Origin of the sequence: Variovorax sp. E3 (assembly GCF_016082275.1) — a bacterium.
Lineage (GTDB): Bacteria > Pseudomonadota > Gammaproteobacteria > Burkholderiales > Burkholderiaceae_C > Variovorax.
Genome location: NZ_MOWM01000031.1, coordinates 1 through 56,883, shown reverse-complemented (window position 1 = coordinate 56,883; position 56,883 = coordinate 1). Strand labels below are relative to the sequence as shown.

The 56,883-nt window shown below is 67.3% G+C and carries 42 protein-coding genes, 12 pseudogenes and 1 riboswitch (1 of these 55 only partly in view); of the genes and pseudogenes, 21 read left to right on the top strand and 33 right to left on the bottom strand.

Annotation, left to right across the window (positions count from 1 at the left end):
* From BMG07_RS42050 to gabT, 3 genes and pseudogenes are all read left to right on the top strand, one after another.
* Positions 1-345, top strand: partial view of an ABC transporter permease gene (locus BMG07_RS42050; protein ID WP_269758938.1) — the end only. The gene continues 411 nt to the left of window position 1, outside the view; the window shows 345 of its 756 coding nt (coding positions 412-756); the start codon falls outside the window, past its left edge; it ends in the stop codon at positions 343-345.
* Complete coding sequence (locus BMG07_RS42045; protein ID WP_307866951.1) at positions 249-635, top strand: hypothetical protein; 387 nt, start codon at positions 249-251, stop codon at positions 633-635. The genes BMG07_RS42050 and BMG07_RS42045 overlap by 97 nt, the downstream gene beginning before the upstream one ends.
* Positions 636-773: 138 nt before the next feature.
* A pseudogene (gabT, locus tag BMG07_RS13935) lies at positions 774-1,996 on the top strand (4-aminobutyrate--2-oxoglutarate transaminase).
* A gap of 34 nt (positions 1,997-2,030) precedes the next feature.
* Here gabT and BMG07_RS13930 read toward each other — a convergent pair.
* The 4 genes and pseudogenes from BMG07_RS13930 to BMG07_RS13915 form a co-directional block, all read right to left on the bottom strand.
* Positions 2,031-2,566, bottom strand: a pseudogene (locus BMG07_RS13930) (methylated-DNA--[protein]-cysteine S-methyltransferase).
* The gene (locus BMG07_RS13925) at positions 2,563-3,783 is read right to left on the bottom strand and encodes a YbfB/YjiJ family MFS transporter (protein ID WP_198085073.1); all 1,221 of its coding nucleotides are present in this window, start codon (positions 3,781-3,783) and stop codon (positions 2,563-2,565) included. Before BMG07_RS13925 ends, BMG07_RS13930 begins: the two are co-directional and overlap by 4 nt.
* A gap of 58 nt (positions 3,784-3,841) precedes the next feature.
* A pseudogene (locus BMG07_RS13920) lies at positions 3,842-6,917 on the bottom strand (FAD-binding and (Fe-S)-binding domain-containing protein).
* 29 nt (positions 6,918-6,946) lie between these two features.
* Positions 6,947-7,638 (bottom strand): annotated as a pseudogene (locus tag BMG07_RS13915) (GntR family transcriptional regulator).
* Positions 7,639-7,759: 121 nt separating this feature from the next.
* Between BMG07_RS13915 and BMG07_RS13910 the strand changes: the two are divergent.
* Genes BMG07_RS13910 through BMG07_RS13900 form a run of 3 tightly spaced genes read left to right on the top strand, consistent with a single transcriptional unit; the run spans position 7,760 to position 10,819 of the window.
* Positions 7,760-9,001 (top strand): alanine--glyoxylate aminotransferase family protein, encoded by a 1,242-nt coding sequence (locus BMG07_RS13910; RefSeq protein ID WP_198085068.1) that lies wholly within the window; start codon positions 7,760-7,762, stop codon positions 8,999-9,001.
* A gap of 56 nt (positions 9,002-9,057) precedes the next feature.
* Positions 9,058-10,035 (top strand): tripartite tricarboxylate transporter substrate binding protein, encoded by a 978-nt coding sequence (locus tag BMG07_RS13905; RefSeq protein WP_198085067.1) that lies wholly within the window; start codon positions 9,058-9,060, stop codon positions 10,033-10,035.
* A gap of 13 nt (positions 10,036-10,048) precedes the next feature.
* Positions 10,049-10,819, top strand: coding sequence for a fumarylacetoacetate hydrolase family protein (locus tag BMG07_RS13900; protein WP_198085066.1), 771 nt, complete (start codon positions 10,049-10,051; stop codon positions 10,817-10,819).
* Here the strand turns inward: BMG07_RS13900 and BMG07_RS13895 are convergent.
* Positions 10,768-11,730, bottom strand: a complete 963-nt coding sequence (locus tag BMG07_RS13895) for a LysR substrate-binding domain-containing protein (RefSeq protein ID WP_198085065.1) — start codon at positions 11,728-11,730, stop codon at positions 10,768-10,770. The two genes, BMG07_RS13900 and BMG07_RS13895, sit on opposite strands and share 52 nt — an antisense overlap.
* Positions 11,731-11,827: 97 nt before the next feature.
* On the opposite strand from BMG07_RS13895, the pseudogene BMG07_RS13890 reads away from it, so the two are divergent.
* Both BMG07_RS13890 and BMG07_RS13885 read left to right on the top strand, forming a co-directional pair.
* Positions 11,828-13,017, top strand: a pseudogene (locus BMG07_RS13890) (MFS transporter).
* 41 nt (positions 13,018-13,058) lie between these two features.
* Entirely contained in the window at positions 13,059-13,577 is a 519-nt protein-coding gene (locus tag BMG07_RS13885; RefSeq protein ID WP_269758937.1) for a GNAT family N-acetyltransferase, read from the top strand.
* Between the two features lie 41 nt (positions 13,578-13,618).
* Here the strand turns inward: BMG07_RS13885 and BMG07_RS13880 are convergent, their stop codons facing one another.
* Together BMG07_RS13880 and BMG07_RS13875 are read right to left on the bottom strand one after the other, a co-directional pair.
* A complete protein-coding gene (locus BMG07_RS13880; protein ID WP_307866950.1) occupies positions 13,619-16,225 on the bottom strand; it encodes a diguanylate cyclase domain-containing protein in 2,607 nt (868 codons plus the stop codon).
* 271 nt (positions 16,226-16,496) lie between these two features.
* Complete coding sequence (locus BMG07_RS13875) at positions 16,497-16,820, bottom strand: metalloregulator ArsR/SmtB family transcription factor (protein WP_198085064.1); 324 nt, start codon at positions 16,818-16,820, stop codon at positions 16,497-16,499.
* A gap of 93 nt (positions 16,821-16,913) precedes the next feature.
* Between BMG07_RS13875 and BMG07_RS13870 the strand changes: the two genes are divergently transcribed.
* Both BMG07_RS13870 and ubiG read left to right on the top strand, forming a co-directional pair.
* A complete protein-coding gene (locus tag BMG07_RS13870; RefSeq protein WP_198085063.1) occupies positions 16,914-17,306 on the top strand; it encodes a thiol-disulfide oxidoreductase DCC family protein in 393 nt (130 codons plus the stop codon).
* A gap of 15 nt (positions 17,307-17,321) precedes the next feature.
* Positions 17,322-18,026 (top strand): bifunctional 2-polyprenyl-6-hydroxyphenol methylase/3-demethylubiquinol 3-O-methyltransferase UbiG, encoded by a 705-nt coding sequence (gene ubiG / locus BMG07_RS13865; protein WP_198085062.1) that lies wholly within the window; start codon positions 17,322-17,324, stop codon positions 18,024-18,026.
* Positions 18,027-18,052: 26 nt separating this feature from the next.
* Here the strand turns inward: ubiG and BMG07_RS13860 are convergent, their stop codons facing one another.
* On the bottom strand, positions 18,053-18,745 hold the full coding sequence (locus BMG07_RS13860) for an FMN-dependent NADH-azoreductase (RefSeq protein ID WP_198085061.1): 693 nt from the start codon (positions 18,743-18,745) through the stop codon (positions 18,053-18,055).
* 103 nt (positions 18,746-18,848) lie between these two features.
* On the opposite strand from BMG07_RS13860, the gene BMG07_RS13855 reads away from it, so the two are divergent.
* Positions 18,849-19,775 carry a LysR substrate-binding domain-containing protein gene (locus BMG07_RS13855; protein ID WP_198085060.1) on the top strand — a complete coding sequence of 309 codons (927 nt, stop codon included), beginning with the start codon at positions 18,849-18,851 and terminating at the stop codon, positions 19,773-19,775.
* 49 nt (positions 19,776-19,824) lie between these two features.
* On the opposite strand, the gene BMG07_RS13850 is transcribed toward BMG07_RS13855, so the two are convergent.
* Both BMG07_RS13850 and mntP read right to left on the bottom strand, forming a co-directional pair.
* Entirely contained in the window at positions 19,825-20,028 is a 204-nt protein-coding gene (locus BMG07_RS13850; protein WP_198085059.1) for a hypothetical protein, read from the bottom strand.
* A gap of 217 nt (positions 20,029-20,245) precedes the next feature.
* Positions 20,246-20,814: pseudogene (gene mntP, locus BMG07_RS13845) on the bottom strand (manganese efflux pump MntP).
* A 5-nt stretch (positions 20,815-20,819) separates the two neighbouring features.
* Positions 20,820-20,994: riboswitch (yybP-ykoY riboswitch) on the bottom strand.
* Positions 20,995-21,245: 251 nt separating this feature from the next.
* Here mntP and BMG07_RS13840 point away from each other — a divergent pair.
* Complete coding sequence (locus tag BMG07_RS13840; protein ID WP_198085058.1) at positions 21,246-22,163, top strand: CFI-box-CTERM domain-containing protein; 918 nt, start codon at positions 21,246-21,248, stop codon at positions 22,161-22,163.
* A gap of 318 nt (positions 22,164-22,481) precedes the next feature.
* Here the strand turns inward: BMG07_RS13840 and gcvA are convergent, their stop codons facing one another.
* The gene (gcvA, locus tag BMG07_RS13835) at positions 22,482-23,384 is read right to left on the bottom strand and encodes a transcriptional regulator GcvA (protein ID WP_198085057.1); all 903 of its coding nucleotides are present in this window, start codon (positions 23,382-23,384) and stop codon (positions 22,482-22,484) included.
* Between the two features lie 134 nt (positions 23,385-23,518).
* On the opposite strand from gcvA, the gene BMG07_RS13830 reads away from it, so the two are divergent.
* The gene (locus BMG07_RS13830; RefSeq protein WP_198085056.1) at positions 23,519-24,190 is read left to right on the top strand and encodes an FMN-dependent NADH-azoreductase; all 672 of its coding nucleotides are present in this window, start codon (positions 23,519-23,521) and stop codon (positions 24,188-24,190) included.
* A 4-nt stretch (positions 24,191-24,194) separates the two neighbouring features.
* Here the strand turns inward: BMG07_RS13830 and BMG07_RS13825 are convergent, their stop codons facing one another.
* Positions 24,195-25,100, bottom strand: a complete 906-nt coding sequence (locus tag BMG07_RS13825) for an SDR family oxidoreductase (protein WP_198085055.1) — start codon at positions 25,098-25,100, stop codon at positions 24,195-24,197.
* Positions 25,101-25,336: 236 nt separating this feature from the next.
* On the opposite strand from BMG07_RS13825, the gene BMG07_RS13820 reads away from it, so the two are divergent.
* Positions 25,337-26,362 (top strand): M35 family metallo-endopeptidase, encoded by a 1,026-nt coding sequence (locus tag BMG07_RS13820; protein ID WP_198085054.1) that lies wholly within the window; start codon positions 25,337-25,339, stop codon positions 26,360-26,362.
* Positions 26,359-26,703: a hypothetical protein gene (locus BMG07_RS13815; protein WP_198085053.1), complete on the top strand. Its 345-nt coding sequence runs from the start codon at positions 26,359-26,361 to the stop codon at positions 26,701-26,703. Before BMG07_RS13820 ends, BMG07_RS13815 begins: the two co-directional genes overlap by 4 nt.
* A gap of 125 nt (positions 26,704-26,828) precedes the next feature.
* On the opposite strand, the gene BMG07_RS13810 is transcribed toward BMG07_RS13815, so the two are convergent.
* The 20 genes and pseudogenes from BMG07_RS13810 to BMG07_RS13715 form a co-directional block, all read right to left on the bottom strand.
* Positions 26,829-27,767: a glutathione S-transferase family protein gene (locus BMG07_RS13810; protein WP_198085052.1), complete on the bottom strand. Its 939-nt coding sequence runs from the start codon at positions 27,765-27,767 to the stop codon at positions 26,829-26,831.
* A gap of 46 nt (positions 27,768-27,813) precedes the next feature.
* Positions 27,814-29,454 (bottom strand): isovaleryl-CoA dehydrogenase, encoded by a 1,641-nt coding sequence (locus BMG07_RS13805; RefSeq protein WP_198085051.1) that lies wholly within the window; start codon positions 29,452-29,454, stop codon positions 27,814-27,816.
* Between the two features lie 34 nt (positions 29,455-29,488).
* Complete coding sequence (locus BMG07_RS13800; RefSeq protein WP_198085050.1) at positions 29,489-30,505, bottom strand: NADP-dependent oxidoreductase; 1,017 nt, start codon at positions 30,503-30,505, stop codon at positions 29,489-29,491.
* 24 nt (positions 30,506-30,529) lie between these two features.
* Positions 30,530-31,002: pseudogene (locus BMG07_RS13795) on the bottom strand (PaaI family thioesterase).
* Between the two features lies 1 nt (position 31,003).
* Positions 31,004-31,800, bottom strand: a pseudogene (locus BMG07_RS13790) (SDR family oxidoreductase).
* A 25-nt stretch (positions 31,801-31,825) separates the two neighbouring features.
* Entirely contained in the window at positions 31,826-32,128 is a 303-nt protein-coding gene (locus BMG07_RS13785) for a Dabb family protein (RefSeq protein WP_081269453.1), read from the bottom strand.
* A 20-nt stretch (positions 32,129-32,148) separates the two neighbouring features.
* Complete coding sequence (locus BMG07_RS13780) at positions 32,149-32,400, bottom strand: hypothetical protein (RefSeq protein WP_198085049.1); 252 nt, start codon at positions 32,398-32,400, stop codon at positions 32,149-32,151.
* A pseudogene (locus BMG07_RS13775) lies at positions 32,400-34,252 on the bottom strand (acyl-CoA dehydrogenase). Before BMG07_RS13775 ends, BMG07_RS13780 begins: the two are co-directional and overlap by 1 nt.
* Before the next feature lie 204 nt (positions 34,253-34,456).
* On the bottom strand, positions 34,457-35,632 hold the full coding sequence (locus tag BMG07_RS13770; protein WP_198085048.1) for an acetyl-CoA C-acyltransferase: 1,176 nt from the start codon (positions 35,630-35,632) through the stop codon (positions 34,457-34,459).
* A gap of 40 nt (positions 35,633-35,672) precedes the next feature.
* The gene (locus tag BMG07_RS13765; RefSeq protein ID WP_198085047.1) at positions 35,673-37,148 is read right to left on the bottom strand and encodes a M20 family peptidase; all 1,476 of its coding nucleotides are present in this window, start codon (positions 37,146-37,148) and stop codon (positions 35,673-35,675) included.
* Between the two features lie 32 nt (positions 37,149-37,180).
* Complete coding sequence (locus BMG07_RS13760) at positions 37,181-39,286, bottom strand: 3-hydroxyacyl-CoA dehydrogenase NAD-binding domain-containing protein (RefSeq protein WP_198085046.1); 2,106 nt, start codon at positions 39,284-39,286, stop codon at positions 37,181-37,183.
* A 149-nt stretch (positions 39,287-39,435) separates the two neighbouring features.
* A complete protein-coding gene (locus BMG07_RS13755) occupies positions 39,436-40,131 on the bottom strand; it encodes an ABC transporter ATP-binding protein (protein ID WP_198085045.1) in 696 nt (231 codons plus the stop codon).
* 1 nt (position 40,132) lies between these two features.
* Complete coding sequence (locus BMG07_RS13750; protein ID WP_198085044.1) at positions 40,133-40,903, bottom strand: ABC transporter ATP-binding protein; 771 nt, start codon at positions 40,901-40,903, stop codon at positions 40,133-40,135.
* Complete coding sequence (locus BMG07_RS13745) at positions 40,900-42,231, bottom strand: branched-chain amino acid ABC transporter permease (RefSeq protein ID WP_198085071.1); 1,332 nt, start codon at positions 42,229-42,231, stop codon at positions 40,900-40,902. Before BMG07_RS13745 ends, BMG07_RS13750 begins: the two co-directional genes overlap by 4 nt.
* Positions 42,232-42,240: 9 nt before the next feature.
* Positions 42,241-43,188 (bottom strand): annotated as a pseudogene (locus BMG07_RS13740) (branched-chain amino acid ABC transporter permease); the annotation flags it as partial.
* An 80-nt stretch (positions 43,189-43,268) separates the two neighbouring features.
* Entirely contained in the window at positions 43,269-44,501 is a 1,233-nt protein-coding gene (locus BMG07_RS13735; RefSeq protein WP_198085043.1) for a branched-chain amino acid ABC transporter substrate-binding protein, read from the bottom strand.
* Between the two features lie 201 nt (positions 44,502-44,702).
* Complete coding sequence (locus tag BMG07_RS13730) at positions 44,703-45,932, bottom strand: branched-chain amino acid ABC transporter substrate-binding protein (protein WP_198085042.1); 1,230 nt, start codon at positions 45,930-45,932, stop codon at positions 44,703-44,705.
* Between the two features lie 141 nt (positions 45,933-46,073).
* Positions 46,074-47,717, bottom strand: coding sequence for a 3-(methylthio)propionyl-CoA ligase (locus tag BMG07_RS13725; RefSeq protein WP_198085041.1), 1,644 nt, complete (start codon positions 47,715-47,717; stop codon positions 46,074-46,076).
* A gap of 114 nt (positions 47,718-47,831) precedes the next feature.
* Positions 47,832-49,718, bottom strand: coding sequence for a CocE/NonD family hydrolase (locus tag BMG07_RS13720; protein WP_198085040.1), 1,887 nt, complete (start codon positions 49,716-49,718; stop codon positions 47,832-47,834).
* A 74-nt stretch (positions 49,719-49,792) separates the two neighbouring features.
* Positions 49,793-51,400: a carboxylesterase/lipase family protein gene (locus tag BMG07_RS13715; protein ID WP_269758936.1), complete on the bottom strand. Its 1,608-nt coding sequence runs from the start codon at positions 51,398-51,400 to the stop codon at positions 49,793-49,795.
* Positions 51,401-51,786: 386 nt separating this feature from the next.
* Between BMG07_RS13715 and BMG07_RS13710 the strand changes: the two are divergent.
* The 6 genes and pseudogenes from BMG07_RS13710 (at position 51,787) to BMG07_RS13685 (ending at position 56,570) form a co-directional block, all read left to right on the top strand.
* Positions 51,787-52,823: pseudogene (locus BMG07_RS13710) on the top strand (AraC family transcriptional regulator).
* 69 nt (positions 52,824-52,892) lie between these two features.
* Positions 52,893-54,374 carry a YdiU family protein gene (locus tag BMG07_RS13705; RefSeq protein WP_198085039.1) on the top strand — a complete coding sequence of 494 codons (1,482 nt, stop codon included), beginning with the start codon at positions 52,893-52,895 and terminating at the stop codon, positions 54,372-54,374.
* A complete protein-coding gene (gene msrB / locus BMG07_RS13700) occupies positions 54,371-54,787 on the top strand; it encodes a peptide-methionine (R)-S-oxide reductase MsrB (RefSeq protein WP_198085038.1) in 417 nt (138 codons plus the stop codon). Before BMG07_RS13705 ends, msrB begins: the two co-directional genes overlap by 4 nt.
* 13 nt (positions 54,788-54,800) lie before the next feature.
* Positions 54,801-55,343: a septation protein A gene (locus BMG07_RS13695; protein WP_198085037.1), complete on the top strand. Its 543-nt coding sequence runs from the start codon at positions 54,801-54,803 to the stop codon at positions 55,341-55,343.
* A gap of 5 nt (positions 55,344-55,348) precedes the next feature.
* Positions 55,349-55,633 (top strand): BolA family protein, encoded by a 285-nt coding sequence (locus BMG07_RS13690; RefSeq protein ID WP_198085070.1) that lies wholly within the window; start codon positions 55,349-55,351, stop codon positions 55,631-55,633.
* Between the two features lie 151 nt (positions 55,634-55,784).
* Positions 55,785-56,570 carry a peptidylprolyl isomerase gene (locus BMG07_RS13685; RefSeq protein WP_198085036.1) on the top strand — a complete coding sequence of 262 codons (786 nt, stop codon included), beginning with the start codon at positions 55,785-55,787 and terminating at the stop codon, positions 56,568-56,570.
* A 111-nt stretch (positions 56,571-56,681) separates the two neighbouring features.
* On the opposite strand, the pseudogene BMG07_RS13680 reads toward BMG07_RS13685, so the two are convergent.
* Positions 56,682-56,883, bottom strand: a pseudogene (locus BMG07_RS13680) (serine acetyltransferase); the annotation flags it as partial.

Sequence of the window (56,883 nt, the reverse complement as noted above, 5' to 3'; positions counted from 1 at the left end):
GGCATCGGCGTGGCCTTCATCGGCGTGTCGCCCTTCATCGTGACGCTGGGCGTGCAATCGATCGGCTTCGGCTTTGCGCTGTACCTCACGGGCGGCGTGCCGGTGTCGGGCATGCCGGGCGCGTTCAGCGACCTGTTCGGCTTCGGCACGCTGCTGGGCATTCCGATACCGATCCTGGTGACCGCCGTGTGCGTGGCCGGCATGGGCGTGCTCATGGGCCGCATGCGACCGGCACGCACCTGCTGGCCGTGGGCGGCAATGCCAAGGCGGCGGCCCTGTCGGGCATCGACACGCGCCGCGTGCTGCTCATGGCCTACCTGCTGTGCGCCGGCCTGGCCGCCGTGAGCGGCCTGCTGTTGACGGCGCGCGTGGAAACCGGCGAGGCCAACCTCGGCGGCACCGTGGCGCTCGAATCCATTGCCGCCTGCGTGATCGCCGGCGTGAGCCTGCGCGGCGGCATCGGCCGGGTGCCCAACGTGGTGATGGGCGCGATCTTCATCGGGCTGGTCCAGAACGGCATGAACCTGGCCAGCGTCGGCTCCTACCTGCAGATGGTGGTGCTGGGCGCGCTGCTGATCGTGGCGGTGGTTGCCGACCAGATCCGGCATCGCATGGTGGCGCCCGGCGGCCACTGATCGCACACGGCACCCAGGAATGAACCAAGGAAGGAAAACACCCGCATGACCACCGCTCTCGCCCCCTCTTCTCGCCCGGTCGCTGCTGCGGCCGGCGCTGCCACCAACGCCGCCATCGACGCGCGCCGCGTCGCGGCCATGCCGCGCGGCGTCGGCATCGGCTTTGCGGTCTATGCACAGCGCGCGCTCAACGCCGAGCTGTGGGACGTCGAAGGCCGGCGCTACATCGACTTCGGCGCCGGCATTGCCGTGCTCAACACCGGCCACCGCCATCCGCGCGTGGTCGAGGCGATCCGCGCGCAGCTCGACCGCTTCACCCACACCGCCTATCAGGTGGTACCGTATGAAAGCGCGGTGTCGCTGGCCGAGCGCCTGAACAAGCGCACGCCCGGCAGCCATGCGAAGAAGACCGCCTTCTTCACCACGGGCGCGGAAGCGGTCGAGAACGCCATCAAGATCGCGCGTGCAGCCACGCGCCGGCCCGGCGTGATTGCGCTGGGCGGCGGCTTCCACGGGCGCACCTTCATGGGCATGGCGCTCACGGGCAAGGTGGCGCCGTACAAGACCGGCTTCGGCCCGTTTCCCGGCAGCGTCTTCCATGTGCCCGCGCCGGTCGCGCTGCATGGCGTGTCGGTGGAAGACGCGCTGCGCGCCCTCGTGCAGCTCTTCAAGGCCGACATCGACCCCGAGAGCGTGGCCGCGATCATCCTGGAGCCGGTGCAGGGCGAAGGCGGCTTCTACGCCATGCCGCCCGAGTTCATGCGCGCGCTGCGCCGCATCTGCGACAGCTACGGCATCCTGCTGATCGCCGACGAGATCCAGACCGGCTTCGGCCGCACCGGCCGATGGTTTGCCATGGACCACCACGACGTGCTGCCCGACCTCATGACCATGGCCAAGAGCCTGGCCGGCGGCACGCCCTTGTCGGCCGTGTGCGGCCGCGCCGACATCATGGACGCGCCGGCGCCCGGCGGGCTCGGCGGCACCTACGCGGCAAACCCGCTGGCCATCGCGGCGGCGCACGCGGTGCTCGACGTGATCGAGGAAGAAAAGCTGTGCGAGCGCGCGCAGGCACTCGGCGACCGGCTCAAGGGCCGGCTGAACGCGCTGCGCGCGACCGTGCCGCAGATCTCCGACGTGCGCGGCCTCGGCGCCATGGTGGCCGTCGAGTTCGCCGGTGCCGACGCACGCCCGACCCCGAGTTCACCCAACAGGTCCAGGCCCGCGCGCGCGATGCGGGCTTGCTGCTGCTGACCTGCGGCGTGCATGCCAACGTGGTCCGCTTCCTGTTTCCACTGACGATAGAGGACGCGGTGCTCGACGAGGGACTGGAAATTCTCTCGGCGGCGCTGCAAGCCTGAGGTCGGCCCTCGCCGGGCCTCGCCGGCTCTCGCGCTAGAACAGCGAGGCCATGCCGTTCGGCCGCGCGTCCTCGATGCCGAGCATGCGCAGCTTCGTGAGCGCGCCGCCGCCCGCCGAGAACCCGCCCGGCTTGTTGCCCGCCGCCAGCACGCGGTGGCACGGCACCACCGGCGCGAAGGGGTTGAGGCCCATCGCCTGGCCGACGGCGCGCGACAGGCCCTTGTCGCCGAGTTCTCGTGCGATTTCGCCGTAGGTGCGCGTCTGCCCCGGCGGAATGCGTCGCGCGATCGCGTAGATGCGCTGATGGAAGTCGGACACGCCGCGCATGTCGAGTTCGATGTGGCACAGGTCGTCTCGCACGCCCTGCAGCAGGCCCTGGGTGGCGGTAATGGCGCGTTGCGCCGTGTCGTTCGGCGGGCTTTCGCGCAACTCCGGAAAGCGCTGCTGCATGCGCGCCCGCGTGGCCGCTTCTCCGTTGTCGGCGGGCAGTTGCACGCGACCAGTCCATGCGGCCCCCACGCCAGGCCGCACATGCCGATGGCGGTGTCGAACAACGCGAAGCCCGTCATGCAGTCTCTTGCAGCGAATGCTGGCGCGAGGCCAGCACCGCGCCCAGCCACAGCGCCATCGCCGAGGCGACCAGCCCGCGCGCCAGCCCGCCCGCGCCGTCGGAGATCCAGCCCGTGACCGTGGGCCCGACGATCTGCCCCAGCGCGAAGACGATGGTGAACATGCTGATGCCCTGGGCCCAGCGCGCGGGCGGCAGGTTGTGGCGCACCAGCGCGGTGGTCGACGCCACCACCGACAGGAACACGCCGCCGAACAGCACGCCCGACACCAGCGCCACCGGCGCCGAAGGGCTCAGCACGGGCAGCAGCGTGGCCACGCCCAGCAGGCCGTTCAGCAGCGCCTGCGGCTGCCCGCCCCGGTAGCGGTCGAGCAGCCCGGCCCACAGCCGCGACGACGCCACGCAGGCGATGCCCAGCAAGGCATAGAACAGCGTGACGAAAGAAGCGCTGGCGCCCTGCTCGCGCAGCAGCGCGATCACGAAGGTCATGTAGCCGATGTAGCCCATGCCGAAGAGTGCATAGCCCGCGAGCGCCCAGCCGAAACGCCGCAGCGCGACGGGCGGTGCCGAGGTGCTGGCCGTGGCCGCGGCCGGCGGCGCACGGTCGGGCATGGCGCGCCCGGCCCACGCCAGCAGCAGGGTCGCCGCCGCGCTCGCGATGGCCAGTGCCCACCAGGCCCAGGTCCACCCATGCGGCTCGGCCGCCGCCGCGCGCAGCACCTGCGGCACCAGCAGCGCCGACAACAGAATGCCGAAGCCCGTGCCGCCGTAGTAGATGCCCAGCAGCAGCCCGCCGCGCGAAGACCCGGCTTCGCCCAGCCGCGCCGCGAGCAGGCCGCCCGCCACGAACACCCATGCGCTGGCAATGCCCGCCAGCAGGCGCTGCAGCAGCAAGGCCGCCGCATCGGTCACGAAGCCGCTGCCCGCCATGAAGATGCTCGCCAGCACCGCGCCGACCACCAGCAGCCGCGTCACGCCGAAGCGGCGCATCAGCATGGGCGTGATCAGCGCGCCGATCAGGTAGCCCACCGCGTTGGCGGTGTTCATGCCGCCGGCCAGCGCGTAGCTCCAGCCCAGGTCTTCGCGCATCGGCGGCAGCAGCAGCCCGTAGGCGAAGCGCGTGATGCCGAGCGACACGGCCGCGCCCATCGAGAGCGCGAAGGCCAGCCGCAGCGTGGGCTGCGCGGGGGCGGAGGTGGAAGTGAGCGAGGTCGACATCGGAGCAAGGTGGCCGCTCATTTTGCGGCACCCTGCCCAATCTTGCTCGGCGGCCCCCTCAAGCCGGGCCGGCCACCGCGTCGCCCTGCAGCAGATGCCTCTCGAGCAGCACGGCCACGTGCACGGCCTCGCGCTGCGCGCCGTCCTCGATCTGGTGGCGGCAGCTGGTGCCGTCTGCCACGACGATGGCGCCGGGCTTGGCGCGAATCGCGGGCAGCAGGCTGGCCTCGGCCATCTGCATCGACACCTCGAAGTGGCTGGCCTCGTAGCCGAAGCTGCCGGCCATGCCGCAGCACGAGCTTTCGATGAGTTCGGGCTGCGCGCCGGGAATCAGCTTCAGCACGTCCATCACCGGGCTCACCGCGCCGAAGGCTTTCTGATGGCAGTGGCCGTGCAGCAGGATGGGCGCCTCGGCCGGTTTCAGCGCCAGCTCGAAGCGGCCGAGCTTGACCTCGCGCGCAATGAACTCCTCGAACAGCAGCGCGTGCTTGGCCACCAGCTCGGCCTTCTCGCCGAAGCCCATCACCAGCGTCTCGTCGCGCAGCGTGAGCAGGCATGACGGCTCCAGCCCGACGATGGGCACGCCGGCCCGTGCCAGCGGTGCAAGCGCATCGATCAATGCCTCGGCCTTTTTCTTGGCCTCTTCGACCATGCCGCTGGCCAGGAAGGTGCGGCCGCAGCAGTGGTGCCCGCCGCGCTTCTCGACCGTGTGCAGCACATAGCCCGCCGCCTGCAGCACGCGCGCGGCGGCGAAGGCGTTCTCGCTCTCGAAGGTGCCGTTGAAGGTGTCGACGAACAGCACGGCCGCCTTGCCGCCGCGCCGCGCGATGGCCAGCACCGCGTCGCGGTCGGTGAACAGGCCGGGCTCGTCGGCCTTGCCGCGCCAGAAGGTGTCGCTGCGCCACGCGGGCAGCGAGCGCCTGGCTGAAAAGCCCAGCAGCTGCTCGCCGAGCCACGCGGCGCCGGGCACGCTGTTGCGCAGGTTCAGCAGCCACGGCAGGCGGCTGGCCTTGTGGGCGTAGTCGGGCAGGTTCGCGACCAGCTTGTCTTTCAGCGTGTGGCCGTGGCGCTTCTTGTAGTGGTCGAGAAACTCGACCTTCATCTTCGCCATGTCCACGCCCGTGGGGCAGTCGCGCTTGCAGCCCTTGCAGCCAACGCACAGGTCCATGGTGTCGTGCATGGCCTCGCTGGTGAAGGCGTCGGGGCCGAGCTGGCCCGACAGCGCCAGGCGCAAGGTGTTGGCGCGGCCGCGCGTCAGGTGCTGCTCGTCGCGCGTCACGCGGTAGCTGGGGCACATGGTGCCGGCGTCGAACTTCCGGCAGTGGCCGTTGTTGTTGCACATCTCCACGGCCTTGGCCAGGCCGCCGGTGCTGTCGCCGCCGGTGCCGGGCGCGGTGGTCGCTTCGGTCACGGGGTCGGCGTTGACGTTCCAGCCCGACCAGTCGAGCACGGGCTTCAGTTCGATGCGGCGGTAGGGCTTGGGCGCGGTGGGCGGCGCAAAGCGGAACAGCGCGCCGTCGTCCATGCGCGGCGGGTCGATGATCTTGCCGGGGTTGAACAGGTCGATCGGGTCGAGCTTGCGCTTGATGGCGCGAAAGGCCTCGTTGATGGCCGGGCCGAACTGCCATTCGATCCACTCGCCGCGGCACAGGCCGTCGCCGTGCTCGCCGCTGAACGCGCCCTTGTACTTGCGCACCAGCGCGCTCGCTTCTTCGGCAATGGCGCGCATCTTGGCGGCGCCGTCCACGCGCATGTCGAGAATGGGCCGCACGTGCAGCGTGCCGACCGAGGCGTGGGCGTACCAGGTGCCGCGGCTGCCGTACTTCGCGAACACTTCGGTCAGCGCGTCGGTGTATTCGGCCAGGTGCTCGAGCGGCACCGCGCAGTCTTCGATGAAGCTCACGGGCTTGCCGTCGCCCTTGAGGCTCATCATGATGTTGAGGCCGGCCTTGCGCACTTCCCACAGGTTCTTCTGGCGCGCGCGTCGGGCATTTCGACCACGCTGCCGGGCAGGCCCAGGTCGCCCATCAGCTCGACGAGCTGCCTGAGTTGAGGCAGCAGCGCGGCCTTGTCGCGCCCGAGAACTCCACCAGCAAGATGGCCGCCGGCTTGCCGATGAGCGCGGTCTCCACCGTGGGCTTGAAGGCCGGGTTCGCCAGGCTCAGCTCGATCATCGTGCGGTCGACCAGCTCCACCGCCGTCGGCCCGAGCTTCACGATGTGCTGCGCCGCATCCATGGCGGCATGAAAGGTCGGGAAGTTGACGATGCCCAGCACCTTGGCGCGCGGCAGCGGCGCGAGCTTGAGCTTCAGGCTGCGCGTGTAGGCCAGCGTGCCTTCGGACCCGATCAGCAGGTGCGCGAGGTTCACGCTGCCGTCCGCCGTGTAGGGCCGCTCGCTCTGGTTGTCGAAGATGTCCAGGTTGTAGCCCGCCACGCGGCGCATCACCTTGGGCCAGTGCTCGGCGATCTGCTCGCGGTGCTGCCTGGCGAGCCCGCGCACGAACTGTGCAATGCCCGCTCCGCGCACGCCCAGCGAGCCCACGGGGCCGAAGTCGACCAGCTCGCCGTTCGACAGCCACGCGCTGGCGCCCAGCACGTTGTGCACCATGTTGCCGTAGGCGATGGAGCGCGACCCGCAGGAGTTGTTGCCCGCCATGCCGCCCAGCGTGGCCTGCGCGCTGGTCGACACGTCGACCGGATACCAGAGCCCGTGCGGCTTGAGCTGTGCGTTGAGGTGGTCGAGCACCAGCCCGGGCTCGACCGTGGCCGTGCCCTCTTCCACGTTCACCTCGAGCACGCGGCGAAAGTGCTTGCTGTTGTCGATGACGAGCGCCGCGCCCGTGGTCTGCCCGCACTGGCTGGTGCCGCCGCCGCGCGCCAGCACCGGCACCTTCAGGTCGCGCGCGATGTCGATGGCGGTGGCAATGTCGCGCTCGTTCGTCGGCACGAAGGCGCCCACGGGCGTGATCTGGTAGATCGACGCGTCGGTGGCGTAGCGGCCGCGCGAACCGTCGTCGAACAGCACCTCGCCCTGCGTGTCGGTGCGCAGGCGGCGCGCGAGCAGCTCGCAGGTGTCGTTGGGCGGAAGAACGGTTCCGGCTGGCTGCATGTGGCTGGCGGGATCGATGCGCATGGTGGGGTGGTCGTTTTTTTGGGGAAGGCTCAGCTCGACTTGGCCGAGGGATAGATCTCGCCGGCGCGCAGCAGCGCCAGCACGGTGTCGCGCTTGCGCAGCACGTGCGACACCAGCACCTTGCGCATGGCGGCGGCGTCGCGCGCGGCCAGCGCGTCGATCATCTGTTCGTGCTCCTCGACGGCGTGCTTCCACTTCGCCTCGTCCTGGTTGGTGCGAAAGCGCAGCGACTGCACGCGGGCGTGATGGAGCGGTAGGTGTTCGACAGCACCGGGTTGGCGGCCGCGTCGTTGATGGCGGTGTGGATGCGCGCGTTCAGCCGGTAGTAGCCCGACAGGTCGCGCCGCGAGAAGCAGGCCATCATTTCGTAGTGCAGCGCGCGCACCTCGGCCAGCTCTTCGTCGGTGATGCGCTTGGCCGCCAGCTCGCCCGACATGCCCTCGAGCATGGCCAGCACCTCGAAGGTGTTGAGCACGTCGGCCTCGGTGAGCTTCACCGCCACCGCGCCTCGGTTGGGCAGCAGGTCGACCAGCCCCTCGGCCGCGAGCAGCTTGATGGCTTCGCGCAGCGGCGTGCGCGACACGTTGAGTTGCAGGCACAGCTCGCGTTCGTTGAGCTTGGCGCCGGGGGCGATGTGCCCTTCCACCAGCATGGTCCGAAGCCGCGAGGCGACCTGGTCGTGCAGCGCGAGGCGCGAGATTTCGATGATTTCCGCAGTCATGTTTTTCCCTTTGATTGCATTTTGAATGCAAAAAATGAGCACTACAACCTCGGATGATCAGGGTAAACCATCAAACAAAAATGCATTTTGAATGCAAAACTAAAAAGCGAAAGGACAGTCCATGCTGCAACTCGACATCCATCCCACCGGTCGCCACTTCCTCCAGATTCCGGGCCCCAGCCCGGTGCCCGACCGCATCCTGCGGGCCATGAGCCTGCCCACCATCGACCACCGAGGGCCCGAATTCGGCACCCTGGGGCTGAAGGTGCTGGGCGGCATCAAGCAGGTGTTCAAGACGAAGCACCCCGTGGCCATCTACCCGGCCTCGGGCACCGGCGCCTGGGAGGCCGCGCTCGCCAACACGCTGAGCCCGGGCGACCACGTGCTCATGTACGAAACCGGCCACTTCGCCTCGCTGTGGCAGAAGATGGCCACGCGCCTGGGCCTGTCGACCGAGTTCCTCGCGGGGTCGGGCACCGACGCGCAACTGCCCAACGCGCCGAGCTGGCGCCGCGGCGTGCAGGCCGAGCTCATCGAGGCGCGCCTGCGCAAGGACACCGAGAAGAGGATCAAGGCCGTGTGCGTGGTGCACAACGAAACCTCCACCGGCGTCACCTCCGACATCGCCTCGGTGCGCAAGGCCATCGACGCGGCGGGCCACCCGGCCCTGCTGCTGGTCGACAGCATCTCGGGCCTGGCGAGCGCGGACTACCGCCACGACGAATGGGGCGTGGACGTGTGCGTCAGCGGCTCGCAGAAGGGCCTGATGCTGCCGCCGGGCATCAGCTTCAACGCGCTCTCGCCGCGCGCGCTCGAAGTGTCGAAGACCGCGAAGCTGCCCAAGGCCTTCTGGGCCTGGGACGAGATCGTCGAGATGAACAAGGACGGCTACTGGCCCTACACGCCCAACACCAACCTGCTGTATGGCCTGTCGGAATCGCTCGACATGATCCTCGGCGAAGGGCTGGACAACGTGTTCGCGCGCCACCAGCGCTGGGCCGCCGGCGTGCGCGCGGCGGTCAATGCCTGGGGCCTGCCCATCCAGTGCGCCGACCCGGCCGTGTACTCGCCCGTGCTCACCGGCGTGATCACGCCCGAGGGCGTCGATGCCGATGCACTGCGCCGACTGATCCACCAGCGCTTCGACCTGTCGCTGGGCACCGGGCTGGGCAAGCTCAAGGGCCGCATGTTCCGCATGGGCCACCTGGGCGACAGCAACGACCTGACGCTGGTGGCCATGCTCGCCGGTGTCGAGATGGGCATGAAGCTCGCGGGCATCAAGCTGGCCGGCAGCGGCGTGCACGCGGCCATGGACCACTTCGCCAACCACACGGCACCGGCCGCGCTGCAGAAAGCCGCATAGGCACGCAGCGCCCTCCGGCGCGCATCGGATTCCTACCTACGACGGAGACAAAGAAGATGCAAAGACGTTCCCTCATCCAGGCCGCGGGGGCGGCCGCCGCCACGCTGGGCGTGCCCCGGCTGTTCGCGCAGGAGTGGCCTTCGGGCCCCGTGCGCATCGTGGTCGGTTTTCCGCCGGGCGGCGGCACCGACGCACTGGCCCGCGTGGTGGCGCAGAAGCTCACGATCATGTGGGGCCAGCAGGTCATCGTGGAGAACAAGGGCGGCGTGGCCGGCGTGCTCGCGGCCGACTACGTGGCGCAGCAGCCGGCCGACGGCAGCACGCTGCTGATGGCCCACATCAACAGCCACGCGCTGGCGCCCAGCCTGCAGCCCAAGCTGCGCTACAACGTGGAGCGCGACTTCGTGCCGATCGTGCTGGTGGGCGTCACGCCCAACCTGCTGATCGCCAACCCGGGGCAGAAGGCGCTGACCGTGAAGGACATCGTGGCCACCTGCAAGGCCTCGCCCGGCAGCATCAGCTTCGGCTCGGCCGGGGCTGGTTCGGCGCAGCACCTGGCGCTGGAAATGTTCAAGCTGCAGGGCGGCATCGACGCGCTGCATGTGCCGTACAAGGGCAGCGGCCCGCTGCTGGCGGACCTGATGGGCGGGCAGATCCAGTACAGCTTCGAGACCATGACGGCGGCCACGCCGCATGTGAAGAACGGCCGCGTGATCGCCGTCGCGCAGACGCGCACCAAGCGCGCCAAGGGCCACCCGAACGTGCCGACGATGCAGGAACAGGGCTTCCAGGGCTTCGAGGCGACCACGTGGTACGGGCTCGCGGGGCCGGGCAAGCTGCCGGCATCGATCGCACAGAAGGTCAATCGCGACGTGAACACCGTGCTGGCCATGCCCGACGTGCAGGAGCGCATGGACACCTACGGCGCGGAAGACGGCGGCGGCTCGCAGGACAAGTTCAGGCAGTTCATCAGCACCGAGATCGCGAAGTGGGCCAAGGTGGTGAAGGACGGCAACGTCCACGTCGAAAGCTGAGAAGATCCGAGGCATGAATTCTTCGCTGAACGCCCTCACCGACGCACTCGTGGCCGCGCGCCGCGCCAACCGCACGCTCGACGCCACGCCCTGGCTGGACACACTCGAAACCGCCGCCCAGGCCTATGAAGTGCAGGACGCCGTGGCGGCCGCGCTCGGCTGGTTCGACGGCCACGCCGTGGCCGGCACGTGGAAGTCGGGCGGCGGCGCGCGCAGCGCCACGCTCACGCATGCGCCGCTGCCTCCCGCCGGCGTGCGCGCGGACTCGGCGGACTTCAGCGACCTCGTGTTCCACACGCCCGGCATCGAGGCGGAAATTGCCTTGCGGCTCGGCCAGGACGTGACGCCCGCGCAGGCGGCCACGCTCGACCACGCCAACGCCGCATCGCTCGTCGATGCCATGGCCGTGTCGGTCGAGATCGTCGACTCGCGCTGGCAAGACCTGGCCTCCACGCCCGCCCTGCTCCGCCTGGCCGATTCGCAGGTGCACGGCGCGCTGGCGGTCGGCGAATGGCAGCCGTACAAGGCCGTCGACTGGGCCTCGCAGCGCTGCGAGACGAAGGTCGGCAGCACCGAGACCGTGGTGCGCACGGGCACGCATCCGCTGGCCGACCCTGCGTGGCTGCTGCCGATCTGGCTGCGCCACCTCACGCGCCATGGACACACGGTGCCGGCGGGCACGGTCGTCACCACGGGCTCGTGGGTCGGCGTGCTGCCTTGCCGCCGTGGCGATCAGGTGACGGCCGCATTCCCCGGCATCGGCGCGGTCCGCTTGAGCGTGTAGCGCCCGCCGCCCACGCCCGAGCAGGCCACCAGAAAGTCCAGCACCGCCCGCACCCGCGCGGGCAGCGTGCCGGCCTTGCCGATGTACACCGCGTGGATCGGCTCGACCTCGCAGGGGTTGAACTCCTGCAGCAGCGGCACCAGCCGGCCCGCGTCGATGTCGTCCTGGATGTGATACAGCGACAGCCGCGCCACGCCCGCCCCGGCCCGCGCGAGCTGCCGCAGCGTTTCGCCGTCGCCCGCGCGCACCGGGCCGGCCACCGGCAGCCACTGCGTTCGCCCGCCGACACGCAGCGGCCAGTCGGGTGAATTGCGCCGGTAGCTCCAGCCCAGCCGGTTGTGCGCCTCCAGCTCCTGCGGCGTGCGCGGCGTGCCGTATTTCTCGAGATAGGAAGGCGCGGCCACGATCGACTGGCTGGTCTCGCCGAGCCGCCGCGCCACGAGGTCGGACGACGGCAGCTGGCCCCAGCGGATCGCGATGTCGGCGCGCTCGTCCATCAGGTCGACGATGCGGTCGGTCAGCGCGATGTCGAGCGTGATCTGCGGGTGCAGCTCCAGCAGGCGCGGCACCAGCGGCACCAGCTTGTGGTGCCCGAAGGACACGCTCGCGTTGATGCTCACGCGCCCGCGCGGGGCCGCGCCGGCAGCGGCGCAGCGCTCGGCCTCGTCCATGTCGGCCAGCACGCGCAGGCTGCGCTCGTAGAACTCCGTGCCCTCGGGCGTGAGCTGCAGCTTGCGCGTGGAGCGGTGCACCAGCTGGATGCCCAGGCGCAGCTCCATGCGCGCCACCAGCTTGCTCACGGCCGAAGGCGTCATGCCCAGCAGCCGCGCCGCCGCCGAGAAACCGCCCGCCTCGACCACGTGGACGAAGGCTTCCATTTCCCCGGAACGGTTGACGTCGATGCGCGGCATGGCGGGCTTTTCTTCCTTTTGTGACTTCAACTCACAAGTCTGTGTACTCGCGGCATTCTAGTCATCGAGCGCCTTTGTCCCCACAGTACAGGGCATCATGCCAATAGCTCTCATCGCCCTTACCGCCGGTGCCTTCGGAATAGGCACCACCGAGTTCGTCATCATGGGCCTGCTGCTGCAGGTCTCTACGGATCTTCAAGTCTCCATCACGGCCGCCGGCCTGCTGATCTCGGGCTACGCGCTCGGGGTCGCGGTCGCGCGCCCGTGCTCACCATTGCCACGCGCAGGCTGCCCCGCAAGACGGTGCTGCTGGCGCTGATGGCGATCTTCACGCTCGGCAACCTGGCCTGTGCGGTCGCGCCCAACTACGAAATGCTGATGGCGGCGCGCGTGATCACCTCGCTGGCGCACGGCACCTTCTTCGGCGTCGGCTCGGTGGTGGCCACCGGGCTGGTGGCGCCGGAGCGCCGCGCCTCGGCCATCGCGATCATGTTCACCGGCCTGACCGCCGCCACCTTGCTGGGCGTGCCGGCCGGCGCGTGGCTGGGGCTGCAGTACGGCTGGCGTTCGGCCTTCTGGGCGGTGGCGCTGATCGGCCTGCTCGCCTTTGCGGTGCTCGCCGTGTTCGTGCCGCGCGTCAAGGGCGAGGCCAAGCCCGCGCCGCTGCGCGAAGAGCTCGCCGTGCTGGCGCGGCCGCAGGTGCTGCTCGGCCTGGCGATGACGGTGCTCGGCTTTGCCGGCGTGTTCGTGGTGTTCACGTACATCCAGCCGGTGCTGACGCAGCTCACGGGCCTGCCGGAATCGGCGGTGTCGCCGATCCTGCTGGTGTTCGGCGGCGGCCTGGCCGTGGGCAACATCCTCGGCGGCAAGCTGGCCGACCGCACGCCGATGGCCGCGATCATGGGCACGCTGGTGGCGCTGGCCGTGGTGCTGGGCGCAATGCAGTTCACCATCGGCACGCCGTTCACCGCGGTGGTGTTCGTCGGCCTGCTCGGCCTGGCCTCGTTCGCGACGGTGGCGCCCATGCAACTGCGCGTGCTCGAGAAGGCCTCGGGCGCGGGCCAGAACCTGGCGTCGAGCCTGAACATCGCGGCCTTCAACCTGGGCAATGCGCTGGGCGCATGGGTCGGCGGCGTGGTGATCGCGCGCGGCCCGGGGCTGCACGCCCTGGGCTGGGTGGCGGCGCTGATCACGCTGGTGGGCCTGGCGATCGCGCTGTGGAGCCGTGCGCTGGACCGGCGCGAACCGCGACACACGCTGGGCGACTGCGCTTCGCAATCGGCCTGAGCCTTCGCCTCGCGGCATTTGCGGGAAAGGCAGAATTCGCCATGCCTTTCCCTTTTCAGGTTCGCCCCGCCCTCGCGGCCGACTCCCATGCGCTGGCCGCGCTGGCCATTCAGGTCTGGCTCGACACCTACGCCACCGCCGGCGTGAACGACCTGCTGGGCCGGTATGTGCTCGACGCGTTCACGCCGTCGGGCTTTGCCGCATTGGCACAGGACGAGCGTGCGGCGCTGCTGGTGGCCGAGAGCGATGCGCACCTGGCCGGCTACGCGCTCGTGCGCTTCGATGCGCCGCAGGTGCTGGCCCCGGCCTCCGATGTGGAGCTGCGCACGCTCTATGTGCAGGCGCCGTTCACGCGCGCCGGTGTCGGCACGGCGCTGCTCGCGCGGGCCCGTGCCGCGGTCAGGGAGCGCACGGGCGGCGATGCGCTGTGGCTGTCGGTCAACACGCGGAACCGGCGCGCCTGCGGCTTCTATGAAAAGCACGGCTTCGCGCGCATGGGCCAGACCTGGTTCACGCTGGGCGAAGCGCGCCACGAGAACCACGTGCTCGCCCTGCCCTGAGCTGATTGATTGATGCGCCCCGCCGCCGGCGGCGGGCGCCCTCAGTGCGCCTTGGCCGGCGTGTCCAGCGCCATGCTGGCGGCCACGAAGAACTCGAAGCGGTTGCGTCCCGCCGCCTTCGAGTTGTAGAGCGCGGCATCGGCCCGCGCCAGCAGCTCGGCCGCCGTCACCTGCGGATCGGTGGCCCGGTGGAACGCGATGCCGATGCTGGTCGTGACGTCGATCTGCCGCCCCTCGATCTCGAAAGGCGGGTTGTTGATGCGCTCCAGGATCTTGCTCGCGACGGTGGCCACCGCGTCCTGGTTGCCCAGGTTCTCGAGCACCAGCACGAACTCGTCGCCCGCGAGCCGCGCGACCATGTCGGTGCCGCGCACGCTGCCCAGCAGCCGCCGCGCGTACTCGACCAGCACCGCGTCGCCCACGGCGTGGCCGAGCGTGTCGTTGATGCCCTTGAAATGGTCGATGTCCAGGAACATCAGCGCCAGCGAATTGCCGGTGAAGCGCCCGCGCAGCACGGCGTCGGGCAGGTACTCGTTGAAGGCCAGCCGGTTCGGCAGGTTGGTGAGCGTGTCCAGCCGCGCCAGCTCGATGAGCTTGTGCTCCACCACCTTCAGCGCGGTGATGTCCAGCGCCAGCGAGAAGATGCCGTGCGTCAGGCCGTCGGCGCGCACGTCGGGCACGTAGATCACCTGGGTGATGCGGTCGTAGCCCTTGCGCTGGGTACGCGCCTCGAACTCGACCTTCTCGCCCGCCAGCGCGCGCGCGATCATGGGCTGGCGCGACAGGTAGACCTCGCGGCCCGCCACCTCCTGCACATGGCGCCCCAGCACCTGCGTCGGGTCCAGGCCCAGCCACTCGCGGCTCGTGGCGTTGGCGAAGGTGATCTTTTCATCGCGGTCGATGTAGGTGATCAGCGCCGGCATGCTGTCGGTGATGGCGCGCAGGCGCAGTTCGCTCTCGGCCTGGCGCAGCTCGGCTTCCTTCAGCGCCGTGATGTTGAAGGTCATGAGGTAGAAGCCCACCACCTCGCCGCGCTGGTTCTTGTCGGGAATCAGGTTGACCTGAAAGAAGCCTTCCTTGCCGCGCATGGGCGCGCGCACCGAGAAGCGCACCTTCTTGCCCGAGAACATCACCGGCAGGTAAGGCTTGTGCTGCGCGTACATGGCCTCGCCGATGGCCGAGCGCAAGGTGGCGCCCACCAGCGAGCCGTCGTTCACGCCCGCCCTCTGCCGCGCCCGGATGTTGCCGAACAGGCAGTTCTGGTTGCGGTCGAAATACCCGACCAGCGCCGGAATGCTGTCGGTCACGTCGCGCAGCCGCTTCTCCTGCTCGGTCAGGGCCTTGCGGATGGTCACTTCCTCCGTGATGTCGAAGGTCATGGAGAACACGCCGCGCACCACGCCGTCGGCATCGACGTCGGGAATGTAGTGCGCCTTGAAAGTGCGGTTGCCGATGCCCAGCCCGGCGTCGCCCGGTTTCTCGAGGATCACGGTTTCGCCGGCCAGCGCGCGCATGAAGTACGGCTCGACGATGGAGAAGTCTCTTGTGCCGCGCACCTCGGGCATCAAGCGGCCGACCAGCGGCGCGTGGTTGTGCAGCGTCCGGATGTGCGCGTTGACGAAGGTGTAGCGCAGCGACGCGTCCACGTGCGAAACCATCGCCGGGATGCTGTCCGCGATGGTGCGTATCTGCGCCTCGCTGTGCGCCAGGCTGAGTTCGCTGGCGCGGCGCTGCTTCATCAGCTCGTCGAAGGTGCGGGCCAGGTCGCCGATTTCGTCGGGCGCGTAGCGCAGGGGCGCCGTGGCTTCGGCGGGCGACTGCTGCGCCACCTGCATGTGCCGGTGCAGGTCGGCCAGTGGCCGCAGCTGCCGCCGCGCCACGCCCAGGGCCAGTGCGCCGGCCGTCAGCGCGAGCAGCAAAGCGCCGACCCAGGCGCCGCGCTCGATGGCGTCGATGCCGGCAAAGGCCTCGGCGCTCGGGTACATCGACCCGACGATCCAGTTGGTCTGCTCGGTGCGGTCGAAGGCGTAGAGGCCGGGCACGCCGCTCTCGTCGACGCCTTCGCTGGTGCCCTCGAAGCCGGCCATGGCGCGCAGCAGCTGCGGGCTGGCCGCGCCCTCGGACGGCACCCGGTTCAGGATGCGCGAGGTGCGCGGATGGTCGATCACGACGCCGTCGGTGGTCGTGATGAACAGGTAGCCGGTCTTGCCGATCTTGACCTCGGCGAGCGTGCCCAGGATGTTGCGGTCCTTGAGGTTGATCGCGCCCGAAATGACGAAGCGCACCTGCCCCGCGTTGTCCAGCACGGGCTCGGTGATGGCCACCTGCGCGAGCCCGTTCAGGCGGTTGCGGTAGGGCTGCGAGATGATGCCGGCCTTGGACGCCACCGTCTGCTGGAAGTAGGCGCGGTCCTTGAGGTTCACCGTGCCGATGGCGGCCCGGCCGTTCTGGTTGGCCACCAGGTCGCCGGTCATGTCGATGAGCGCGACGTTGTCGAAGGCCAGCTTCAGCGCCGCGTGTTTTTCCAGAAAGGCCTGCAGCGGCGCCGCGTCCGCGAAGTCTTGCGCTTCCACGCTGTCGCCGAAGGTCTGCAGCAGGATGCGGCGGCTGCCCAGTTTCTGGTCGATGGCGTCCGCGATGGCGGACACCCCGTGCCAGCTGCTCGCTGGCGATCGAGGCGCGCATGTTGCCCTTGACGAGGTGCAGTGCGTAGGTCGCGATCGCGAAGGTGGCGGTGAGGACGACAGCCGCGACACCGAGGCTGAGGCGCGTGTGCAGACCGAAGCGCAGTTTCGAAGGGCCCGAGGAATTCATTGGTCTTGTTCAAGCAGCCGGGGCATCGCCGGCGGGAGTCTCCATGGACAGTATCGTGGCGATCGGCATGCCGCGATATGGCGAGCGCACCACATCTTGCATGCCTCAGGCCTTCGGCGCGGGGGGGCGGCGCTCGGCCAGCGCGCGGCTTTCCTTCTTCAGCGCCTTGGACACCGGGCACACCGCCTGCACGAAGCCGGTCAGCGTGTTGGCCAGGCTCTCGCGCTGCAGGCTGTAGAAGACGAACTGGCCCCGCTTCTCGGCCTTGACCAGCCCGGCTCCCTCGAGAATTTTCAGGTGCTTGGACAGCGAAGGCTTCGACATCTCGAAGCGCGTGGCGATGTCGCCCGCCGAAAGCTCGGCTTCCGACAGGTACGCCAGGATCTTGCGCCGGGGCGTGGATGCCAGCGCTTCGAATACTTTTTCCATCGACCGATTTTACGCCGGGGGTAGTCAATTCTCTAATTAGTTATTTAGGCATTTAGCTAAATGAATGGCACAATCGGCCGCACAGGAGCCGACATGCCAGAACCCGCCGAAGCCATCGAAGCCGCCGCCCCCACGACCGTCTACTACAACAGCGCCTGCCCGGTCTGCGACGCCGGCGTCTGTGCCATGCGCGACAGCCTGCCCGCCGCGAACGTCGAATGGATCGACGTGCACGCCCGCCCGGAAGTGCTCGAGCCGCTCGGCCTGCGGCTGGAAGACGTGCGGGAGCGCCTGCACCTGGTCGACCCCTCGGGCGCCACGCGCATCGGCGCCGATGCGCTCGCCGGCGTGTTGTCGCTGTCGCCGGCATGGCGCTGGCTCGCCCGCCCCCTGCAATGGCCCGGGCTGCGAACGCTCGCCGCCTGGTCCTACAACCGCTTCGCGCGCCTGCTCTACCGCTGGAACCGCGCGCGGGGCCACTGGTAATCCAAGGAGAAACACATGCGCACCGCAAATTTCGATCCCGCCGAACTGGCCAAATTCCAGGCGCTGGCCGAGCGCTGGTGGGACCCGCTCTCCGAATTCCGCCCGCTGCACGAGATCAACCCGCTGCGCCTCGAATGGATCGACGGGCTCGCCGGCCTGCGGGGCCGCAAGGCGCTGGATGTCGGCTGCGGCGGCGGCATTCTTGCCGAGGCGATGGCCGGACGCGGGGCCGAGGTGCTGGGCATCGACCTGGCGCACAAGCCGCTCAAGGTGGCGGCGATCCATGCCGGCAAGAGCGCCGCCACGGTGGCCTACCGCGCCGTTTCCGCCGAAGACCTGGCCGACGAATGCGAGGCCGCGTTCGACGTGGTGACCTGCATGGAAATGCTCGAGCACGTGCCGTCGCCGGACGCCGTCATCCAGGCCTGCGCGCGCATGGCCAGGCCGGGCGGCTGGGTGTTCTTCTCGACCATCAACCGCACGCCGTGGGCCTGGCTCATCGCCATCTTCGGCGCGGAGCGGGTGCTGCGCATCCTGCCGCGCGGCACGCACGACTACGCCAAGCTGATCCGCCCGAACGAGCTCAAGGCGGCCGCCGCCAAGGCCGGCCTCGTGCTGCACGACCAGCGCGGCCTGGGCTACAACCCGCTCACGCGCAACTTCCGGCTCCACGGCTCGCTGCGCGTGGGCTACCTGCTCGCGATGCGCAAGCCGGCCTGAGGCGCGACGACAGCCGCAGGTTCGCGTCAGGCAGCAGCGTGCGAGCGCAACAGGCGATCGACCAGCCCGTCCACGCGCTGCTCCGCGCGCCGCATCGACTGCGCGAGCTGTTCGCCGCCGAATTCGTCGGACTCCACCGCCGCTTCGAACACCTCGGTGATGCCAATGTAGCCGAGGGCCGAGCGCACGCTGTTCTCCGTGTGGTTGAGGTGCGCGACGCGCCCGCCGGCGTCGTAGCCGTGATCGCCGCGCGCGCCGAGCAGCACCACGCGCTTGCCCGCGTCCGCCAGCAACGGCCAGTACGGCACGGCGCCGCGCGAACGGTCGAAGCCGAAGGTGCGGCCCACGCGCACGATGTTGTCGATCCACGCCTTGAACTGCGCGGGCACGCTGAAGTTGTACATGGGCAAGCCGACCACGATGACGTCGGCGGCCACGAGCTGGTCGACCAGTCGGTCGCTTTCGGCAAGCGCCTCGGCCATCCACGGCTCGCGCGCAGCCGGCGGCGTGAAGGCCGCGTGGATCCAGCGGCCGTTGACGTGCGCGGGCGGCTGCTGGCCCACGTCGAGGTAGTCGATGCGATCACCGGGCCGCGCGCCGTGCCAGCGCTGGACGAAGCGCGCGGAAAGGCGCCGCGTGTGCGAGCCGTGCGGGTCGGTGTCGGAACGGCCCGGGCGGGCGCTGGCGTCGATGTGCAGGAGGTTCAATGCTTGGGTCATGATGGATGAGCAGGTCTGTTTCGTGAAGCGCTGTCAGAATGACCGCGCAGGCCTTGAATCTATGGACACGGGCCTTGACTCACAAACGATCATTTCTCCTCGCATGCAAGAGATTGGCTCATCCATCCGCCCTGCCCGCAAGCTGCCTGCGCTGCTGTCGCTGCGCGCGTTCGAGGCGGCCGCCGCGCACCTGAGCTTTCAGCGCGCGGCGCTGGAACTCTCGGTCACGCCGTCGGCCATCAGCCACCAGGTGCGCGCGCTGGAAGACACGCTGGGGCAGGCGCTGTTTCGCCGGCTCACGCGGCAGCTGGCGTTGACGCCCGCCGGCCAGCGGCTGTTCGACGACCTGCGCCTGGGTTTCGACGCGCTCGAGGCCGGCGTCGACAGGCTGCGCCAGCCGGCCGCCTCGCAGTCGGTCACGCTGACCACCAACACGGCCTTTGCCGCGCGCTGGGTGTTGCCGCGCATGGTCGCGTTCCGCAAGGCCTGCCCTGGCATCGAGCTGCGGCTGCACGCGAGCGACACGCTGACCGACCTGGCGCGGGGCGACGCTGACATTGCCGTGCGCTCGGGCAGCGGCAACTGGCCGGGCCTTGTGGCGCAAGAGCTCATGCCGGAGCGCTATGCGCCGCTGTGCAGCCCGATGCTCGGGCTGAAGCGCGTGGCCGATCTGCCGAAGCACCAGCTGATTCATTGCGACTGGCAACCGCAGGCGCTGGCGCCGGCCGTGTGGCCGCGCTGGTTTCGCGAGGCCGACATCGCGCCGCCACGGGGCCGCGCGATGAAAGCCTCGGGTCTGTCGTTTTCGGACGAGACGCACGCCATGCTCGCGGCGCTCGGCGGGCATGGGGTCGCGCTGCTGAGCCTGACCCTGTCCGCGGAAGAACTGCGCAGCGGCGCGCTGGTGCAGCCCTTCGGGCCCGTGCTCGATACGGGCAGCTACTTTCTGGCAACCGCCAGCGGGCGGGAGAACGAACCGGCGATTCGCGCGGTGTGGGCGTGGATCGCATCGCAAGGCGGGCCCATGTGAAAAAGCCTCCCGAAGGGAGGCTTTCGTTCGCCGGCGGCGCGGTGGCGCGTCAGCGCGTTGTCTTGCTCAGGAGCGTCGGCACGATGTAGCCGTCGCGGTAGACGCCTTCGATGGTGCCGTCCACGCGGTCGGCGGAATGCGCCGCCACGAACTTCTCGTCCCCCTGGCGGTAGACGACGATGGTGCAGGACGAGCGCTTGCTGAGGATGCGGGCGACGCCTGTGGCCTGGCGAAGAGTCGGATACGTCTCCATGGAGATCCTTGTTTGTCTTATCCCGTGGATAGTAGTCTTTAGGTATTCAGAGCGGACCTGGGTATCTTCTGAGTACCAACGTCTTCTTTTCGAATTCTTGGGAATCCGTGATTTAGTTGCAACGGTCGCGTGCCCGAGTCCACCTCGGTGTGTTTCTTGCGCGAATGGCAGGCCGCGTGGATCGTCGGGAAAAGCTCCGCGACGGCATGGCCCGGTCTCAGGCCAGCCCGTTCAGGTGCTCGTAGAGGATGAAGAAGCCGATCCCGATCAGCAGCACCCCGCCGACGATTTCCGCGCGCTTGCGACCACCGCGCCCAGCACGCGCCCGACCATCACGCCCAGCGTCACCATCGTCAGCGTGGCCAGGCCGATGGCCAGCGCGGTCCACGCGATGTTGACGTTGATGAAGGCCAGCCCCACGCCCACCGCCATTGCGTCGATGCTCGTCGCGAAGCCGGTGATGGCCAGGGCCCAGAAGGAATTGCGGCTGGGCTTGTCTTCGACTGCGTCGGGCGCGCCGAAGCCCGCCCAGATCATGCGCAGGCCCAACACGCTGAGCAGCGTGACCGCGATCCAGTGGTCCCACTGGGCCACGTAGCTCGCGGCCGCCAGGCCGGCGGCCCAGCCAATAACGGGCGTGATGGCTTCGATGACGCCGAAGATGACGCCCGTGCGCAGGGCTTCGCGCCAGGAGGGTTTGCGCAGGGCCGCGCCTTTGCCGACAGCAGCGGCGAAAGCATCCGTCGACATGGCGAATGCAAGAAGGATCGTGGAAGCAATGTTCATTTTGGAAGTAGCAGGCAAGGCCGGTTCAAGACGCCGCGGCGCACGAACCCGCCGGCCAAAGCCGCGTCCGTACACCGCTGGTCTCGCCAACCTTTCGGCTGCGCACGCCACGGTCGCAAGGTGCGAACCGAGTATGTTGACGTGCGCGCTTCCGAAGTCCGGAAGCAGGCTACTCCCCAAGGGAGCCGCGATTCTAGATGCGGGTTTGCAAAAGGCCTGTGACAGCGACTGTTTTGTTTGTAGGGCTTTGCTACATTCGACCGCGCCCTCGGGGTCGCCGCCCCCGGCCTTCTTTCTGTCGACCCGCTGAAATCCCCATGGTTCTCGTTGCCGCCGTGTGCCCTCAATGTTCCGGGGCGCTCCAGATTCCCGAAGAGCGGGACTTCGTGAAATGCCAATACTGCGGAACCGACATCATGGTTCGCGAGCCGGTGCGGCCCGCGCAGTACGTGCGCCTGGTACAGGCGGCCGCATCCGCCGCGCAGCCTCCGGCGAACCCCGCGCACCTCAAGGAACTGGGGCGGGAAGCACTCGAAGCGGGCAACGCGGAAGAGGCCTACAGCTACTTCAGCCGCACCCTCGAACTCGACCCCAAGGACGCGCAAGCCTGGACCGGCAGGGCCGATGCCCTCGGCATGGCGTCGGATGCGTACAACCTGCGCTTCAAGGACATGATCGCCGCGCTGGACAACGCGCGCGAAACCTCTGCACCCGAGCAGCAGGCTGCGTTGCTGAAGGCGCACGTGGAGAAAGTCAAGGCGGTGCTGTTCCCGCTCCATGCGGCCGCACGCGATCAGCTTGTGGCGGATCCCTCCCCCGACCTTTGGTACAGCTACCTCCGTCAATTCGAGGTATTCGTCGAGACCGCCGAGTTCCTGCACCGGCGCGTTCCCGACGACATGCAGATCATCGAATTCCTGATCGAGGCGCATCGGGCAGCGATCGAGGGCGCCATCGGGCCTGCGCAGGAATCGGACTTCGTGGTCGACGACAAGCAGGAGCAGAAGCTGCGCGCGGCCATGGAGGCGTACAGCGAGAAGCTGGCCGTCTTCAAGCCGGGCTACGAATTCCCCACCGTGTACCGCGCACAAAAAGGCGACTGCTTCGTCGTGACCGCGACGATGGGCGATGCGGCGCATCCGTCGGTGAAGTTGCTGCGCGACTTCAGGGACCAGCGCCTGGCGCGCACGGCCGCGGGACGCGCCTTCATCGCCTGGTACTACGCGCACGGCCCGGCGTTGGCGCGGCTTGTCGCGCGATCGAAGGCGCGTCGAAGCGCTGCTTATGTGCTGGTTGTGGCGCCCGCGACGACGCTGGTCAAGGCGCTTGATCGGCTGGCGCAGCGGTAGCGCCGGGGATCAGGCCGCGTCCGACCACGCGAGCCAAGCCTGCGAGTGCCTTCCTGGCATCTCTTTTTTGCGAGTCCCGAAACTCGCCGCCCTTAAGCGCCACATAAGTTTCGCTCGACACAATCATCCGCAGTAGCCCACTCTTTTCCTCCCTCCTCCAGGGCTACTCTTGACCCGCCTCGGCGGGTTTTTCTTTGCGCGCGCCAGCGCCATAATTGGCTCAGCCATGCCGGGTGTTCTCTTCCAAGGTGTTCACTTCACATGGTCAGACGGTCGAGGTGCCAGCGCATCCCGGCCGTCGCCTTTTGCGCATCGCCCTCAAGCGCTCGCGCCCGGCAGCTGCAGCCCCCTGACCCATTCGAACACCGCCGCCACGGCCGGCTCGTCGCGTCGCGTCTGGGGGCACACCAGGTAGAACGGCAACCCCGGCAGTTCGGGCCCGAAGGGCTTCACTAGGTTGCCCGCGCGCAGTTCGTCGGCGATCAGCGCCAGGCTCATCAGCGCCACGCCCTGCCCCTGCAGCGCGGCCGACACGGTGTGCGTCTCGTCCGAGAACACCGGCCCCGCCGACACGTCCAGGCCCGGTACCTGCGCCTGCTGCTGCCATTCGGCCCATGTGCCCGGCTGGCTCTTGCTGCCGGGCAGCGCGAAGTGCAGCAGCGTGTGCCGCTTGAGGTCGCCGCGCCGCTTCAGCTTGAGCGCGGGGCTGCACGCCGGCGCGAAGACGTTGTCGAACAGCTTCTCGGCCACCATGCCGGGCCACTGTCCGCGACCGTAGCGGATGGCGATGTCGGCCGTCACGCCGTCGAGCGCGACGGCCTCGTGCGATGCATGGATGCGCAGGTCCAGCCTCGGGTGCAGCGCCCGCAAGCTGCTGACGCGCGGCAGCAGCCAGCGCGCGGCAACGGCCGGCGTGGCCGACAGCGTGATGGCCTGCCGCTGCGGCGGCGCGCGCAGCCGCGCCACCGCATTCGCCATGGCATTGAATGATTCGCTCAGCACCGCCTGCAGCTCCCGCCCCTGCGGTGTGAGCACCAGTTGCCTCGGCTGGCGAATGAAAAGCGCGACACCCAGCGCGTCTTCCAGCTGCCGCACCTGGTGGCTGATGGCGGTGGGCGTGACCGACAGCTCGTTCGCCGCGAGCTTGGCGCTGCAGTGCCTCGCCGCCGCCTCGAAGGCACGCAGCGCCGCCAGCGGCGGGAGTTGGCGCAGGTTGGTCATGGATGAATTATTTTTTCAGCAGCGCAAAGAAATCGTCGTTTGTCGCGCTTTGGATGCTTGGGTAAATTGGGAACCGTGTCAAGCAGACAGCTGAATTTCCTTCATTCCACTTCACAGCACAGAGGACCCGCCCCATGACCACCCTGCTCCACATCGACGCCAGCGCCCGCCCCGGCTTGTCGGGCACGCACGCACACGGCTCGCACTCGCGCCGGCTGAGCCAGCATTTCGTCTCGACCTGGCGCGCCGCGCGACCTGACGACGAAGTGATCTACCGCGACATCGGCGCCACGCCGCCGAGCCACGTCACCGGAGAATGGATCGCCTCGGGCTACACACCGGCCGCCGAGCGCGAGCCGTGGATGCATGCCGTGCTCGTCGAGAGCGACACGCTGATTGCCGAGATCCGCCGCGCCGACGTGCTGGTGATCGGCGTGCCGATGTACAACTTCGGCATGCCGGCGCCGCTGAAGTCATGGATCGACAACGTCGTGCGCATCGGCGCGACCTTCGACTTCGACCGCAGCCGCGAGAACCCCTATGTGCCGCTGCTGGCCGAGCGCCATCGCCGCACGGTGCTGCTGAGTTCGTGCGGCAGCAGCGGCTACGGGCCGGGCGGCTTCCAGGCCGGCATGGACCTGCTGACGCCCGGCGTCGCCACCCCGCTGGCGCTGCTGGGGCTCACTGAAATGCACAGCGTGGCGATCGAGCATGCCGAAGACCACGGCGACCTGCTCGACCGATCGATTGCCGCCGCCCTCGCCCGCGTCGAAGCGCTGGTCGGCGAGCTGCAGGCGGCCGCCTGAAAACTCAGGCCGCGCGCAGCTGCTCGCGCAGCTTCTGCCCGATCTCGGGCCGCTCCAGGAACGGGTCGGCGGGGTTCGTGCCCGACACGATGTTCTCCATGCGGCTGCGCACGTTGCCCAGCGCCTTCGGGTGGCTGAACACGTAGAACTGGTTGTCGCTGATGGCCTCGAACACCTTGGCCGCCACTTCGGCGGCCGTGATCTTGCCGCTGCTCACGGCCTTGTTGCTCATGGCCTGGCCGATGAGCTGGCTCTTGGTGAGCTCGCTGTCCTTCGGCGCGTTGGGGCGGTTGCGCTCGCTGCTGGTGATGCCGGTGGGCACGAAGTACGGGCACAGCAGGCTCGCGCCGATCTGGTCGGTGACGAGGTTCAGGTCCTGGTACATCGTTTCCGTGAGGCTCACGACGGCGGCCTTGGCGGCGTTGTAGATGCCCATGTTGGGCGGCGTGAGCAGCCCGGCCATGCTGGCGGTGTTGGTGATGTGGCCGCGGTAGCTCGGGTCTTTCGCGGCGGCCTCGAGCATCATCGGCGTGAACAGGCGCACGCCGTGGATCACGCCCCACAGGTCGACGCCCAGCACCCATTCCCAGTCGGCCACGGTGTTCTCCCACACCAGGCCGCCGGCGCCCACGCCCGCGTTGTTGAACACGAAGTGCGGCGCGCCGAAGCGCTCCTTCACGGCGGCGGCCAGCGCTTCCATCTGCTTGGCGTCGGACACGTCGACCTTGCGCGCCAACACCTGCACGCCGGCGGCTTCCATCTCGGCCTGGGCCTTGTCGAGCGCATCCTGCTGCACGTCGACCAGCACGAGGTTCATGCCGCGCGCCGCACCGATGCGCGCGCATTCGAGGCCGAAGCCCGAGCCCGCGCCGGTGAGTACGGCCGTCTTGCCCTTGAAGTCCTGAATCATTGGATGCTTTCCTGTAGTTGACTCTGCGTTGCCTATTGGAACGCTTCGCGCCGCAGTTCGCTGTCCTTCGTGTGACGCGAATCTGCGGTCGGGGCAGCCCGAACGGTACCGAGTCGGCATCTGGACAGGGCAAAACTCATTCGTTCGTGGCAAAAGGCCAGCCGGTTGACCATAGACAACAGTGCTGCCTGCTGTCACCGCATACAACGCCCCTTTATCAATAGGGAGCCCAGGGAATGGAGCGAAAAATTCTTGTCGTTGGCGATCCGCCGGCGCCTGGCGGCGCGGTGCTGTCTTACGACGGCCCGTTGCTCGACTTGTACGGACACAGGGTCGCATTGGTCGGCGGCAGGGCTTACTGCGAAGGCTGCAACAGCGTCGGCATCATCGCGAAAACCGGAGGGCCCCGGCGCCCCCGATTCATATCGGAGGCAGCGCTGGAAGGAGACATGGTGGTCTGCCAATGCCCGGCACCACAGCCCATACTTTCTACCCTGCAGCAATGGGCAACATGCGATGACGGGGCGTGGCATAGCGAGGGAAACGGATCGAGCCCGGCGGCAATGGCAATGCTGTCAGCCGCCGCGACCGGGGACGAGTTGGCAGCATTCAAGAAGACGTTGGACAAGAATGTCGCGCACCCGCCAGGCGCCGAAATGGTCGAGGGAATCTGCCCGAATATGACCAACAAGGAGTTTTGCGCAATGATGCTCAGGCTGCGAGACCAGGCCGTAGTGCTCATTGCGAAGAAACGCCTCCCGGAGCTTGAGCGATGGGACAAAGACGCGCAGGCGAGAGTAAAGGAGTGGTTCGGAACAGCCGCCCCCTCGGTGCGAGAGCATCTCCAGAAAGGGCTGGTTGCGTGCCGGCGAGTGCTCGAAGAACTGGAATGCGGGAACTTCATCCGGTACTCGGAAGCAAACAAAAGGAATCTGGGCTGCGTTTTTTCGAGCGACCCGGTCGTCACGGTCGCGGCGGTTTGCAAGCCGGACACGGCGACTCGCACCATTGCCATCGGACTGAGTTTTTGCGACCTTCCGGAGAACATGCGCATCTACGATACCGACGTCATCCGCGACGGGGACTCGAAGCTCCTGACCTTGATTCACGAGGTCACGCACTTCGACGACATCTTCGGTTCATTCGATACCTGGTATGGAACAAAGCACGCGAGAGACCACGCAGAAGACCCCAGGTCCCGCGTCAACGCCGACAGCATCGCTGCCTACATTCTTGGCGTTGTTGCGAAAGCATCCAGATGAAGTGCACGATCAAAGCCTTGCTCGCCGTCGCTGCGGTACTGATCGGCTGTGGCGCCATGGCTTGCAAGCCTGTCGTCGTCACAAGGCTGACTTTTGCCGAAGGCTCTGCTGACCTTGAGCCTGCACAGATAGTGAAGCTCGCAGAATTCATCGGCCGGGCGAACTCGACCTTTCCCAAATACCTTGAGGTTTCGATCGATGCAGGTGCCAGCGTCAAGGTTCCGGGCAGAACACCCGCCGAGGCCAGGCAGTTGGCGAAACGCCGCGCTGAGAATGGCCCGGGCGTACAAGCAGCTCCAGCCGGCCGAGCTCAAGCTGGAAACCACATCGGACATCCATGAAGACAACAGGATGCCGAGGGCGGCAAGCAACGACTTTGTCGTGGTGCAGTTTCACCCCGACTTCGAGGCGCTGAAATTGCCCGACTGCAACCCGGTTCCGATCCCCGGGTTCAAGCGCTGACGCCTCAAGCCTCTGCTTTCTTCAGCACATACCCGATGCGCGGAAAGTGCACATGCACCCGGCCCGTACGCTCGCCGTTGCGCTCCAGCGTGTAGTGCGTGCGCGTGGCCGCGACCAGCGTGCCGGGCGTTTCCTCCAGGCCGAAGCTCTCGGCGCGGATGGTCACGGCGCTGCCCAGTGGAATGCCGTGGTCGTCCTGGAAGGTGCTGTCGGTCAGCAGCGTGTGCGGCGTGGCGGCCTTGGCCACGGCAATGGCCTCGTCGCTGGTGAACTTCTCGGGCGTGCCGTGGCCGATGGCGGCCATGCGGTCCATCCAGTCGATCACCGCGGGCGTCAGGTCGAGGATGGTGCGCACCGACTCGATGCGGCGCGTGTACCAGAGCGAGTGATAGGCCGAGAAGTCGGCGATGCTGGGCACTTCGCCGAGCAGGTAGGGCTTGTCGTCGAGCATGTCCGACAGGCGGCGCAGGTACGACTTGTAGGCGCTGGTGGCATCGGCGGGGCGCAGGCGCGTCATGTTGCCCGCGCTCATCTTGCCGCGGTCTTCGCCGAAGGCTTTCGCGGCTTCGGGCGGGGCCTTGGCGAACACCTCGGCCGCGCCCTTGGGCTGCAGGTTCCAGGCCATCGACGCCCAGAACAGCGTGGTGTCGGCCCACTGCGCGAGGATGCGCGACAAGCCCTTCTCGGGCTCGGGGTAGAGCGTGGGTTCAGGTTGCAGGTGCTCGAGCACGTCGGCGATGAGCGCGCTGTCGCAGTACATGTCGGCGCCGATCTGCAGGAACGGCGTCTTGCGGTAGCCGCCCGTGAGCGTTTCCACGTCGGGCTTGGGCATGATCGGCGGAATGAACACCGACTTCCACGGCAGCTTCTTCGCGCCGAGGATCAGCCGCACCTTCTCCGAAAACGGCGAGGTGGTGTAGTGATGAAGGATCAGGTCGGCCATGGGTTGTTTCCTGTGGGTTGTCGTTGTGTGTTCGTTCAGCGTGCGGTCAACGGGGCTGCGCGCGCTGGAGGATCGAATCGAAATCGGTGCCCGCGCCCAGCGTGCCGAAGGCATTGCCCCAGTCGCCGCCCAGGCGTGACGCGCAGAAGGCATCGACCACCGCGGCCGGCGCGGCCTGCACGAGCAGCGATGCTTGCACGGCCAGTGCCACGTCCTGTGCCAGACGGCGCGCCTCGACCTCGGAGGCCATCGCCTCGATGCGCGCGGGCAATGCGTCGGCAAGGCGGTCGAGCGCGGCATGCTGGCCGCGTGCCGGCGCCAGCTCTTTCGTCAGCGCGGCCACCGCGTCGCCCTTGCGCAGGCCGCGCAGCAGGTCGAGCGCCATGATGTTGCCCGCGCCCTCCCAGATCGAGTTGAGCGGCATCTCGCGGTAGATGCGGGCCATGATGCCTTCGCCGCCCTCTTCCACGTAGCCGTTGCCGCCGAGGCACTCCATGGCCTCCTGCGCAAAGTGGCTGCCGCGCTTGCAGATCCAGAACTTGGCGACGGGCGTGAGCAGGCGCGCCATCAGGCGTTCGTGTTCATCGTCCTGGCGGTCGAAGGCCTTGGCGAGCCGAATGGCCAGCGCCGTCGCGGCTTCGCTTTCAAGCGCGAGGTCGGCCAGCACGTTCTTCATCAGCGGCTGCTCGATCAGCGGCTTGCCGAAGGCGTTGCGCTGGCTCGCGTGGTTGAGCGCAATGCCCAGCGCCTGGCGCATCAGCCCGCTGGTGCCCAGCGCGCAGTCCAGCCGCGTCATCGTGCCCATCTCGAGGATCTGCGGAATGCCGCGCCCCTCCTCGCCCACGAGCCACGCGCTCGCGCCCTGGAACTCGACCTCGGAGCTCGCGTTGGCCTTGTTGCCGAGCTTGTCCTTCAGGCGCTGGATCTGGATGGCGTTGCGCGTGCCGTCGGGCAGCACGCGCGGCATGAAGAAGCAGCTGAGCCCGGCCGGCGCCTGTGCCAGCACCAGGAAGGCGTCGCACATCGGTGCCGAGAAGAACCACTTGTGGCCGGTGATGGCGTAGCGCTCGCCCCAGGCGTCGCTGCCGTCGCGCACGGCGCGCGTGGTGTTGGCCCGCACGTCGGAGCCGCCCTGCTTCTCGGTCATGCCCATGCCCATGGTCACGCCGGGCTTGTCCTTGAACAGCTTCAGCGCCGGGTCGTACCAGAGACTGCCGAGCTTGGGGCCCCAGTCGGCGTACACGCCTGCATTGCCGCGCAGCGCGGGCGTGGCCGCGTAGGTCATGGAGACGGGGCAAAGAATCGACGGCTCCAGCTCGGTGAAGAGCATGAAGCCGGCCGCGCGCAGCACATGCGGCGAGGCCGACGTGCCGGTCCACGGCGTGCCGTGCAGCCCGGCGCCCACGGCGGCGGTCATGAGCGCGTGGTAGCTCGGATGAAACTCCACCTCGTCGATGCGCCGCCCGAAGCGGTCGTGCGTGTGCAACTCGGGCGTGTGGACGTTGGCCAGCCGCGCATGCGCCTGCATGCCGGCCGAACCGAGGGTGGCGCCCAAAGCTTGCAGTTGCGTGGTCTGCAACGCGGGCGCGTTGAACTTCAACGCATCGCGCAGGGGCCGGTTGGTGTCGAACAGGTTGTAGTCCACCAGCGGCGTGGGCTGGTTGAAGACGTCGTGCGTCGTGTCCATGACCGGCCTCCTTTGCCGTGCGTTTTCAGTTCATTCAGATCAGCTTGACGAGTTGCTTGCCGAAGTTCTTGCCCTTGAGCAGGCCCAGGAAGGCCTCAGGCGCCGACGCGATGCCTTGCGCAACCGACTCGCGCGGCTTGAGCTTGCCGGTGCCCACCAGCGTGCCCAACTCGGTCAGTGCCTCCGGCCACACTTCCATGTGCTCGCTGACGATGAAGCCTTCGATCTTCATGCGGTTGATGAGGATCAGCGCCGGGTTCGCGAGCGGCAGCGGCTGGCCGTCGTAGCCCGCGATCATTCCGCACAGCGCCACGCGGGCGAAGGCGTTGGCGCGCAGCAGCACGGCGTCGAAGATGTAGCCGCCGACGTTCTCGAAGTAGCCGTCGATGCCCTTCGGGCAGGCTTCCTTCAGCGCGGCGCTCATGGTCTTGACGTCGGGGTGCTGGCGGTAGTCGATGCAGGCGTCGAAGCCCAGCTCGTCGGTCACGTACTTGCACTTCTCGGCGCCGCCGGCGATGCCGACCACGCGGCAGCCGCGCGCCTTGGCCAGCGCGCCGAAGGCGCTGCCGACCGCGCCGCTGGCGGCCGTGATGACCACGGTTTCACCGGCCTTGGGCGCGATGATCTTCACCAGCCCGTACCAGGCCGTGACGCCCGGCATGCCGACCGCGCCCAGGTAGTGCGACAGCGGCACGTGCGTGGTGTCGACCTTCTTCAGCGCGCCGGGTTGCGAGGCGTCGACCACGCTGTATTCCTGCCAGCCGCCGAAGCCGACCACCTTGTCGCCCACGGCGTACTTGGGGTGCTTGCTCTCGACCACTTCGCCGACCGTGCCGCCCTGCATGGTCTGGCCCAGCGGCTGCGGCTGCGCGTAGCTCTTCGAATCGTTCATGCGCCCGCGCATGTACGGGTCCAGGCTCATGTAGTGGTGGCGCACCAGCACCTGGTTGTCCTTGAGCGCCGGGGTCTCGGCGGTCACGAGCTTGAAGTTGCTCGCCACGGCCTCGCCGTCGGGGCGGTTGTCGAGGTGGATCTGCTTGTTGGTGGGCATTGTCTGTCTCCGGGAAAAGGGGAATCAGTCGGTCGACGGCGGGCGCATGGCGTTGGCGCTCGCGGGGCCGGTCGGCAGCCGGCGCTTCACGTACTTGAAGGTGCCCGTGGCGTGGGCGCACACGCGCTCCTGCTCGTCATAGATTTTGGCCTCGGTGAAAGCCAGCGTCGCCGTCCGGTGAATGAGCGTGCCGCGCGCGTGCAGCGGGCCCACCGAAGGCTGCATGAAGCTGGTCTTCATCTCGATGGTGACCACGCCGGTCTCGGGCGCACGCTGCGCGCGGCGGCCGCCATGGTGATGTCCAGCAGCGTCATGCAGGCGCCGCCGTGCGTCACGTCGAAGGTGTTCAGGTGCTCGGGCTTGGCGGTGTAGATGATTTCGGACTCGCCGCCTTCGAACTTCGTCAGTTCGAAGCCCAGGTGGCGCGCGAACGGAATCTGGCTCGTGTAGGAGCGGATGTTGATGTCGCTGGTGTCGGGGGAAGACGAAGAAGACATGTCAGGCCGCACCCAGCACCACGCTCACGCCGCCGTCCACCGCCATCCACTGGCCGGTGATGTGCTTGCCGGCGTCGCTCGCGTACAGCAGCGTCAGGCCCTTCAGGTCTTCGTCGTCGCCCAGGCGGCCCAGCGGCGCGTGCGCGGCCATCTTGTCCTCGCCCAGCGACTTGATCAGGCCGGCGGCCATCTTCGTCATGAAGAAGCCGGGGCAGATCGCGTTCACGTTGATGTTGTACTTGCCCCATTCGGCGGCCAGCGTGCGCGTGAAGCCGATGACCGCGGTCTTCGAGGTGTTGTAGGCCAGCGTCTGCATCTCGGGCGGGTTGCCGTTCAGGCCGGCGATCGACGCGATGTTGATGATGCGCCCCGTCTTCTTCGGGATCATGTAGCCGTTGGCGATCTGCTGCGACAGGATGAAGTAGCCGCGCACGTTGAGGTTCATCACCTTGTCCCACGCCTCGACGGGGTGGCTCTCGGCCGGCGAACCCCAGCTCGCGCCGGCGTTGTTGATGAGGATGTCGACCCCGCCCATGCGCTGCAGCGTCTCGTCGGCCAGGCGGCGGGTGTCTTCTTCCTTCGAGCAGTCGGCGGCGATCCAGCGGGCGTCGATGCCGGCGGCCTGCAGCTCGGCGGCGGCCTGCTCCAGGTCTTCGGCCTTGCGCGAGCTCAGCATGATCTTTGCGCCGCTTCGCCGAGCGCGTGGGCCATCTGCAGGCCCAGGCCGCGCGAGCCGCCGGTGATGAGGGCGGTCTTGCCGGTGAGGTCGAAGAGTTTTTGAACAGTGCGGGCGGTCATGGGTTGTCTCCGGGGTTCGGGTGGGTCAGATCTCGTAGTCCATGCACTGGCGGGCTTCACGCACGGCGCCGATGAAGGGCTTCAGGGCCACGTGCTGCGGATGGTCCGCATAGGCCGCGAGCGCGGCGGCGTCGGTGAATTCCGAGTTCAGGATCAGGTCGTAGGTGGCTTCCAGCCCGGGCTGGGCAATGGCCACCTCGAAGCGGTGCGTGCCGGGCGACAGCCTGGCGCAGGCGTCGAGCAGCGCTTTCGCCTTGCGCAGGTTGGTTGCCTTGTCGGCGCCCTCGGCGTGCTCCTTGAACTTCCACATGACGATGTGCTTGAGCATGGTGGTGTCCTTGTCTTGCGTTACTTGTCGTTGAGCCGCGAGCGCACGTAGATGAGCACGAAGCCCACCAGCGTGACCAGGGCGCCGGGAACGGCCATCGACCAGCCCAGCGCGGGCTCGGTGCGGCCGGTGGAAATGCCCAGGATCACGAGGAACAGCCCGCCGTAGATCAGGATCCAGATCCACTTCTCCAGGCGCGCGTGGGGCTTGGGCGGCTTCGGGGTGTTGGCTGGGGTGTTGGGGGTGGAATTCGGCGGATTGTTGGTGGCCATCAGAAGGCGTCCTCGGGCAAAGCGGTACAGGTCGGGTCGCGGGTTTCGACCACCTGGAGCCAGGCACCGATTTTCGGCAGCTCGTAGTGGAAGAAATAGTCCGTGGCGCCGATCTTGCCAGCTGTTACCGCCCTCGCCTTTTCACCGTCCGTCTCCAGGGCCCTTTGGGCCACGTCGAGCCAGATCCACGCCAGCACCGTGTGGCCGAAGGCCTGCATGTAAGGCACGGCGTTGGCCAGCGCGTCCGCCGGGTCGCCGGTGGACCACGCGGCCTCGGTGGCGCTGCCGATGCGCTGCAGCGCGGCGCCCAGCGCCTTGGCATGGGCCGCCAGCGCCGGCACCTTGGCCGCGCGGCCGATGGTGGCGGTCATGCGGCCGGCCAGCAGCTGCAGGCCACGGCCCTTTTCCATCAGCACCTTGCGGCCCAAGAGGTCGGCCGCCTGGATGCCGTGCGTGCCCTCGTGGATCATGTTCAGGCGGTTGTCGCGCCAGTACTGCTCCACCGGGAAGTCGCGCGTGTAGCCGTAGCCGCCGTGCACCTGGATCGCCAGCGAATTGGCCTCCAGGCACCACTCGCTGGGCCAGCTCTTGGCGATGGGCGTGAGCACCTCCAGCAGCAGGCGCGCGTCGTCGGCGGTCTGGGCGTCGCCGGTCTTCTGTTCGTCGACCAGCCGGGCGCAGTACAGCTCCAGCGCCAGCGCGCCTTCGCAGTACGCCTTCTGCGCCAGCAGCATGCGGCGCACGTCGGCGTGCTCGATGATGCGCACCTGCGGCGCGGCCGAGTCCTTCACGACCGCGGCACCGGCGGCTTCAGGCTTCTTCACCAGGCGGCCCTGCGGGCGGCTCTTGGCGTATTCGAGCGAGGCGTGGTAGCCGGCCATGCCGAGCATGGTGGCGGCCGTGCCGACGCCGATGCGCGCCTCGTTCATCATGTGGAACATGCAGTGCAGGCCCTTGCCGGGCGCGCCGACCAGGTAGCCCACCGCGCCGGCCTTGCCGTCGACCGGGTACTTGCCCTCGCCGAAGTTCAGCAGCGTGTTGGTGGTGCCGCGCCAGCCCAGCTTGTGGTTCAGGCCGGCGAGCGCCACGTCGTTGCGTTGGCCCGTGAGCTGGCCCTGCGTGTCGACCATGCGCTTGGGCACGATGAACAGCGAAATGCCGCGCGTGCCCGGCACCAGCTTGCCGTTCTCGTCGGGGATCTTGGCCAGCACGATGTGCACGATGTTCTCGGTCAGCTCGTGGTCGCCCGACGAGATCCACATCTTGTTGCCCGTGAGGCGGTAGCGCGGGCCCAGCGGGTCATCCTGAAAGTCCGCGCCGTCCGGCACGGCGCGCGTGGCCACGTCGCTCAGCGACGAGCCCGCCTGCGGCTCGGACAGGCACATGGTGCCGGCCCAGCGGCCGGAAAATTCGTTCTTGGCGAACACCTCTTTCTGCATGTCGGTGCCGTGCACCATCAGCAGGTTGGCGTTGCCGCTCGTGAGCATGTTCGAGCCGATGCTCACCGAGGCCATCGCAAAGAAGCTGTTGGCCGCGGCGGACAGCGTGTACGGCAACTGCATGCCGCCGACGTCGTAGTCCTGCGCGGCGCTCATCATTCCCGATTCGACAAAGGCCTTGTGCGCATCGTGCGTGGCCTGCGGCAGGATGACTTTCTCGCCGTCGAAATGCGGCTCCTGCGTGTCACCGTGCGGTTGAACGGCGCGTACTTCTCGCGCGCGATGCGCTCGCAGGTGTCGAGCACCGCGTCGAAGGTTTCGCGCGAATGGTCGGCAAAGCGCTCGCGCTGGTTGAGCGACTCGGCGTCGAGCCAGTCGTAGAGCAGGAAGTCGAGGGTGGAACGCAGGCTCATGGCTTTCTCCAGGGGAACGGATCGGGGTCGGGCGGTCGAACGCGAAAGGGGTCCGAAGGGTACGAAGGGGGTGGGAAACGGCGCAAGACGGCGCAAAAAAAGTCGCAGAGAAAAACCAATGAAATTCTGGTTTCTCTTCTGCGACTTCTGCGTAACCTTCGCGACTTCGGCGCTCGGAAGTCCGATGTCAGGGGCTCAAAAAACTCAGAGGACTTCGAAGACGCCTGCTGCGCCCATGCCGCCGCCGATGCACATCGTGACCACGACCTTCTTGGCGCCGCGGCGCTTGCCTTCGATGAGCGCGTGGCCCGTCAGGCGCTGGCCGCTCACGCCGTAGGGGTGGCCCACGGCAATGGCGCCGCCGTCCACGTTCAGGCGGTCGGCCGGAATGCCCAGCTTGTCGCGGCAGTAGATCACCTGCACGGCGAAGGCTTCGTTCAGCTCCCACAGGTCGATGTCGTTGACCGTGAGGCCCAGGCGCTTGAGCACCTTGGGAATCGCGAAGACCGGGCCGATGCCCATTTCGTCGGGCTCGCAACCGGCCACGGCGAAGCCGAGGAAACGGCCCAGGGGCTTCAGGCCCTTCTGCTCGGCGTACTTCTCGTCGACCACCACGCAGGCGCCGCCGCCGTCGGAGAACTGGCTGGCATTGCCGGCCGAGATCAGGCCGCCGGGAATGGCCGAGCGGATGCCGCTGATGCCTTCCTTGGTGGTGCCGGCGCGAATGCCTTCGTCGTTCTCGACGGTGACTTCCTTGGTGCGCAGGCCCATCACGGGATCGGCCACGCCGGCCAGCACGGTGATGGGGGCGATCTCGTCCTTGAAGCGGCCGGCTTCCAGCGCGGCCGTGGCCTTCTGCTGGCTGGCGGCGCCGTACTCGTCCATGGCGTCGCGGCCGATGTTGTAGCGCTTGGCGACCTGCTCGGCCGTCTGCAGCATGTTCCAGTAGATCTCGGGCTTGTGCTTCACGAGCCAGGGGTCGGCCAGCATGTGCTTGTTGGCTTCGTTCTGCACGCACGAGATGCTCTCGACGCCGCCGGCCACGTACACCTCGCCTTCGCCCGCGATGATGCGCTGGGCGGCGGTGGCGATGGTCTGCAGGCCCGACGAGCAGAAACGGTTGATGGTCATGCCCGACGTGGTGATCGGCAGGCCGGCGCGCAGTGCGATCTGGCGCGCGATGTTCGAGCCGGTCGCGCCTTCGGGCGTGGCGCAACCCATGATGACGTCATCCACCGAGGCGGGGTCGATGCCGGCGCGCTGCACCGCGTGCTGCACGGCGTGGCCGCCCAGCGTGGCGCCGTGCGTCATGTTGAAGGCACCCTTCCAGCTCTTCGCGAGCGGCGTGCGGGCGGTGGAAACAATGACGGCGCTGGTCATGGTGAGGTCCTTTGAAGATGGAAGGGAAAAGAGGTGGTCGTCATTGCGCCGGAGCAGCGTTGGTGTTGCTCAGGAGCTGGTGATAGAAGCCGATCATCTCGCCGTAGTTCGAGATGGCCAGGCGTTCGTTGTTGCCGTGGATGCGCGCCAGGTCCTCGCCCTTCAGCCGGAACGGCGAGAAGCGGAACACGGCGTCGCTCACGAGGCTGAAGTGGCGCGAGTCGGTCGCGGCGGTCATGAGGCCGGGGGCCACCACCGCGTCGGGGAAGCTCTGGCGCACGGCCTGCTGGATCGCGCGGTAGCCGGTGCTGTCGGTCGGCGACACGGGCGACGGCTCGGCGTTGCCGGGGTACTGCTTGATCTTGATGTCGTCGTTGGCCAGTTGCTTGCGCAGGTGCGCCTCGACGCTGGCCAGCGAGTCGCCCGGCAGGATGCGGAAGTTCACGGCGGCCTCGGCGCGGCCGGGCAGCACGTTGTCCTTGTTGCCGGCGCGGATGATGGTCAGCGCGGTGGTCGTGCGCAGCATGGCGTTGCTGCTCGGGCTCTTCTCGAGAATGCCGCGCACCACGGGCTCGGTGAGCCACAGGTTGGACAGCATCACGCGGTTCACGCCGCTCATTTCGGGAGCGAGCGTGCCGAACATCTGGCCGGCAATGCCCTTGATGCCGCCGGGCATCGGGTTGGCCTCGAGCCGCGCCAGCGCCGCGCTCATGCTGCCAATGGCGCTGTGCTGCGGCGGCATCGACGAGTGGCCGGGGGCCGTGTCGAGCGACAGGAAGAAAGTGCCGTAGCCCTTCTCCGCCAGGCCGATGAGCGCCGCGGGCTTGCTCAGGCCCGGCAGCACGCCGTCGAGCACCAGCAGGCCTTCGTCGAGCACCCAGTCCAGACGCACGTTGCGCGACTTGAGCAGCTCGGCAATGGGCAGCGCGCCGCGCAGGCCGCTGACTTCTTCGTCATCGCCCATCACGAGGTAGACGGTCTGTTTCGGCTTGAAGCCGGCGCCGATGAGCAGCTCGATGGCTTCCATCTGCGCGAAAAGATTGCTCTTGTTGTCGAGCGTGCCGCGGCCCCAGACGAAGCCGTCCTTGATCTCGCCCGAGAAGGGGTCGACCGTCCAGGCTTTTTCAGTGCCGGGGGCGATGGGCACCATGTCCTGGTGCGCCATCAGCGCGATGGGCTTGGCCTGCGGGTCGGTGCCGGTCCAGGTATAGAGCAGCGCCTTGTTGCCCACCACTTCCTTCTTGAGGGTGGCGTGCACCTTGGGGAACTGCTGCGCCAGGTAGGCATGCAGCTTGTCGAACTCGGCCGCGTTGGCGGCCGGGTCGTCCATGCCCGAGACCGTGCGGAACGTGATCGCTGTAGACAGCCGCTTGGCGGCCGCCTGCAGGTCGATGTCCAGCTTGGGCGCGGGCGCCACCGCCAGTTGCTGCGATGGCGTGGTCCAGGTCTTGACCGCCACGGCGGCCACCAGCAAGACGATTGCCAGCAGCAGCCCCAGGAAGATGCGTTTCAACATTGGCGGTCGGTGTCCTGTCGGTCGTGTCTCTGTCAGCTGAACTGCTTGCCTTCGGCCACCAGCTTCTGGATCAGCGGCGCCGGCTGCCAGAACTCGGCGTCGTCGCGCGGGTTCTTGGCAAAGCGCTTCATCGTCTCGGCCACGTTGTACAGGCCGACTTGCGATGCATAGTGCATCGGGCCGCCGCGCCAGATCGGGAAGCCATAGCCGGTGAGGTACACCATGTCGATGTCGCCCGACTTGGAGGCAATGCCGTCTTCCAGGATGTGCGCGCCTTCGTTCACCAGTGCGTACACCAGGCGCTGCACGATTTCCTCGTCGGAAATCTTGCGCGGCGTGATGCCCAGTTCCTTGCGGTGGTCCTCGATCATCTTGTTGACGAGTTCCGACGGAATGGCGTCGCGCTTGCCGGCCTGGTAGTCGTACCACCCTGCCCCGGTCTTCTGGCCGAAGCGGCCCAGTTCGCAGAGCTTGTCGGCCGTGCGGCTGTACTTCATGTCGGCGCGCTCGGTGGCGCGGCGCTTACGAATGGCCCAGCCGATGTCGTTGCCGGCCAGGTCGCCCATGCGGAACGGGCCCATGGCAAAGCCGAACTTCTCGATGGCTTTGTCGACCTGCTGCGGCAGCGCGCCTTCGTCCAGCAGGAAGCCGGCCTGGCGGCTGTACTGCTCGATCATGCGGTTGCCGATGAAGCCGTCGCACACGCCCGAGACCACGGCCGTCTTCTTGATCTTCTTGCCGATGGCCATGACCGTGGCGAGCACGTCCTTGGCGGTGGCCTTGCCGCGCACCACTTCGAGCAGCTTCATCACGTTGGCCGGGCTGAAGAAGTGCATGCCGACCACGTCTTGCGGACGGTCGGTGAAGGCGGCGATCTTGTCGACGTCCAGCGTCGAGGTGTTCGAGGCCAGGATCGCGCCCTTCTTGGCGACGCGGTCCAGTTCCTTGAACACTTTTTCCTTCACGCCGAGTTCTTCGAACACGGCTTCGATGATCAGGTCGGCGTCCTTCAGGTCGTCGTAGCTCAGCGTGGTGCTCAAGAGCGCCATGCGTTGCTCGTACTTGTCCTGCTTGAGCTTGCCCTTCTTGACCTGGGCTTCGTAGTTCTTCTTGATGGTGGCGACGCCGCGGTCCAGCGCCTCCTGCTTCATCTCGAGGATCTTGACGGGGATGCCCGCGTTCAGGAAGTTCATCGAGATGCCGCCGCCCATGGTGCCGGCGCCGATGACGCCCACGGCCTTGATCTCGCGCTTGGGCGTGTCTTCGGGCACGTCGGGAATCTTGCTCGCGGCGCGCTCGGCCATGAACAGGTGGCGTAGCGCCAGCGATTCGGGCGTGAACATCAGCGAGGTGAAGATGCGGCGCTCTTCGGCCATGCCGGCGTCGAACTTCAGCTTGGTGGCGGCCTGCACGGCATCGACGCATTGCAGCGGCGCCGGGTAGTTCTTCGACATGCCGCCGACCATGTTCTTGGCGAACTGGAAGTAGGCGTCGCCTTGCGGGTGCTTGCACGGCAGGTTGCGCACCAGCGGCAGCGCGTCGCCGGTCTTGCCGGCCACGCTCTTGGCAAAGGCCACGGCTTCGTCGAACACCGACTCGGGCGACGCGGCCAGTTGGTCGAACAGCTTCTGGCCGGGCAGGCTCGCGAGCAGTTCGCTCTTGACGGGTTCGCCGCTGACGATCATGTTCAGCGCGGTTTCCACACCGATCACGCGCGGCAGGCGCTGCGTGCCGCCGGCGCCGGGGATCAGGCCCAGCTTGACTTCAGGCAGCGCGACGCTCGTGCCGGGCGCGGCCACGCGGTAGTGGCAACCCAGGGCCAGCTCCAGGCCGCCGCCCATGCACACCGAGTGGATGGCCGCGACGATGGGCTTGGCCGAGGCTTCGAGCGCGAGGATCACGCTCAGCAGGTTGGGCTCTTGCAGCGCCTTGGGCGTGCCGAACTCCTTGATGTCCGCGCCGCCCGAGAACGCCTTGCCGGCGCCGGTGATGACGATGGCCTTGACGGCGTCGTCGGCATTGGCCTTGGCCAAGCCATCGGTGATGCCGATGCGGGTCGAGAAACCGAGACCGTTGACCGGAGGGTTGGTCATGGTGATCACGGCGACATCGCCGAGCACTTTGTATTCAGCCGTCATGCTGCGTTCCTTGGTGTGTGAAGAAAAAGAAGAAAAAGCACGAGTGTTCTTTTTCGGGGGATTCTAGGCGTTTCGCGTGGCCTAACAATGGCACGCAGTCGCTGTAGAGACAAGGGGATCCGGGGCCGGGCCCGGATCCCCTGGGGGTATCAAACTTCCAGCCACTCCTTGCGGGTGGTGGCGTCGGCGCGCAGGCTGTCGGGCGTGCCGTCGAACACGATGCTGCCGTGGCCCATGACGAGCGCGCGGTCCGAGATCTGCATGGCAATGGTGAGCTTCTGCTCGATGAGCAGCACCGAAATGCCCTTGTCCTTGAGCGTGCGCAGGTACTGCCCCACCAGCTCCACGATCTTGGGCGCCAGGCCTTCGGTCGGCTCGTCGATGATGATCAGGTCGGGGTCGCCCATGAGCGTGCGGCACAGCGTGAGCATCTGCTGCTCGCCGCCCGAGAGCACGCCGGCCTCGGTGTGCTGGCGCTCCTTCAGGCGCGGGAACATGGCGTACATGTCCTCGAAGTTCCAGCGGCTGCCCTTGCCCGAGCCCTTCTGCCCCAGCAGCAGGTTCTGGTGCACCGTGAGCTTGGGAAAGATGTCGCGGTTCTCGGGCACGTAGCCGATGCCGAAGTGCGCAATTTCGTAGGCCTTGCGGCGCAGGATGTCCTGCCCCTTCCAGTGCAGGCCGCCCTCGGCATGCACCAGGCCCATGATGGCCTTGGCGGTGGTCGAGCGGCCCGAGCCGTTGCGCCCCAGCAGCGCGACGATTTCGCCGGGGTTCACGTCGAACGAAACGCCATGCAGCACATGGCTCTTGCCGTAGTAGGCGTGGATGTCTTTGAGCTTCAGCATGTCAGTGTCCAGCCCCTTGCGCGTCGGCAACCGATGAGCCCAGGTAGGCCTCCTGCACGCGCGCGTTGGCGCGCACGGCGGCGGGCGTGTCGAAGGCAATGACCTCGCCGTACACCACCACCGCGATCTTGTCGGCCAGGCCGAACACCACGCCCATGTCGTGCTCCACCGTCAGCAGCGTCTTGCCGACCGTGACGTGCTTGATGAGCGAGATGAAGTGCGAGGTCTCGGTCTTGCTCATGCCGGCCGTGGGCTCGTCCAGCAGGATCACGCTGGCGCCGCCCGCGATGGTCACGCCGATTTCCAGCGCGCGCTGCTCGGCGTAGGTGAGGTTCACCGCGTGCACGTCGCGCTTCTTCTCCAGGCCGATTTGCTTGATGAGCTCTTCGGTGCGCTCGTTGGCATCGTCCAGGTTCGACAGGAAACGCAGGAAGGTGTACTTGTAGCCCAGGCTCCACAGCACGCCGCAGCGCAGGTTCTCGAACACGCTCAGCTTCGGGAAGATGTTGGTGATCTGGAAGCTGCGCGACAGCCCGAGCCGGTTGATCTCGTAGGGCTGCTTGCCGTCGATGCGCTGGCCGTTCAGCAGCACCTCGCCGCTGGTGGGCGTCAGGCGCCCGCTGATCAGGTTGAACAGCGTGGACTTGCCCGCGCCGTTCGGCCCGATGATGGCGACGCGTTCGCCGGCGTTCACCGCCAGGTCGACGCCGCGAATGATGTCGGTCTTGCCGAAGCTCTTTCGCAGGCCCTTGAGTTCGAGTGAATAGGTCATGCCGTCTCCCGCCGCTTGATCTCGGCTTCGATTTCTTCCTGTGCCTGGCCCCACACCTTCGCGAAGCGCCTGCGCACCACCTCGAAGATGCCCAGGCCCACCGCCAGCAGCGCCGCCGCGACGACCCACGCCGTGGCCGACGAGGTGTCCAGCTGCAGGCCCGCGAACGGCACCATCGGGCCGAGTGCCGCGTTCAGCTGCATGTGATAGATCATCTCGACGATGGCCGCCGCGCCCGCCAGCATGATGGCCGCGCCAACGAACAGGCCCACGTACAGCAGGTAGAAGCGCTTGATCTTGCCGAACAGCGCCACGCGCACGTTCATCATGATCAGGCTGGCCACGCCGCCGGGCGCGAACATCACCATCAGCAGGAACACCAGGCCCACGTACAGCAGCCAGGCCTTGCTGAGCTCGGACAGCAGCACCAGCGCGAACACCAGCAGCGCCGCGCCGATGATCGGCCCGAAGAAGAAGGTCGCGCCGCCCAGGAAGGTGAACAGCAGGTAGCTGCCCGAGCGCAGCCCGTTCAGGCTGTCGGCCGCGTTCACGATCTCGAAGTTGATGGCCGCCAGCCCGCCGCCGATGCCCGCGAAGAAGCCCGCGATGATGAAGGCGTAGTAGCGCACGCGCTGCGTGTTGTAGCCGATGAACTCCACGCGCTCCGGGTTGTCGCGCACCGCGTTCAGCATGCGGCCCAGCGGCGTGCCGGTGAAGGCGAACATCAGGCCGGTGCAGATGAAGCAGTACACCGCGATCAGGTAATACACCTGGTTCTGCGGCCCGAAGTTGATGCCGAAGAACGAGGCGCCGTACACGCGGTTGGTGGTGATGCCGCCTTCGCCGCCGAAGAAGCTCGGGAACATCAGCGCCATGGCGGCCACCAGCTCGCCCAGGCCGAGCGTGATCATCGCGAAGGTGGTGCCCGACTTCTTGGTCGACACGTAGCCGAACACCATGGCGAAGAACATGCCGCCCAGGCCGCCCACCAGCGGGATCAGCACCAGCGGAATCGGCAGCTTGCCGGCGCTGGCGAAGTTCATCGCGTGGATGGCGATGAACGAGCCCAGGCCCACGTACACCGCGTGCCCGAAGCTGAGCATGCCGCCCTGCCCCAGCAGGATGTTGTAGCTCAGGCAGATGATGATCAGGTAGCCGATCTGCGAGAGCATGGTGAGCGCCAGGCTGCTCTTGAAGATCATCGGCGCGACGATCAGCAGCAGCGCGAACATCGACCAGATCAGGATGCGGCCGATGTTCAGCGGCTTGAAGCGGTAGTAGCGCGTCGGCGTGGACGCCGATGCGGCGGTTGTCGTTGCAGTGTTCATGGCGTCAGTCTCCCGCGTTCCGAGAAGACCCTTGGGTCGGAAGATCAGGATCAGCACCAGGAACAGGTACGGCAGGATCGGCGCGACCTGCGAGATCGTGAGCTTGAGCAGCTCGTAGCCGAAGGTCTGGTCGCTCACGGCCACGCCCAGCGCCTGCAGCCCGGTGGCCAGCGACTGGTCCATGGCCACGGCAAAGGTCTGCACCACGCCGATGATCAGCGAGGCCAAAAAGGCGCCCGCCAGCGAGCCCATGCCGCCGACCACCACCACCACGAAGATGATGGAGCCGACCGAGCCCGCCATGGCCGGCTCGGTGACGTAGGTGTTGCCGCCGACCACGCCCGCCAGCCCCGCCAGCGCGGCGCCGCCGCCGAACACCAGCATGAACACGCGCGGCACGTTGTGGCCCAGCGCCTCGACCATGTCAGGGTGCTTCAGCGCCGCCTGGATCACCAGGCCGATGCGCGTGCGCGTGAGCAGCAGCCACACCGACACCAGCATCAGCACCGCCACCAGCATGATGAACGAGCGTGACTTGGGGAACTGCGTGCCGTAGAGCGAGAACAGCGGGCCCTGCAGCGCGGTGGGCAGGCCGTAGGGCACCGTCGAGCGGCCCCACACCAGCTGCACGATTTCCAGAATGAGGTAAGAAAGACCGAAGGTCACCAGCAGTTCGGGCACGTGGCCGAACTTGTGGACCCGCCGCAGGCAGTAGCGCTCGAAGGCCGCGCCCAGCGCGAACACCAGGAGCGGCGCAATGAAGAGTGCCGGCCAGAAGCCGACGATGCCCGACAGCGTGTAGGCGAAGTAGGCGCCGAGCATGTAGAAGCTGGCATGCGCGAAGTTGAGCACGCCCATCATGCTGAAGATCAGCGTGAGGCCAGAGCTCAGCATGAACAACAGCAAGCCGTAGCTCACGCCGTTGAGCAGCGAGATGACGAAGAATTCGACGTTCATCGGTCTTTCGTGTCAGGTGAAAAAGAAAAAAGGCCCGAGTGTTGAAGTCGGGCCTCGACCGCGTTGGCGTGTTCCCGTACTCAGGAAGGACGCTTCATCTGGCAGGACGTGGGCGTGCTCGCGACGTAGGCGTCGTAGTACTTCACCGGGGCCAGCGTGTAGCCGGTGTTCTCCGGGCTGTACGGGTACTTGGCGCTGGCCTTTTCCCACTTGGCGATATACAGGCCCTGCTGCAGCTGGTGATCGGTCTTGCGCAGCTCGACGTCGCCGTTGAAGCTCTTGAACTTCATGCCTTCCATGGCGGCGGCCACCTTGACGGGGTCGGTCGACTTGGTCTTGACGAAGGCTTCGGTCAGGGCCTGGAACACGGTGTAGACGTCGGTGGTGTATAGGTCGTCGTTGAACTTCTTCTTGAAGTCTTCCGCGTACTTCTGCATGTCGCCGCCCATGTTGTAGTGGGCGTAGCCGACCTGGTACACCTTGCCGTCGGACGCCGCACCCATGGCGGTCGGCGTGCCGGTGGTCACGGCGTAGTAGGTGTAGAACTTGACGTTCAGGCCCGAGTCGTTGGCGGCCTTGATCAGCAGCGCGAGGTCGGAGCCCCAGTTGCCGGTGATGACGGTGTCGGCGCCCGAGGCCTTGATCTTGGCGATGTACGGGGCAAAGTCGCGCACTTGCGCCAGCGGGTGCAGGTCGTCGCCCACGATCTGGATGTCGGGGCGCTTGTGCTTCAGGTCTTCCTTGGCGAACTTGGAGACCTGTTGGCCGTGCGCATAGTTCTGGCCGATGATGTAGACCTTCTTGATCTCCGGCTGGTCCTTCATGTAGGTGGTCAGCGCTTCCATCTTCATCGACGTGTCGGCGTCGAAGCGGAACTGCCAGTAGCTGCACTTGGCGTTGGTCAGCTCGGGGTCGACCGCGGCGTAGTTCAGGTACAGCGCTTCCTTGCCGGGGTTGCGCGCGTTGTTCTTCTCGAGCGCATCGATGATGGCCAGCGCCGGGCCGGAACCGTTGCCCTGCACGATGTAGCGCGCGCCCTGGTCCAGGGCCGAGCGCAGCGCGCTGGTGGTCTCTTGCGGGCTGAGCTTGTTGTCGATGCCGATGATCTCGAACTTCACGCCGGCGGCGTTCTTCTTGTTGAACTCTTCGGCGAAGAACTGGAAGGTCTTGAGCTGGTTCGTCCCGACCGCGGCCATGAGGCCCGACAGCGGGTCGAGCCATGCGATCTTGACGGTCTCACCCTTCTGGGCCAGAGCGCCGGTGGCGGTTGCCGCGATGACGGCCGCGGTAGCGATTTTCAGAGCGAACTTCAATCTATATCTCCTGGGTCAAACCGAATCAAAACGCCGCACGAGAGTACAAGTGTTTGCAGCCCCTCCCCTCAGGGAATGCCCGTAAGAGGGAGGCTGCAAAGGCCCGTTTCTATCGCGCATGCGACAGCGCATTTCTCCAAATTGCTACCCGCTGGTAGATAGCTTGCTACCAATGGGTAGGAAATGCGTTCACAAAGACGCCTAGGGGCGCTTCATCTGGCAGGTCGTGGGCGTGCTCGCCACATACGACTCGTAATACTTCACGGGGACGTTGGTGTAGCCGGTGTTCTCGGCGTCGTAGGGGTACTTGGCGCTCGCCTTTTCCCAGCGCGAGATGTACAGGCCCTGCTGCAACTGGTGGTCGGCCTTGCGCACCTCGACCTCGCCGTTGAAGCTCTTGATCTTCATGCCTTCCAGCGCCGCGGCCACCTTCACGGGGTCGGTCGACTTGGTCTTGGCGAAGGCTGCATCGAGCAGCGCGAACACGTGGTAGATCGAGGCCTGCGTCAGGTCGTCGTTCATGCGCTTCTTGTAGCCCGCGAGCAGCTGCTGGATCTCGCCGCCCATGTTGTAGTGGGCGTAGGCCACGGTGTAGACCTTGCCATCCGACGTGGCGCCCATGGCCGTGGGCGTGCCGGCGCCCGGCGCGTAGTAGGTCAGGAACTTGACGTTCAGGCCCGAGTCGTTGGCCGCCTTGATGAGCAGCGACAGGTCGGAGCCCCAGTTGCCGGTGATGACGGTGTCGGCGCCCGAGGCCTTGATCTTGGCGATGTACGGCGAGAAGTCGCGCACCTGCGCCAGCGGGTGCAGGTCGTCGCCCACGATCTGGATGTCGGGGCGCTTGACCTTCAGGTCTTCCTTGGCGAACTTGGACACCTGCACGCCGTGCGCGTAGTTCTGGCCCAGGATGTAGACCTTCTTGATGTCGGGCTGGTCCTTCATCCAGGTGGTCAGGGCCTCCATCTTCATGGAGGTGTCGGCGTCGACCCGGAAGTGCCAATAGCTGCACTTGCTGTTGGTCAGGTCGGGGTCGACCGCCGCGTAGTTCATGAACAGCAGTTCCTTGCCCGGATTGCGCGCGTTGTTCTTCTCGACCGCGTCGATGATGGCCAGCGCGGGGCCGGAACCGTTGCCCTGCATGATGTAGCGCGCGCCCTGGTCCTGCGCGGAACGCAGGGCGGCGGTGGTTTCCTGCGGGCTGAGCTTGTTGTCCAGCGCGATGATCTCGAACTTGACGCCCGACAGGTTCTTCTTGTTGAACTCTTCAGCAAGGAATTGCGTGGTCTTGAGCTGGTTGGTGCCGACCGCGGCCATCAGGCCCGACAGCGGGTCGAGCCACGCGATCTTGACGGTCTCGCCCTTTTGGGCGAAGGCGGCCGTGAAGCTCACCAACATGGCACAGGCAGCTACTGACTTGATGGCAAATTGCATGAAGAGTCTCCAGTGTGAAAGGCGGAATGCCAGCGTACAAGCGCCCTTTTCTTCGCCGCACAGGGAATGCCCGCAAGGTCGGCCGCCGGGGCGGCTTTCCTATCGCGTGCGCGACAGTGCGGGTGGGCTTGGCTCGGTACGTCAGAGGGTGGGCAGCTTGTAGTCCTTGAGCAGCTCGCGCAGCTTGGTCTTCAGGATCTTGCCGGTGGCGCCGATCGGAATGGCCTCGACGAACACCACGTCGTCGGGGATCTGCCACTTGGCGGTCTTGCCTTCATAGAAGGCCAGCAGTTCCTCGCGGGTGACCTCGGCGCCGGGCTTCTTCACGACCGCGATGATCGGCCGCTCGTCCCACTTGGGGTGGAACACGCCGATGCACGCGGCCATGGCCACGCCCGGATGCGCGACGGCGATGTTCTCGATGTCGATCGAGCTGATCCACTCGCCGCCCGACTTGATCACGTCCTTGCTGCGGTCGGTGATCTGCAGGTAGCCCTCGGCGTCGATGGTGGCGACGTCGCCGGTGGGAAACCAGCCGCGGTTCCGCGCGTCGGGAACCAGCGGGTCGCCGCCCTCGCCCTTGAAGTATTCCTTGACGATCCACGGGCCCTTGACCAGCAGGTCTCCGTAGGCCTTGCCGTCCCAGGGCAGCTCGTTGCCGTCGCCGTCGATGATCTTCATGTCGACGCCGAAGATCGCGCGGCCCTGCTTCATGCGGATCTTCAGCTGCGCGTCCGGCGGCAGCGACAGGTGCTTGTTCTTCAGGGTGCACAGCGTGCCCAGCGGGCTCATCTCGGTCATGCCCCAGGCGTGCAGCACCTCGACGTTGAACTTCTCCTGGAACGCCGTGATCATGGCCGGCGGGCAGGCCGAGCCGCCGATGACGGTGCGGTTGAGCTTGCTGAACTTCAGGCCGTTGGCCTGCATGTGGCCCAGCAGCATCTGCCAGACGGTCGGCACGCCGGCCGCGAAGGTCACGCCCTCGGCCTCGATCAGCTCGTACACCGACTTGCCATCGAGCGCCGGGCCGGGGAACACCACCTTGCAGCCCACCAGCGCGGCCGAGTACGGAATGCCCCAGGCGTTGACGTGGAACATCGGCACCACCGGCAGCACCGAGTCTTGCGCGGACAGGCGCATGACGTCGGGCAGCGCAGCGGCGTATGCGTGCAGCAGCGTGGAGCGGTGGCTGTACAGCGCGGCCTTCGGGTTGCCCGTGGTGCCGCTCGTGTAGCACATGCTCGAGGCCGAGTTCTCGTCGAAGGTGGGCCATTCGTAGTCGGTGGGCTGCGCGCCCATCCAGCTTTCGTAGCTCACCAGGTTGGGCACACCGCTGTCGGCCGGCAGCTTGTCTGCATCACACAGTGCAATCCATTTCCGGATCGTGGGACATTTGGCATGCACCGCCTGCACCAGCGGCAGGAAGCTCAGGTCGAAGCACAGGATCTGGTCTTCGGCGTGGTTGGCGATCCACGCGATCTGGTCGGGGTGCAGCCGCGGGTTGATGGTGTGCAGCACGCGGCCGCTGCCGCTCACGCCGTAGTACAGCTCCAGGTGGCGGTAGCCGTTCCAGGCCAGGGTCGCGACGCGGTCGCTGAACAGCAGCTGCTCGCCGTCCAGCGCATTGGCCACCTGCCTGGCGCGCGATGCGATGTCGCTCCAGTTGCAACGGTGGATATCGCCCTCGACACGGCGCGAGACGATCTCGCCGTCGCCGTTGTGGCGCTCGGCGAACTCGATCAGCGACGAGATCAAAAGCGGTTGGTCTTGCATCAAACCCAGCATCTACGGACTCCTATGTGAAATGACTTCATGAAAACTTGCGCACGAGAGATTCACGCAAGCTTCGGCCACTTGCACAATGACACAAACCCGCACTGCTTGATTGAACGAAGCGGCTCAAATCGGGTCCTTCGGCGCGGCCGGCCCGACCCCGCCGGGCACCGCCCCGAGCGCCGGGCGGCAGGGCTGGCGAATCGTCTTGTCGCAGCTGGGCAGGTCCTTCGCGTGGGCATACGGGACGTAGCCCAGCACGATGCTCGACGGGCGCGTGGCGTCATGCCAGACCGTGTTGGCCGACGGCGTCGGGTCGTTGCCGAACAGCCAGAACCCGGTCTGCGACGGCGTGTCGATGGTCACGCGGATGCTGGAACCGGCGCGGAACACGTGCGCGAACTTCTGGATCTCGATGCGCACCGCGTTGGCCGTGCCCGCGTCCAGCGGCTTGTCGGTGGCCTGCTGGAAGTCGCCGAAGGGACGCAGCACCGTCGAGCGCGCGCCGTCCAGCGAGCGCTTGGAGGCCCGCAGCCAGCCGCGCTGCACGAACATCTCCTTGCCGTCGGGCCGCACCTCGGACACGGTGAGCTGCAGGTCGGTGTTGCCGGTGGCGGCGGTCGCGTTGATGTACAGGTCGGCCGAGCCTTCGCCGTAGAAGCTCAGGTCTTCAGGCAGCGCGGCGGTGGTGAAGGTGAGCTGCCCCGTGGGGTCGGTCACGGCCTGCCAGCCCTCGGCGGCGGGGTTGTTCACGACCGGGCTCTTCACGGGGTAGGTGTAGCCGGAGGACGGCGCGCCCGCAGCCGGCGCCACGTCGTCGAGTCCGCCGCTCGGCTGCAGGTACAGGCGCATGGGCTTGACCTTCACGGGCAGGCGGTCGAACTCGGCCACGGCCATCTGCTTCAGCTTGGCCGCGCCGTTCACGGCCTTCTGGTCGGTCTGCTGCATTTCCTGCAGCAGGCGCACGTGCGGCTCTTTCTCGAAGCCGTTGTCCTCGCCCTTCACGAAATGCGCGAGAAAGCGCTTCAGCGTGCCGTCGATGTAGTCCGAGGTCACGTTGGTGTGGTGGTCGCCGTTGGAGCTGACGAGCCACATGCGCTCGGGCGCGATGGTGTCCTCGTAGTAGCCCGAGCGCGGGCCGATCTGCTCGTCCTGCCACGACTGGGTGCCCAGCGCGGGGATGTCGATCTTGCCGCTCTCCAGCGCCGCGCTGCGCTTGACGTACAGGCCGTCGGCGTAGGGGTTCTCGAGCCACTTCGTGAGGTCCAGGTCGGGCCGCTTGATCTTCTCGATGTTGTCGGCCACCGTCTTCGCGCACTCGGTGTCGTTGTCGAGCTTGGCGGCCACGGCGGCCGCGCGGTTCCAGGTGGCCGGGAAGCCACCCCACCACTGCGCGGGGAAGCCGATGTTCTTGATGCCGCCGAGGTAGCCGATGTCGCGGTACGGGTCGCCCACGTTCTTGCTGGGCGTGATGGCCAGCAGGCCCTTGGGCCGGTGCGCCGCCACCCACAGCTGGTTGTAGCCCGAGTACGAGTAGCCGATCATGCCGATCCGCCCGTTCGACCATGGCTGCTTGCCGGCCCATTCGAGGGCGAAGGCCCCGGCCGCGCCGGTGCTGGCGTCGAACACCTGGTCTTCGCCGGTCGAGCAGCCAGTGCCCGGCACGTTGATGCCCATGACCGCATAGCCCTCGGACACCCAGAGCTGGCCGATGTTGGGGGCCGAGCCCGCCGTGTAGCCGTCGTACTCGACCAGCAGCGGAAAGTTGCCGGTGGCGTTGGGCAGCAGCAGCGAATAGCGCATCTTGTTGCCGTCGGGCAGCGTGATGTAGCCCCACTTGCGGACCATGCCCGTCTCGGGCGTGGTGGGCGGCGTGTCGGGCGCGACGGCGGTGGGCGGGAAGAAGAAGCCGCCGCCACCGGAGGAGCCGCCGCCGCAAGCCGCCAGGCCGGTGGCCATGACCACCAGGGAGGCCGCGAGGCGCCATCGGTTGTGTTGTCTTGAAATTGCCATTGGTTTGTCTCCGTTGTAGTTTTGGTGCCGTGCGCTGCCCACGCGCGATTCAGGGCGGGTTCGGCCGTACGCCGTCAAGGCGTGACGGTGATCTTCGATTCCGTGGGTGTCGCGTCGAAGCGCAGTTGCGCCGGCCATGGGGCCCAGGTCGCGCCCAGCTCGGCCGTATTCGGATCGCCGTTGCGCATGAACGCGCCGATGCTGGCCATGACCGTGCGCGACAGCGCCAGGCGCCCCTTCTCGTTGGCCTTGCCGCCGATGGTGTTCGACAGCACCGAGGGCCCGAAATCGCCGAACACGAAAGGCAGGTCGAACGCATGCGCGGCGCCGTACACCTCGTTCCACGGATAGGCTTCCTGCGCCCAGTCGAGGCGGTAGCTCCACAGGTTGGACTGACGCGTCTTCATGGTGTCGAGCAGGTTGTCGCGGTTGGCCTCGAACAGCAGGCTCGTGATCGACTGGGTTACCGCGTTGTAGCCCGTGCCCGCCGTATCCACCGGCAGGAAAGGCGCCTTGACGATGTCGCCGGTGGTGAGCGTCTGCGTGGCCGCGTCGGGGTCGAAGTTCATCATCAGCGTGAGGCGCTGGGCGTCGTTGGGCGTCCAGGCGGCGGCCGCGAAGAGCTTGCCCTCCTCGCGCGTGTTGCCCGCGATGGTCGGCACCTTCACGTAGTTGCCGGCGGCAATGGCGTCGATCGGGTTCAGCGGCAGCACCGTGCCGTCGGGAATCGGGCCGACGCTGCTCTGCCCCGCCTTCAGCACCGTGGTCAGCAGCGCCCCACCCTCCTTGGCGCGCATGTAGTCGGCAATCTGCGCCGGCGTGCGCGTGGCGATGTAGGTGCCGGCCGCCGTGGCATCGGCCGCGGTGCCGTCGGCCACCAGCAGGCTCTTCAGGATGGTGTCGCCCTGCGCGAGCGACACCGCCGCCGGGGCCAGGGCCGGCGAAGCGCCGGGCTTGCCCACGAGGTTGCTCGCCATCGAGATCCCGCCGCTCATCTCGATGACCTTGTGGAACAGGCCCTTGGCCATCGGCGAGGTCATGATCGCCAGCAGGTTGGTGGCGCCGGCCGACTCGCCCGACAGCGTGACGTTGCCGGGGTCGCCGCCGAAGGTGGCCGCGTTGTTCTGGATGAAGCGCAGCGCCGCCATGTTGTCGAGCAGCGCGAAGTTGCCCGAGTCGTCGCCCGCGCTGCCGCCCGGGCGCAGCTGCGGCACGTTCAAGAAGCCCAGCACGCCCAGCCGGTAGCTCGCGGTAATGACCACCGCGTTGGCGGCCTTGGCCAGCTTGGCGCCGTCGTACAGCGGGTCGGCCGTGTAACCCGAAACGTTGCTGCCGCCGTGCACGAACAGCAGCACCGGCAGGTTCTTGTCGGTGGTGGCCGGACGCCAGACGTTCACGAACAGGCAGTCTTCGCTGCCCAGCGGCTGGCCCAGCGTGGAGACGATGGTGGCGTCGTAGGTGTTGTTGGAACCCGGCCCGAAGATGCGCCCGATCTGCAGGCAGGCGGCGCCGAAGGTCTTGGCCGGGCGGATGCCGCTCCAGGCGTCGGGCACCACCGGCGCGCGCCAGCGCAGTTCGCCGACCGGCGCCTTGGCAAAGGGCACGCCCTTCCAGAAATAGGTGCCCGAGCTTGCGCTGTCGTCCACGCCCTCGATCTTGCCGGTCGTGGTCTGGCGCACCATGGGGCCGTCGGCGCGGGCGCGCGGGCGCCGGTGCGGGGGCACTGGGCAGGAACGCGAAGCCGGGCCCGCCGGACGATCCGCCCCCGCAGGCCGCGAGCGCGGCAAGGGCCGCCGCCGCCGTCGCGAAGGCCACGGCCTTGGCCACCGCGGTCTTTCCTGTCATTCCCTGGTTCTGTGCTGCTTGCGCTGTCTTCATGTTTTGTCTCCACACCGGGTTAATCGGAATTCCTGGCTTGGTGTGCCGCGGCCATACTGGGGACCGCCGAGCACCAAAAAATTCTAGAAACCGGCGTCGTTTTCACCGCTATCGCAAGCGAGCCAATTCAATGACTTCACAAGCCTCCACGTCGCGCCATGTGCGCCGGCCGCAGCGCCGGCCGGGCGGCATGTCGCAGCCGGAGCTGCGCACCAGCTCGGCCGCGTGGCTCGAGGGCGTGCTGTCCATGTTCGAGGCCGAGGGGCTGGACGTGCCTTCGCTGCTGCGCGACGCCGGCTTCGACCCTGACTCGCTGCACCGCCAGAACGCGCGCATTCCGGTCGACGAGATCACCGTGCTGTGGCAGCTGGCCGTGGCGCGCGCCGGCCGGCCCACGCTGGGCCTGCACCGCGACTTCGCCTCCACCCACAGCAAGCTGGGCACGGTCGGCCATGCCATGGCCTGCAGCCCCGACCTGGGTTCGGCGCTGACGCGGCTGGCCCGCTACATGGCCGTGATCTCGGACGCGACCGCGTTCTCGCTCGAGTCCGACGCGCGCGGGCGCTGGCTGGTCATGGAGCACACCGGCGGCAGCTGCCCATTCCGCGCCAGCGCGTGGAATACGCGCTGCTCACCACCCTCGTGCAGTGCCAGTGGCTGATACGGCGCGAGCTGCATCCGCTGGCCATGGAGTTCGTCTACGCCGCGCCAGCCGACGACCGCCCGCACCGCGAGGCCTTCGGCTGCGACGTGCGCTTCAATGCGGTGGCCAACCGCATGCTGATCTCGGCGGCCGACCTCGCGATGCCGCTGCCCACCCACCACGCCACGCTGGGCGAGATGCAGGAGCACCTGCTGGACGACCAGCTCGACCTGCTGGGCCAGACCACCACCAGCAGCCTGGTGTGCGCCGAAATCGCGCGCCGGCTGCAGCACGGCGAACCGCGCCGCCAGGACGTGGCCTCGGGCCTCGGGCTGGCCGAGCGCACCCTGCAGCGCCGGCTGCAGGAAGAGTCGGAGTCTTTCCAGAGCCTGCTCGACCGCACCCGCCGCGAGCTGGCGCAGCAGTACCTGGCCGAAGAGCGCCACACGCTGACCGCCGTGGCCGACATGCTGGGCTTCGTGGACAGCAGCAACTTCTTTCGCGCCTGCAAGCGCTGGTTCGGCGTGCCGCCGGCGCAGTACCGGGCGCGCATCTGGGACGGGCCGACGCCGCTGGCGGCCTGAGCGCCACGCGCACCGCAGGCCGATGGCCCGCCGGCCAAGGGGTTACGCGCCGTGCCGGACAATCCGGGCATGAGCTTTCTTGCTGAAGATATGGACGTCGCGGACCTGGGCCTGCGCTGGAAACCAGGTTTCCTGAATCTCGGCCCCGCGTTTCTCACCGAATTGCGCCCGACGCCCCTGCCCGACCCGTACTGGGTGGGCCGCAGCGACGCCGTGGCGCATGAACTGGGTTTGCCGCCCGACTGGCATGCCTCCCCCACCACCCTCGCCGCCCTGACGGGCAGCCTGCCGATCGCGGGCACGCGCCCCTTTGCCACCGTCTACAGCGGCCACCAGTTCGGCGTGTGGGCCGGACAGCTCGGCGACGGGCGCGCCATCATGATCGGCGAGACCGAAGGCGGGCTCGAAGTGCAGCTCAAAGGCGCGGGGCGCACGCCCTACTCGCGCGGCGGCGACGGCCGCGCGGTGCTGCGTTCCAGCATCCGCGAGTTCCTGTGCAGCGAGGCCATGCACGGCCTGGGCATTCCGACCACGCGCGCCCTTTGCGTGACCGGCTCCGACGCCCGCGTGCGGCGCGAGGAGCTCGAGAGCGCGGCGGTCGTGACCCGCGTGGCGCCCAGCTTCATCCGCTTCGGCCACTTCGAGCACTTTGCCGCCAACCAGCGCGAAGACGAACTGCGCGCGCTGGCCGACTACGTCATCGACCGCTACTACCCGGCCTGCCGCACCACCGATCGCTTCAAAGGCAACGCCTACGCCGCGTTCCTCGAAGCCGTGAGCGAGCGCACCGCCGCCCTGCTCGCGCAGTGGCAGGCCGTGGGCTTTTGCCACGGGGTGATGAACACCGACAACATGAGCATCCTGGGGCTCACCATCGACTATGGGCCGTTCCAGTTCCTGGACGGTTTCGATCCGCGCCACATCTGCAACCACAGCGACACCAGCGGGCGCTACGCCTTCAACCAGCAGCCCAACGTGGCGTACTGGAACCTGTTCTGCCTCGCGCAGGCGCTGCTGCCGCTGATCGAGGACCAGGAAATCGCGGTGGCCGCGCTGGAGTCCTACAAGACCGTGTTCCCCACCGAGTTCGAAGGGCGCATGCGCGCCAAGCTGGGCCTGGCGGACGCGGCCGAAGGCGACCGCGCGCTGGTCGAGGGCGCGCTCAAGCTGCTGGCCGCGGGCAAGGTCGACTACACGATCTTCTGGCGGCGCCTGTCGCACTACATGGCCGACGGCAACGCCGAGCCGGTGCGCGACCTGCTTCTGGACCGCGAGGGCTTCGACGCCTGGCTGCTATTATTTTCAGAGCGCCATGCCGCGTCCGACCGCGCGCAAGCGGCGGCCCTGATGCTGCGCTCGAACCCCAAGTTCGTGCTGCGGAACCACCTCGGCCAGCAAGCCATCGAAGCAAGTCAGCAAAAAGACAACGCAGGTGTGGCAACCTTGCTGACCCTGCTGCAGACCCCATTTGAAGAACACCCCGGTGCCGACGCTTACGCCGGCTTCCCGCCCGACTGGGCCTCCACGATCGAAATCAGCTGCTCATCATGACCGCACCCGTACACAAGACCGACGCCGAATGGAAAGCCCTGCTCGCTGAAAAAGGCGCCGAACCCGCCGCCTTCGAAGTGACGCGCCACGCCGCCACCGAACGCCCCTTCACCGGCAAGTACGAAGCGCATTGGGACGACGGCACCTACCACTGCGTGTGCTGCGGCGCCAAGCTGTTCGAGTCGTCGACCAAGTTCGACGCCGGCTGCGGCTGGCCCAGCTTCTCGGAAGAAGCGGTGCCCGGCGCCATCAGGAACATCGTCGACCGTTCGCACGGCATGGTGCGCACCGAGAATGTGTGCGCCAATTGCGGCGCCCACCTGGGCCACGTGTTCCCCGACGGCCCCACCGACACCGGCCTGCGCTACTGCATGAACTCCGCATCGCTGGACTTCCAGAAAAAGGCCGACTGAGCCGCTCCTCCGAATGAAACTGATCCTCGACTTCTTCCCGATCCTGCTGTTCTTCGGCGCCTACAAGTTCGCGGACATCTACACCGCCACCGGCGTGCTGATGGCCGCCACCGTGGTGCAGATGGCCATCATCTACGCCATGGAGCGCAAGCTGCAGGCCATGCAGAAGGCCACGCTGGTGCTGATCCTGCTGTTCGGCACGCTCACGCTGGTGCTGCACGACGACCGCTTCATCAAGTGGAAGCCCACGGTGCTGTACGGCGCCATGGCCATTGCGCTGGCCGTGGCGCTCTGGGCGCTGAAGAAGAACTTCCTGAAGATGCTGCTGGGCCAGCAGCTGGAGCTGCCCGAGCGCATCTGGGCGCGGCTGAACGTGGCGTGGATCGGCTATTGCCTGTTCATGGCCGTCATCAACGGCTACGTGGCGGCGTACTTCACGACCGAGGCGTGGGTCAACTTCAAGCTCTGGGGCTATGTGTTCCCGATCGTCTTCCTGGTGGCGCAGGGCCTGTACATCGCGCCGCACCTGAAGAACGAAGACAAGCCGACCGCATGACGACGATGAGCACCACCGCCACCACCACCGCGCTGCCCACCGTGGCCGCGCTCGAAGCCGCCTTGCGCGACACGCTGGCCCCGACGCAGCTCGAAGTCATCGACGAAAGCGCCGCGCACGCGGGCCACGCCGGCGCCAACGCCGAGGGCTACGGCACCCATTTCAGGGTGCGCATTGCCTCCCCGCTGTTCGAGGGAAAGCCCCGCGTGGCGCGGCATCGGCTTGTGTATGATGCCCTCCAAGTTTTTATCGCACAGGGTCTGCACGCCATCGCCATCGAGGTGCTCTGAGTCGTCCAACAGGTCGCGCTCCGCGTTTGCCGCAGGGGCGCAGTGTCCCGCCCCCGCCCTTCTCCCCCCTTTTTTCCCCTTCCGTATCCCTGCTTTCTTTCACGCGCCTTTTCCTACACGCGCATTTCTTCCCCAGCTTGATATTCACTTCATGAAAAAACAAATCTTGCAGGCCGTCGCGGCCGCAGTGCTGCTCGGTGCCATCCCCCTCGCGGCCCTGGCGCAGAACGCAGCCATCGTGAACGGCAAGCCGGTGCCCAAGGCCCGCATGGACGTTCTGGCCCAGCAACTGGCAGCCGCCGGTCGCCCGGTGACGCCTGAAATGCAAGGCCAGCTGCGCGAGGAAATCGTGGCGCGCGAAGTGTTCATGCAGGAAGCCCAGAAGCAAGGCCTGGACGCCAGCGAGGACTACAAGAACCAGCTCGAACTCGCCCGCCAGGCCATCCTGATCCGCGCGCTGTTCGACAACTACCGCAAGACCAACCCGGTGTCGGACGCCGACGTCAAGGCCGAGTACGACAAGTTCGTGGCGGCCAACGGCGGCAAGGAATACAAGGCGCGTCACATCCTGGTCGAAACCGAAGACCAGGCCAAGAAGATCATGGCCGACCTGAAGAAGGGCGCCAAGTTCGAGGACATCGCCAAGAAGCAGAGCAAGGACCCGGGATCGGGCGCCAACGGCGGCGACCTCGACTGGGCCAACCCCGCGAGCTTCGTGCCCGAGTTCTCGGAAGCCATGATCAAGCTCAAGAAGGGCGAGACCACCCCCGCCCCGATCAAGACCCAGTTCGGCTGGCACATCATCCGCGTCGACGACATCCGCCAGGCCCAACTGCCGAAGCTGGAAGAAGTGAAGCCGCAGATCACGCAGCAGCTGCAGCAGCAGCGCCTGCAGAAGTACCAGGAAGAACTGCGCGCGAAGGCGAAGGTCGAGTAAGAAGGCCGCCCCTCTCGCAGGCCATGCAATAGTCTGCGCCGAACCCGCGAGAAGTGCCCTCCAGGCGTTGGTCTGGAGGGCACTTTTCGTTGGGAGTTGGCATTTGCTCGGTCATCTTGAATTTTGAAGACTGGCCTGTGTCACGCTGGCGCCTGGCTTCACGTCATCGGCGATCCAGACGTTGCCGCCAATCACCGCGCCCTTGCCCAGCGTCACTCGGCCCAGGATGGTCGCGCCCGCATAGATCACCACGTCGTCTTCCACCACCGGGTGGCGCGGCAGGCCCTTCTGCAGGTTGCCTTCGGTGTCGGTC

Excerpts from the sequence above, each read along its gene's own strand:
- BMG07_RS13825 (WP_198085055.1), bottom strand. The coding sequence starts at position 25,100 with ATGATTCAGGACTTCAAGGGCAAGACGGCCGTACTCACCGGCGCGGGC.
- BMG07_RS13805 (WP_198085051.1), bottom strand. The coding sequence starts at position 29,454 with ATGGACACGACGCACGACGTCTTCAACCAGCCCACGCCGCTGGTGGAC.
- BMG07_RS13780 (WP_198085049.1), bottom strand. The coding sequence starts at position 32,400 with ATGGCCACCAACAATCCGCCGAATTCCACCCCCAACACCCCAGCCAAC.
- gcvA (WP_198085057.1), bottom strand. The coding sequence starts at position 23,384 with ATGACCAACCTGCGCCAACTCCCGCCGCTGGCGGCGCTGCGTGCCTTC.
- ubiG (WP_198085062.1), top strand. The coding sequence starts at position 17,322 with ATGCGCACCGCAAATTTCGATCCCGCCGAACTGGCCAAATTCCAGGCG.
- BMG07_RS13715 (WP_269758936.1), bottom strand. The coding sequence starts at position 51,400 with ATGGTGCGCCAGACCACGACCGGCAAGATCGAGGGCGTGGACGACAGC.
- BMG07_RS13705 (WP_198085039.1), top strand. The coding sequence starts at position 52,893 with ATGAGCTTTCTTGCTGAAGATATGGACGTCGCGGACCTGGGCCTGCGC.
- BMG07_RS13755 (WP_198085045.1), bottom strand. The coding sequence starts at position 40,131 with ATGCTGAAGCTCAAAGACATCCACGCCTACTACGGCAAGAGCCATGTG.
- BMG07_RS13895 (WP_198085065.1), bottom strand. The coding sequence starts at position 11,730 with ATGCCGCGCATCGACGTCAACCGTTCCGGGGAAATGGAAGCCTTCGTC.
- BMG07_RS13905 (WP_198085067.1), top strand. The coding sequence starts at position 9,058 with ATGCAAAGACGTTCCCTCATCCAGGCCGCGGGGGCGGCCGCCGCCACG.
- BMG07_RS13720 (WP_198085040.1), bottom strand. The coding sequence starts at position 49,718 with ATGGCAATTTCAAGACAACACAACCGATGGCGCCTCGCGGCCTCCCTG.
- BMG07_RS13750 (WP_198085044.1), bottom strand. The coding sequence starts at position 40,903 with ATGACCTATTCACTCGAACTCAAGGGCCTGCGAAAGAGCTTCGGCAAG.
- BMG07_RS13695 (WP_198085037.1), top strand. The coding sequence starts at position 54,801 with ATGAAACTGATCCTCGACTTCTTCCCGATCCTGCTGTTCTTCGGCGCC.
- BMG07_RS13850 (WP_198085059.1), bottom strand. The coding sequence starts at position 20,028 with ATGGAGACGTATCCGACTCTTCGCCAGGCCACAGGCGTCGCCCGCATC.
- BMG07_RS13685 (WP_198085036.1), top strand. The coding sequence starts at position 55,785 with ATGAAAAAACAAATCTTGCAGGCCGTCGCGGCCGCAGTGCTGCTCGGT.
- BMG07_RS13855 (WP_198085060.1), top strand. The coding sequence starts at position 18,849 with ATGCAAGAGATTGGCTCATCCATCCGCCCTGCCCGCAAGCTGCCTGCG.
- BMG07_RS13725 (WP_198085041.1), bottom strand. The coding sequence starts at position 47,717 with ATGCTGGGTTTGATGCAAGACCAACCGCTTTTGATCTCGTCGCTGATC.
- msrB (WP_198085038.1), top strand. The coding sequence starts at position 54,371 with ATGACCGCACCCGTACACAAGACCGACGCCGAATGGAAAGCCCTGCTC.
- BMG07_RS13730 (WP_198085042.1), bottom strand. The coding sequence starts at position 45,932 with ATGCAATTTGCCATCAAGTCAGTAGCTGCCTGTGCCATGTTGGTGAGC.
- BMG07_RS13885 (WP_269758937.1), top strand. The coding sequence starts at position 13,059 with ATGCCTTTCCCTTTTCAGGTTCGCCCCGCCCTCGCGGCCGACTCCCAT.
- BMG07_RS13875 (WP_198085064.1), bottom strand. The coding sequence starts at position 16,820 with ATGGAAAAAGTATTCGAAGCGCTGGCATCCACGCCCCGGCGCAAGATC.
- BMG07_RS13765 (WP_198085047.1), bottom strand. The coding sequence starts at position 37,148 with ATGTTGAAACGCATCTTCCTGGGGCTGCTGCTGGCAATCGTCTTGCTG.
- BMG07_RS13870 (WP_198085063.1), top strand. The coding sequence starts at position 16,914 with ATGCCAGAACCCGCCGAAGCCATCGAAGCCGCCGCCCCCACGACCGTC.
- BMG07_RS13785 (WP_081269453.1), bottom strand. The coding sequence starts at position 32,128 with ATGCTCAAGCACATCGTCATGTGGAAGTTCAAGGAGCACGCCGAGGGC.
- BMG07_RS13690 (WP_198085070.1), top strand. The coding sequence starts at position 55,349 with ATGAGCACCACCGCCACCACCACCGCGCTGCCCACCGTGGCCGCGCTC.
- BMG07_RS13860 (WP_198085061.1), bottom strand. The coding sequence starts at position 18,745 with ATGACCCAAGCATTGAACCTCCTGCACATCGACGCCAGCGCCCGCCCG.
- BMG07_RS13800 (WP_198085050.1), bottom strand. The coding sequence starts at position 30,505 with ATGCCCACCAACAAGCAGATCCACCTCGACAACCGCCCCGACGGCGAG.
- BMG07_RS13900 (WP_198085066.1), top strand. The coding sequence starts at position 10,049 with ATGAATTCTTCGCTGAACGCCCTCACCGACGCACTCGTGGCCGCGCGC.
- BMG07_RS13820 (WP_198085054.1), top strand. The coding sequence starts at position 25,337 with ATGGAGCGAAAAATTCTTGTCGTTGGCGATCCGCCGGCGCCTGGCGGC.
- BMG07_RS13810 (WP_198085052.1), bottom strand. The coding sequence starts at position 27,767 with ATGGCCGACCTGATCCTTCATCACTACACCACCTCGCCGTTTTCGGAG.
- BMG07_RS13925 (WP_198085073.1), bottom strand. The coding sequence starts at position 3,783 with ATGTCGACCTCGCTCACTTCCACCTCCGCCCCCGCGCAGCCCACGCTG.
- BMG07_RS13745 (WP_198085071.1), bottom strand. The coding sequence starts at position 42,231 with ATGAACACTGCAACGACAACCGCCGCATCGGCGTCCACGCCGACGCGC.
- BMG07_RS13770 (WP_198085048.1), bottom strand. The coding sequence starts at position 35,632 with ATGACCAGCGCCGTCATTGTTTCCACCGCCCGCACGCCGCTCGCGAAG.
- BMG07_RS13760 (WP_198085046.1), bottom strand. The coding sequence starts at position 39,286 with ATGACGGCTGAATACAAAGTGCTCGGCGATGTCGCCGTGATCACCATG.
- BMG07_RS13910 (WP_198085068.1), top strand. The coding sequence starts at position 7,760 with ATGCTGCAACTCGACATCCATCCCACCGGTCGCCACTTCCTCCAGATT.
- BMG07_RS13830 (WP_198085056.1), top strand. The coding sequence starts at position 23,519 with ATGACCACCCTGCTCCACATCGACGCCAGCGCCCGCCCCGGCTTGTCG.
- BMG07_RS13815 (WP_198085053.1), top strand. The coding sequence starts at position 26,359 with ATGAAGTGCACGATCAAAGCCTTGCTCGCCGTCGCTGCGGTACTGATC.